At 46.7% G+C, this 57,671-nt stretch carries 53 protein-coding genes and 2 tRNA genes (2 of these 55 cut by a window edge); 28 read left to right on the forward strand and 27 right to left on the reverse strand.

Translation table 11 applies throughout. The features are described 5' to 3' along the window. Positions 1–1,088: the 3' portion of a radical SAM/SPASM domain-containing protein gene (locus CR164_RS06355; RefSeq protein ID WP_110023107.1), read on the forward strand. It extends 283 nt beyond the left edge of the window; the window shows 1,088 of its 1,371 coding nt (coding positions 284–1,371); its start codon lies off the left edge, out of view; it ends in the stop codon at positions 1,086–1,088. A 45-nt stretch (positions 1,089–1,133) separates the two neighbouring features. Here the strand turns inward: CR164_RS06355 and CR164_RS06360 are convergent, their stop codons facing one another. Together CR164_RS06360 and CR164_RS06365 are read right to left on the reverse strand one after the other, a co-directional pair. Beyond that, the gene (locus CR164_RS06360; protein WP_110023108.1) at positions 1,134–1,364 is read right to left on the reverse strand and encodes a Nif11-like leader peptide family RiPP precursor; all 231 of its coding nucleotides are present in this window, start codon (positions 1,362–1,364) and stop codon (positions 1,134–1,136) included. Between the two features lie 143 nt (positions 1,365–1,507). Further along, a complete protein-coding gene (locus CR164_RS06365; protein ID WP_110023109.1) occupies positions 1,508–3,397 on the reverse strand; it encodes an ABC-F family ATP-binding cassette domain-containing protein in 1,890 nt (629 codons plus the stop codon). An 87-nt stretch (positions 3,398–3,484) separates the two neighbouring features. On the opposite strand from CR164_RS06365, the gene CR164_RS06370 reads away from it, so the two are divergent. Next, a complete protein-coding gene (locus CR164_RS06370) occupies positions 3,485–3,976 on the forward strand; it encodes a thermonuclease family protein (protein WP_110023339.1) in 492 nt (163 codons plus the stop codon). Here the strand turns inward: CR164_RS06370 and CR164_RS06375 are convergent. Continuing rightward, positions 3,973–5,970, reverse strand: coding sequence for a PAS domain S-box protein (locus CR164_RS06375; protein WP_110023110.1), 1,998 nt, complete (start codon positions 5,968–5,970; stop codon positions 3,973–3,975). The genes CR164_RS06370 and CR164_RS06375 overlap by 4 nt on opposite strands. A 208-nt stretch (positions 5,971–6,178) precedes the next feature. On the opposite strand from CR164_RS06375, the gene CR164_RS13000 reads away from it, so the two are divergent. Continuing rightward, complete coding sequence (locus tag CR164_RS13000; protein WP_153303687.1) at positions 6,179–6,334, forward strand: hypothetical protein; 156 nt, start codon at positions 6,179–6,181, stop codon at positions 6,332–6,334. A gap of 7 nt (positions 6,335–6,341) precedes the next feature. Here the strand turns inward: CR164_RS13000 and CR164_RS06385 are convergent, their stop codons facing one another. From CR164_RS06385 to CR164_RS06395, 3 genes are read right to left on the reverse strand one after another with little or no spacing between them, the layout of a single operon-like run. After that, entirely contained in the window at positions 6,342–7,193 is an 852-nt protein-coding gene (locus CR164_RS06385; protein WP_110023112.1) for a thiamine pyrophosphate-dependent enzyme, read from the reverse strand. 1 nt (position 7,194) lies between these two features. Then, positions 7,195–8,892, reverse strand: coding sequence for a 2-oxoacid:acceptor oxidoreductase subunit alpha (locus tag CR164_RS06390; RefSeq protein WP_110023113.1), 1,698 nt, complete (start codon positions 8,890–8,892; stop codon positions 7,195–7,197). Next, complete coding sequence (locus tag CR164_RS06395; RefSeq protein WP_161953496.1) at positions 8,879–9,763, reverse strand: energy transducer TonB; 885 nt, start codon at positions 9,761–9,763, stop codon at positions 8,879–8,881. Before CR164_RS06395 ends, CR164_RS06390 begins: the two co-directional genes overlap by 14 nt. Positions 9,764–10,018: 255 nt before the next feature. Here CR164_RS06395 and CR164_RS06400 point away from each other — a divergent pair, with 255 nt between their 5' ends. The 13 genes from CR164_RS06400 (at position 10,019) to CR164_RS06460 (ending at position 23,764) form a co-directional block, all read left to right on the forward strand. Beyond that, positions 10,019–10,720, forward strand: coding sequence for an SDR family oxidoreductase (locus tag CR164_RS06400; RefSeq protein ID WP_110023115.1), 702 nt, complete (start codon positions 10,019–10,021; stop codon positions 10,718–10,720). A 379-nt stretch (positions 10,721–11,099) separates the two neighbouring features. Further along, positions 11,100–11,951, forward strand: coding sequence for an alpha/beta fold hydrolase (locus tag CR164_RS06405; RefSeq protein WP_110023116.1), 852 nt, complete (start codon positions 11,100–11,102; stop codon positions 11,949–11,951). Between the two features lie 9 nt (positions 11,952–11,960). Continuing rightward, positions 11,961–12,638 carry a dTMP kinase gene (tmk, locus tag CR164_RS06410; protein WP_110023117.1) on the forward strand — a complete coding sequence of 226 codons (678 nt, stop codon included), beginning with the start codon at positions 11,961–11,963 and terminating at the stop codon, positions 12,636–12,638. 146 nt (positions 12,639–12,784) lie between these two features. Beyond that, entirely contained in the window at positions 12,785–14,044 is a 1,260-nt protein-coding gene (locus CR164_RS06415) for a trehalose 6-phosphate synthase (RefSeq protein ID WP_110023118.1), read from the forward strand. Between the two features lie 50 nt (positions 14,045–14,094). Further along, a complete protein-coding gene (locus CR164_RS06420) occupies positions 14,095–17,247 on the forward strand; it encodes a beta-phosphoglucomutase family hydrolase (protein ID WP_110023119.1) in 3,153 nt (1,050 codons plus the stop codon). A gap of 148 nt (positions 17,248–17,395) precedes the next feature. Then, positions 17,396–18,436, forward strand: a complete 1,041-nt coding sequence (gene queA / locus CR164_RS06425; protein WP_110023120.1) for a tRNA preQ1(34) S-adenosylmethionine ribosyltransferase-isomerase QueA — start codon at positions 17,396–17,398, stop codon at positions 18,434–18,436. A gap of 36 nt (positions 18,437–18,472) precedes the next feature. After that, on the forward strand, positions 18,473–19,228 hold the full coding sequence (ispD, locus tag CR164_RS06430; protein ID WP_110023121.1) for a 2-C-methyl-D-erythritol 4-phosphate cytidylyltransferase: 756 nt from the start codon (positions 18,473–18,475) through the stop codon (positions 19,226–19,228). Between the two features lie 59 nt (positions 19,229–19,287). Continuing rightward, positions 19,288–19,364 (forward strand) — tRNA-Met (locus CR164_RS06435). A gap of 105 nt (positions 19,365–19,469) precedes the next feature. Beyond that, a tRNA-Gly gene (locus tag CR164_RS06440) sits at positions 19,470–19,542 on the forward strand. 54 nt (positions 19,543–19,596) lie between these two features. Next, positions 19,597–20,040, forward strand: a complete 444-nt coding sequence (locus tag CR164_RS06445; RefSeq protein WP_110023122.1) for a hotdog fold thioesterase — start codon at positions 19,597–19,599, stop codon at positions 20,038–20,040. A 136-nt stretch (positions 20,041–20,176) separates the two neighbouring features. Then, entirely contained in the window at positions 20,177–21,580 is a 1,404-nt protein-coding gene (locus tag CR164_RS06450; protein WP_110023340.1) for a B12-binding domain-containing radical SAM protein, read from the forward strand. A 159-nt stretch (positions 21,581–21,739) separates the two neighbouring features. Then, a complete protein-coding gene (locus CR164_RS06455) occupies positions 21,740–22,549 on the forward strand; it encodes a class I SAM-dependent methyltransferase (protein ID WP_110023123.1) in 810 nt (269 codons plus the stop codon). A 15-nt stretch (positions 22,550–22,564) separates the two neighbouring features. Continuing rightward, positions 22,565–23,764: an NADH:flavin oxidoreductase gene (locus CR164_RS06460; RefSeq protein WP_110023124.1), complete on the forward strand. Its 1,200-nt coding sequence runs from the start codon at positions 22,565–22,567 to the stop codon at positions 23,762–23,764. A 127-nt stretch (positions 23,765–23,891) separates the two neighbouring features. On the opposite strand, the gene CR164_RS06465 is transcribed toward CR164_RS06460, so the two are convergent. The 13 genes from CR164_RS06465 to panB all read right to left on the reverse strand — a co-directional run bounded on the left by CR164_RS06465 (position 23,892) and on the right by panB (position 38,073). Continuing rightward, a complete protein-coding gene (locus CR164_RS06465; RefSeq protein WP_204901795.1) occupies positions 23,892–24,752 on the reverse strand; it encodes a hypothetical protein in 861 nt (286 codons plus the stop codon). A 150-nt stretch (positions 24,753–24,902) separates the two neighbouring features. Beyond that, the gene (locus tag CR164_RS06470; RefSeq protein ID WP_110023125.1) at positions 24,903–25,943 is read right to left on the reverse strand and encodes a hypothetical protein; all 1,041 of its coding nucleotides are present in this window, start codon (positions 25,941–25,943) and stop codon (positions 24,903–24,905) included. A gap of 429 nt (positions 25,944–26,372) precedes the next feature. Further along, positions 26,373–27,344, reverse strand: coding sequence for a hypothetical protein (locus tag CR164_RS06475; RefSeq protein WP_110023126.1), 972 nt, complete (start codon positions 27,342–27,344; stop codon positions 26,373–26,375). Positions 27,345–27,365: 21 nt separating this feature from the next. After that, positions 27,366–28,076 carry a DUF6345 domain-containing protein gene (locus CR164_RS06480; protein ID WP_146204144.1) on the reverse strand — a complete coding sequence of 237 codons (711 nt, stop codon included), beginning with the start codon at positions 28,074–28,076 and terminating at the stop codon, positions 27,366–27,368. Between the two features lie 596 nt (positions 28,077–28,672). Then, positions 28,673–30,478: an aspartate--tRNA ligase gene (gene aspS / locus CR164_RS06490; RefSeq protein WP_110023129.1), complete on the reverse strand. Its 1,806-nt coding sequence runs from the start codon at positions 30,476–30,478 to the stop codon at positions 28,673–28,675. A gap of 85 nt (positions 30,479–30,563) precedes the next feature. Continuing rightward, positions 30,564–31,133, reverse strand: a complete 570-nt coding sequence (locus tag CR164_RS06495; protein ID WP_193525191.1) for a DNA polymerase III subunit gamma/tau — start codon at positions 31,131–31,133, stop codon at positions 30,564–30,566. A 17-nt stretch (positions 31,134–31,150) separates the two neighbouring features. After that, a complete protein-coding gene (gene dnaX, locus CR164_RS06500; RefSeq protein ID WP_110023130.1) occupies positions 31,151–32,347 on the reverse strand; it encodes a DNA polymerase III subunit gamma/tau in 1,197 nt (398 codons plus the stop codon). Positions 32,348–32,517: 170 nt separating this feature from the next. Beyond that, positions 32,518–33,819, reverse strand: a complete 1,302-nt coding sequence (locus tag CR164_RS06505; RefSeq protein WP_110023131.1) for a YihY family inner membrane protein — start codon at positions 33,817–33,819, stop codon at positions 32,518–32,520. Positions 33,820–33,972: 153 nt separating this feature from the next. Then, positions 33,973–35,301 carry an MFS transporter gene (locus CR164_RS06510; protein ID WP_110023132.1) on the reverse strand — a complete coding sequence of 443 codons (1,329 nt, stop codon included), beginning with the start codon at positions 35,299–35,301 and terminating at the stop codon, positions 33,973–33,975. A 74-nt stretch (positions 35,302–35,375) separates the two neighbouring features. Continuing rightward, complete coding sequence (purQ, locus tag CR164_RS06515) at positions 35,376–36,077, reverse strand: phosphoribosylformylglycinamidine synthase subunit PurQ (RefSeq protein WP_110023133.1); 702 nt, start codon at positions 36,075–36,077, stop codon at positions 35,376–35,378. Positions 36,078–36,089: 12 nt separating this feature from the next. Continuing rightward, positions 36,090–36,344 carry a phosphoribosylformylglycinamidine synthase subunit PurS gene (gene purS, locus CR164_RS06520; protein ID WP_110023134.1) on the reverse strand — a complete coding sequence of 85 codons (255 nt, stop codon included), beginning with the start codon at positions 36,342–36,344 and terminating at the stop codon, positions 36,090–36,092. Between the two features lie 49 nt (positions 36,345–36,393). Beyond that, complete coding sequence (pssA, locus tag CR164_RS06525) at positions 36,394–37,167, reverse strand: CDP-diacylglycerol--serine O-phosphatidyltransferase (protein WP_110023135.1); 774 nt, start codon at positions 37,165–37,167, stop codon at positions 36,394–36,396. Between the two features lie 69 nt (positions 37,168–37,236). Beyond that, positions 37,237–38,073 (reverse strand): 3-methyl-2-oxobutanoate hydroxymethyltransferase, encoded by an 837-nt coding sequence (gene panB / locus CR164_RS06530; protein ID WP_110023341.1) that lies wholly within the window; start codon positions 38,071–38,073, stop codon positions 37,237–37,239. 172 nt (positions 38,074–38,245) lie between these two features. Here panB and CR164_RS06535 point away from each other — a divergent pair, with 172 nt between their 5' ends. After that, on the forward strand, positions 38,246–39,034 hold the full coding sequence (locus tag CR164_RS06535) for a lipoate--protein ligase family protein (protein ID WP_110023136.1): 789 nt from the start codon (positions 38,246–38,248) through the stop codon (positions 39,032–39,034). A 35-nt stretch (positions 39,035–39,069) separates the two neighbouring features. Here the strand turns inward: CR164_RS06535 and CR164_RS06540 are convergent, their stop codons facing one another. Continuing rightward, a complete protein-coding gene (locus CR164_RS06540) occupies positions 39,070–39,654 on the reverse strand; it encodes a DUF4136 domain-containing protein (RefSeq protein WP_110023137.1) in 585 nt (194 codons plus the stop codon). A 186-nt stretch (positions 39,655–39,840) separates the two neighbouring features. Between CR164_RS06540 and CR164_RS06545 the strand changes: the two genes are divergently transcribed. The 9 genes from CR164_RS06545 (at position 39,841) to CR164_RS06585 (ending at position 49,087) form a co-directional block, all read left to right on the forward strand. Then, a complete protein-coding gene (locus CR164_RS06545) occupies positions 39,841–40,248 on the forward strand; it encodes a CoA-binding protein (protein ID WP_110023138.1) in 408 nt (135 codons plus the stop codon). A 270-nt stretch (positions 40,249–40,518) separates the two neighbouring features. After that, positions 40,519–41,601: a D-alanine--D-alanine ligase family protein gene (locus CR164_RS06550; RefSeq protein WP_110023139.1), complete on the forward strand. Its 1,083-nt coding sequence runs from the start codon at positions 40,519–40,521 to the stop codon at positions 41,599–41,601. Positions 41,602–41,671: 70 nt separating this feature from the next. Next, complete coding sequence (locus tag CR164_RS06555; RefSeq protein ID WP_110023140.1) at positions 41,672–42,226, forward strand: tetratricopeptide repeat protein; 555 nt, start codon at positions 41,672–41,674, stop codon at positions 42,224–42,226. Positions 42,227–42,721: 495 nt separating this feature from the next. Continuing rightward, positions 42,722–43,981 carry a TolC family protein gene (locus CR164_RS06560; protein ID WP_110023342.1) on the forward strand — a complete coding sequence of 420 codons (1,260 nt, stop codon included), beginning with the start codon at positions 42,722–42,724 and terminating at the stop codon, positions 43,979–43,981. Between the two features lie 15 nt (positions 43,982–43,996). Beyond that, positions 43,997–45,253, forward strand: coding sequence for an efflux RND transporter periplasmic adaptor subunit (locus CR164_RS06565; protein ID WP_110023343.1), 1,257 nt, complete (start codon positions 43,997–43,999; stop codon positions 45,251–45,253). A gap of 6 nt (positions 45,254–45,259) precedes the next feature. Beyond that, entirely contained in the window at positions 45,260–45,946 is a 687-nt protein-coding gene (locus tag CR164_RS06570) for an ABC transporter ATP-binding protein (RefSeq protein WP_110023141.1), read from the forward strand. A gap of 6 nt (positions 45,947–45,952) precedes the next feature. Next, positions 45,953–47,206, forward strand: a complete 1,254-nt coding sequence (locus tag CR164_RS06575; RefSeq protein WP_110023142.1) for an ABC transporter permease — start codon at positions 45,953–45,955, stop codon at positions 47,204–47,206. Positions 47,207–47,297: 91 nt separating this feature from the next. Further along, the gene (locus CR164_RS06580; protein ID WP_110023143.1) at positions 47,298–48,530 is read left to right on the forward strand and encodes an ABC transporter permease; all 1,233 of its coding nucleotides are present in this window, start codon (positions 47,298–47,300) and stop codon (positions 48,528–48,530) included. A 68-nt stretch (positions 48,531–48,598) separates the two neighbouring features. Continuing rightward, positions 48,599–49,087 (forward strand): phosphate-starvation-inducible PsiE family protein, encoded by a 489-nt coding sequence (locus tag CR164_RS06585; RefSeq protein ID WP_110023144.1) that lies wholly within the window; start codon positions 48,599–48,601, stop codon positions 49,085–49,087. A gap of 58 nt (positions 49,088–49,145) precedes the next feature. Here the strand turns inward: CR164_RS06585 and CR164_RS06590 are convergent, their stop codons facing one another. After that, positions 49,146–50,069, reverse strand: coding sequence for a DUF2515 family protein (locus CR164_RS06590; protein ID WP_110023145.1), 924 nt, complete (start codon positions 50,067–50,069; stop codon positions 49,146–49,148). A 258-nt stretch (positions 50,070–50,327) separates the two neighbouring features. On the opposite strand from CR164_RS06590, the gene CR164_RS06595 reads away from it, so the two are divergent. Then, positions 50,328–51,017 carry a YiaD family glycine zipper/OmpA-like lipoprotein gene (locus CR164_RS06595; RefSeq protein ID WP_110023146.1) on the forward strand — a complete coding sequence of 230 codons (690 nt, stop codon included), beginning with the start codon at positions 50,328–50,330 and terminating at the stop codon, positions 51,015–51,017. Between the two features lie 190 nt (positions 51,018–51,207). Here the strand turns inward: CR164_RS06595 and CR164_RS06600 are convergent, their stop codons facing one another. The 6 genes from CR164_RS06600 to CR164_RS06625 form a co-directional block, all read right to left on the reverse strand. Beyond that, entirely contained in the window at positions 51,208–52,104 is an 897-nt protein-coding gene (locus tag CR164_RS06600; protein ID WP_110023147.1) for a hypothetical protein, read from the reverse strand. A 5-nt stretch (positions 52,105–52,109) separates the two neighbouring features. Further along, complete coding sequence (locus CR164_RS06605; protein ID WP_110023148.1) at positions 52,110–52,652, reverse strand: hypothetical protein; 543 nt, start codon at positions 52,650–52,652, stop codon at positions 52,110–52,112. 67 nt (positions 52,653–52,719) lie between these two features. Beyond that, complete coding sequence (locus CR164_RS06610; RefSeq protein WP_161953498.1) at positions 52,720–54,156, reverse strand: sensor histidine kinase; 1,437 nt, start codon at positions 54,154–54,156, stop codon at positions 52,720–52,722. A gap of 5 nt (positions 54,157–54,161) precedes the next feature. Then, positions 54,162–54,830: a response regulator transcription factor gene (locus tag CR164_RS06615; RefSeq protein ID WP_110023150.1), complete on the reverse strand. Its 669-nt coding sequence runs from the start codon at positions 54,828–54,830 to the stop codon at positions 54,162–54,164. Between the two features lie 9 nt (positions 54,831–54,839). After that, the gene (locus tag CR164_RS06620) at positions 54,840–55,328 is read right to left on the reverse strand and encodes a DUF4405 domain-containing protein (protein ID WP_110023151.1); all 489 of its coding nucleotides are present in this window, start codon (positions 55,326–55,328) and stop codon (positions 54,840–54,842) included. A 61-nt stretch (positions 55,329–55,389) separates the two neighbouring features. After that, a complete protein-coding gene (locus CR164_RS06625; protein ID WP_110023152.1) occupies positions 55,390–55,752 on the reverse strand; it encodes a YgiW/YdeI family stress tolerance OB fold protein in 363 nt (120 codons plus the stop codon). Positions 55,753–56,006: 254 nt separating this feature from the next. Between CR164_RS06625 and CR164_RS06630 the strand changes: the two genes are divergently transcribed. Next, positions 56,007–57,671 carry the 5' portion of a glycoside hydrolase family 15 protein gene (locus tag CR164_RS06630; RefSeq protein WP_110023153.1) on the forward strand. 993 nt of this gene lie beyond the right edge of the window, so only the first 1,665 of its 2,658 coding nucleotides appear in the window; its start codon is at positions 56,007–56,009; its stop codon lies off the right edge, out of view.

Consider the following 57,671-nt stretch of genomic DNA (forward strand, 5'->3'; position numbering starts at 1 on the left):
CGCTTACCATCTGCCCGACGCTTGCCTGTAATTTTGATTGTAGCTACTGTTTTGAAAACAGTCAGCACGACACAACGGTCATGAGCGAAGAAACCATCGAGAACCTCCTCGCATTCATCAGGAAAAAATCCGGAGCTGGAAATATTCATATTGACTGGTATGGAGGCGAACCAACGCTGGCTTTTGACACCGTTGAGCTGATATCAAACAAAATGCTTGCAAAAGGCATGAAGCTGCATGGTGCACAGATGACGACAAACGGCTTCCTGCTCGACATCAAGAAAATCAAAGCACTCAACGACCTGAAAATCAACAGTATTCAGATCACACTCGATGGCCCGAAAACGGTACATGACAGAAGAAGAAAATTACATGACGGCAGGCCGACGTTCGGGAAAGTCCTTGCCAATATCGACCAGCTGATGAGCTCTTCATACAAGGGGAAATGCGATATCAGGGTCAATATCGACAAAAACAACAGGGAGTGCTTCCCCGCGTTGCGTGAAAAACTCATGAAGCGTTACAAAGGAAAAAAAGTAACTGTCTATCCTGCAAGGGTAAAAGGAGAGGAGTCATCGACATTAAACACCGGTGAATGGGCGAAATACTGCCTTGATCTTTACGAAAAATACGGCATTATAACCAAATACATGCTTTATCCGAAAAGCAATGACACCGGCTTATGCATCGCCCATTTTACGAACTCTTTTGTCTCCGGCCCTTCGGGCGAACTTTACAAATGCTGGGAAGATGTCGGGATGCGAGAAAAAACAATAGGCAACGTAAACAGTGATGAACCTTTGTCAAACCATGAACTTCCTGTCCTCTATACGGTAGGAACCGACCAGTATGCGAATGAAGAGTGCCGTAAATGCTGCTTCCTGCCGATTTGCAGAAACGCCTGCCCGAGAAAGCGGTTATCAAAGACAGAAACCTGCACTCATTTCAAGCAATACATTGTCCAATGCATGGAATCGACCTATGATATCTTCAAAACAGCGGAAACAAGCTGCGACCTGCTCAACAAACCCTTCGAAACTTTGGAAAACAAGGGATATCGGATCATCTATCCTTCAGATAATGAGTAAAAGCTACTCCTCTAAAGAATACAGGAAGCTCATCACAAAAGCATTTCAGGTTTTAACATCCGGACAGGTAAGAGGCATAACCATTTCGCCACATTTCAGGTCAAATCCGAGATCAGGTGTTGTCAAATGCTCGATCTCCGCCATTGTGCACTGAAAACCTCGCTTATTGAGAAGCTCAACACGCTTGCCGACATCGGAAACAGCCATAATTTCTTCACGAAAAGCATTGTCGGTTTTGATTTTGTTGATCGCCGCTTTTGCCTGGTCGAGTGACATAGCCGACTCCTTGGGAAATGGGGTTGCAGAAAAAAATAATGCCCTTTATCTCCTTATAATATAGACATTTCTCCAATTATCACACTTTTTTTATCGACACTTTTTCTCAAGCAGAACAGCAGTAATCATATAAAGCTGGTGCTTTATGCTCGTTCAGCAAGTTCCTCCCAGCGAATCATATCTGCCTCAAGCTGACCCTGCAACAACTGCAATTCCTCGCTCAGCCGTCTGACCAGATCGAAATCCGATCCGGCGTCGTTCAACTGCAGAGAAATCAAGGCCTGGCGCTCTTCAGCTTCAGCGATCTTTTTCTCCAGTACATCAAGTTCACGCCGCTCCTTGTAACTGAGCTTTCGAGGACCGGTGCTGTTGCTTTTTTCTCTCGATGCCTTTCCAGGCATTTCTACTGCCACGTTTTCTTTCAACTCACCCCGTGCCGCTTTCATCTCCAGATAAACGCTGTAGTTCCCGGGATACTTCCTGATCTTTCCGTTTTCCTCGAAGGCAAAAATGTGCTCGGTCACCCTGTCGAGGAAATACCGGTCATGACTGACCGCTATGACGCAGCCCGGCCAAAGATCGAGAAAATCTTCGAGTACCTGCAATGTCGGAATGTCGAGATCGTTGGTCGGCTCATCGAGCAGTAGCACATTGGGAGACATCATGAGTTTTCTGAGCAGATAAAGCCTGCGCCGTTCTCCCCCGGAAAGATTCCCGATCAGATTGTACTGAACAGATGGGTCGAAAAGAAATTTCTCCAGCATCTTAGATGCGGAAAGTTCATTTCCATCACTCAGCTTTATATGCTCAGCCTCTTCCCTGATATAATCGATTACCCGCATGGAATCATCAAGACCGCTGCTCATTTGATCGTAGTACCCGATCTTTACTGTCTGCCCTGTTTCGATCCTACCACTGTCAGGAGACACTCTGCTTGCAATAAGATCGAGAAGCGTTGTTTTACCTGAGCCGTTGGGCCCGATAATGCCTATCCGATCTCCTTTCTGCAACAGGTATTCGAATGATGCAATCAACGGTTCGCCATCCCAGGATTTCGAGACTTCATGCAACTCGATAATTTTATTTCCGAGGCGCTCAGAACCAAAACCAATATCCAGCTTCTCCTTTTCGGTAACACCCTGCTCAGCCACAAGAGATTCCGCACGTTGAATCCGGGCTTTCTGCTTCGTCGTTCGAGCCTTGCAACCCGTTCGAAGCCATGCAAGCTCCTGTTTGGCGAGAGCTCTTCGTTTACGATCAGCCCGAACAGCCTGCGCCTCCTGCTCGGCTTTCTGCTGCAGGTAGCTTGCATATCCTCCGGTAAAAACATTTGCCGATACTCCATCCAGCTCGATCATACGATTGACCACCCGATCAAGAAAATATCGGTCATGCGTTACCAGAACCAATGCTCCTTGATACCTCTTGAGATAGTTTTCCAGCCATTCGACACTGTCAGCATCGAGATGGTTGGTAGGTTCATCGAGAATAAGGGCATCACTTGGCATAACAAGCGCATGTGCCAACGCAACACGTTTGCGCTGTCCACCCGAGAGCGCACCCATCTTTGCCGATACATCATGCAGGCCAAGCTTACCAAGCACACTTTTTACATGCGCCTCCAGATCCCAGGCATTGTTAATATCGAGCTGATGTGACAAACTGGTCATCTTTTCAATCAACTTTTGCCCCTGACCGCCCTCTTCTTCAAGCGCCTTGCAAACCATCTCATATTCATAGACCAGCCGCAGCTCCTTTTCGCCCGATTTCAATATCGCCTCCAGCACCGTATCATCGGGATTGTAGGGAGAATCCTGGGGCAACCAGGAAATGCGGCTTTGCTTTCCCATCATCACAGTCCCTGAATCGGGCAGTTCTTTTTCAGCAAGTATTTTCAAAAGCGTACTTTTACCACTACCGTTCGTTCCGATAATGCCAACCTTGTCTTTCTCATCGATGCCAAAAGAAACGTTATCGAACAGCTTCTTCAAACCGTACTGCTTGCTTATCGACTCTACTGTCAGGAGAACCATATGTTACTTTTTGTAAAATTCATTTAGCCTGGAAACATATACCATAACAATAATTTTCGCCTTTTCCAGCCACGCATGCTTCACAAGATGAAACAAAAAAAACCGCTCCTCACCTTGCTGCTTCTGTTCATTGCTGTTGTTATCACGCTTGTTCCGAGAATAGACAGAGATAGCGGACCCTACAAAGTATTGCGCATCGCCGATGGAGACAGCTTCACATTGAAAAGAAACAATGAAGAACTCGAAATCAGACTCTACGGTATAGACTGCCCTGAACAAACACAACCATTGTATCGAAAAGCGGAAAGGTTTACCAGCACAATGCTTCAGAGAGGAAAAATAAGGCTTATAGAAGTTGATAAGGACAGATACGGCAGAAGGGTCGCCTGGGTTTATATTGACTCACTGTGCCTGAACGAAGAACTTGTCCGTCACGGACTCGCATGGCATTATAAACACCATTCCAGCGATACTTCACTTGCCCGGCTCGAAGACAGTGCCCGAACAGTAAAAGCAGGCATATGGTCCGACCCACATGCCATCCCGCCATGGAAGTTTCGAAGAAAAAGCAAAAATTAGACGTAGCGCTGTATTTCAGCCAGCAGCTCCGAAGAGTTGATAGGTTTTGAAAGCACAACGTCGCATCCTGCTTCTTTCGCAACCTCCTTTTCCTCCGGATCTGCAAAGGCAGTCTGTGCTATGACCGGCAATTCCGGGCGAATCTCCTTGATTCGACTTGTCGCTTCATAACCGTTCATAACGGGCATCTTCATATCCATGAGCACAATACGGATACCCGGTACTTTCTGTACTTTCTCAACAGCTTCCTTGCCGTTTTTTGCAAGAATCACATTTACTTTACGGCTCGATAATATGCCTTTCAACAGCAGGCGGCTTATGGAGTCATCATCGACAACCAGGACAGCAAGCCCGGAAAGAAACGAACTGTTGCCGTCTTCTTGCATATCTATCCGTAACTGGGCATTCGAAACCAAAAGACTATCGTAAGGAATTGTGAAGAAAAACGTGCTTCCTTTTCCTGGCACCGAATCAACCCGTATCGTTCCGCCAAGCATTTCTACAAGTTTCTTGCTGAGACTGAGCCCTAAACCCGCCCCCTCGTATTCACGCGTGGCATCGAGCGAAACTTGCCTGAAATGTTCAAAAATTTTACCCTGCTGGTCATCCGGAATGCCAATTCCCGTATCCCTGACATAAAACTCCAGCATTCCATCGTCTTTTTTATAACCAAAAGCGACCTCCCCTTCATGGGTATACTTCAATGCGTTACCAACAAGATGCGACAATACCTGGCTGAGCCTTACCTTATCTGTAATGATAAGACTCTCTTTTGCAGAAAGACCCGCCTCAGCGGAAAAAGAAATGCACTTTCCCTGTGCTTGCTCAAAGAAATCAGCATGTATTTTTTCAATGATTTCATTGACGCTGGTCTTGCCTGGATAGAGCGATAACTCACCGGTTTCGATTCTTGAAATATCGATGAGGTTATTGATTATGGAGAGCATACGCTTCCCGCTTTCATGAATGAGCTCTATATACTGCTCTTTTTCTTCTCCAGACAAGAGAGGCTCCCTCAAAAGCCTTGAAAAACCGAGGATGCCGTTCATCGGAGTGCGTATCTCATGACTTATATTTGCGAGAAAGCACGATTTTAAACGATCGCTTTCCTCTGCTTTTTCCTTCGCCTCGATCAATTGAAGCCATAATTTTTTCTTTTCGGTAATATCCTCTTTTACCGCTACAAAATTGGTTATTCCCCCATGTTCGTTGATCACAGGCGATATACTCGCATCCTCCCAATAGAGCCGGCCATCTTTCTTTTTATTGAGAAACTCTCCCCGCCATTCCTCACCGGAGATAATTGTTTGCCACAACTGCTCGTAAAAATCCTGCAACATCTCACCCGACTGCAGGATACGCGGATTTTTCCCACTAACTTCTTCGAAAGTGTACCCCGTTAAAGCGGTGAACTTCGGATTCACATATTCAATACTTCCTTCACGGTCGGTTATTACAACCGCTGCCGGACTCTGCTCAATCGCTTTGTTGATTGTCTTGAGTTTTTCCTCGAACTGCTTTTCGCGTGTGACGTCATCATAAACCGCGACAATATCTCCATCCGGCAATTTGAAAATGTAGTTTTTCCTCCAACCGACAATTCTGTTATCCTCATACATCGACACAGGGTGATGCTCCGGTTGCCCTGTTCTCCACACGCGCTGAAAAACCTCAAAAAGTCCGAACTCTTTTACTCCCGGAAACAGTTGCAGAACACTTTTCCCGACAACCTTTTCCTTCTCGAGATTGTCAATTTTTTCAGCCGATTTGTTGAAATCCCGGAAAATAAAATCATTCCCGTTATCCAACACCTCATAAACAGCAACTCCGCTGCTTATGTTTTCAAAAAGCTGTCGAAATCGTTCTTCACTTTCCCTGAGTTTTTTGGTTGATATTTTGCCGATAGAACTTGCACTCTCAAGCTGAGCAACCTTTAACCGCAGTGCTTCCAGTTCAGCAAACTGCAGGGAAAGTGTTTGTTTTTCGTCCCTCATGATACGTTGTTGATACCATTGCCATTAAGTCATGAGATAATTTTTTTGAACAGCACAAGGGGACACTCTCACAACGTTTTTTGTCTTAGAAATTAAGGAAAACATTTTGATTTTTAGTGAAACACTTCACAAAGCAAAGTACTTTTTGACGTACATCCAATATCTTTTTTGTTTTTTTTCAAAAAAAAACTTGTCTCTTCTTCCAGTAATGTTCGAAAGCAAAATCGCTTTTCCCTGGCAACCGGCATACATCAAGGTTATTTACAGGCCTTCGCCAACACCCGGGTGGCGGAAACCGGTTCATGCGGGAGTTGTTATGATGGAAAAAGATAGAGGAAGAGAAGAGATAGGAAAAGACGGGTAAGATAACCTTACTTATAGCTCTCCAGCATCATTTCAAACGCTTCTTGTGAAACTCCATGCTCATAGGCGGGAATGTGGTTTATACCGAGCATATCTTCGTAAAGTTCTCGTCCGATTTGACGGTAGATAACACCGAGAGGAAATTTTTCAGTTTCGATAGCTTTTTCGAAAGCCAGTTTCCGATCAGATGGATCGTAGTCACGAGGCAAATAATAGGTATTGTCCTTAAACCACTGATAGGTGTTCTCTTTGTTGAATATTACGCAAGGCTGGAAAATATCAACGACAGCAAACCCTTTGAATGCAATGGCCTGTTTGATAATCTCGCTGGTCTGCTTACCGTCGCCGACATTTGCCCGTGCAACAAACGGTGCATCGAGAGCGAGCGCAACCGCAATAGGGTTGAACGGTTCAAGCATAACACCATTGATCTGAAGCGAGGTTTTCATGCCCATGAGTGATGTCGGTGAAGCTTGCCCTTTAGTCAGGCCATACACCATATTGTCATGGACAATAACCGTTATATCGTAGTTGCGGCGGATAGCATGCAGAAAATGATTCCCCCCTTCTCCATACATGCAACCATCGCCTGACTCGGCAATAACGACCAGATTTCGGTTTGAAAGCTTTACCCCCATTGCAACCGGCAACGCACGACCGTGAAGTCCGTTGAACATATGCGCATTGACGTACTGCGGCGTTTTTGCTCCCTGTCCAATGCCAGATACGATCACAAGATTTCTGCGATCGATGGCAAGCTGATGAAGCGCCTCTTTGAGAGCATCAAGCAGCTTATAGTTACCGCAACCGGGACACCAGCCCATTTTCTTACCCTGCATGTCAAACGGATTGACCGCCATGCTACACCTCCTGTAATGCTTCAACAACTTCCTCAACCGAGAAAGGTTCACCTGTCACCTTGAGAATTCTCTTTGAAACAGGTATAGCGAGTTCGCGAGTCAGCAAATCCGCAAACTGCCCCGTTGCATTGTTTTCAAGCACAATGATATTCTTGCCCTCGAGCTGTTTTTTTACCGCCACGTTCAATGGAAAAAGCTGTGAAAAGTGTAAACCGGCAAGATCTTTCCGCTGAAGGTTATCGAGCGCTTCTTCAAGCACACCCCTGTTCGAGCCCCAGGAAACTATGACGTTTTTCGCTTCTGCAGCCCCGAACCGCTCCGGCATCAGCGCCTCTTCGCCGAGCGCCTCGAGACGCTTCAGTCTTTTTTCCATCATTTTTCGGCGCAAATCGAAGTTTTCTGTCAGATGACCGCTTTCATCATGTTCATGTGAGTCGACTTTAACAATGCCATCGCCATGGCCGGGCACTCCCCTGGGTGAGAGACCATCGTCCGTCAAAGAATATCTACTGTACTTTTCATCGGTTCTGACGATGTAACGCTTCAACGGCAGCCTGACAATATCGGACTCACTCATCGAGGCGATAGAGTCGAGAAAAAATTGATCGGTCAGAACAAAAACAGTTGTCTGGTATTTTTCGGCAAAATGAAATGCCCTCTGCATCAGTTCAATTGCCTGGGCAAACGTACCAGGAGCAAGGATGACCCGGGAAAACTCCCCATGACCAGCATACAAAACCAGATTGAGATCAGCCTGTTCGGTGCGAGTCGGTAGCCCGGTCGCAGGACCGGGCCGCTGGCCAAGATGAACCACGACAGGCACTTCAGTAACACCGGCAAGGCTTATCCCTTCTTCCATAAGAGCAAAGCCACCACCTGAAGTTGAAACGATCGATCGAGCTCCTGCATAAGACGCCCCAAGTGCGGCATTGATAGCGGCAATCTCATCCTCTGCCTGATCAACCACAATATTGAAGTCATCGGCTTTATGGGCAAGAAACGTCAAAAGGCCGGTTCCCGGGGACATGGGATAGGAAGAAATAAAACTGCACCCCGCAGCAACCGTTCCAATCCCTACCGCAGTATTTCCGTCGATCAGTAATTCATCAGGCGGATCTTCAGCCGCATCGATCTTTACCTCGATCTGTTTTTCAGCCGCTGTCTCCTTACCGAAATTGTATCCAAGTTTTGCTGCTGCAATATTCTTTGAAACAATATCCTCTCCTTTGGAGGCAAACTGCTCGGAAAGGTACACTGAAAAAGCATCGATGGGAGTCCCAAGCAGACCAAGCACCACCCCGACCGCAACGGTGCTCGAAAAAATCCTGCTTCCTGCTTTTTCTGCGAATTCGGCAATTGGTGTATCGATAAAACCGGCAATATCTTTACCCTCGATATGCTCTTTCTCCGCAAAAACAAGAGTCGTTTCACTGATGCGGTCTTTTAGATGATCGATGGCATCTGCATTGAGCGCAACCAGAAAATCTATTTTACTCACATACGCTCTGCGTTTTCGGGCTGTAACCCTCACTTCCGTGGAATTGCTGCCACCCCTGATACGGGACATGAATTCAGTACAGGCAAACACATAATACCCGTTTCTTTTCAGCACCCTCACGAGCGCTTCAGCAATTGTCTGGACACCCTGCCCTGCGGCCCCGCCGAATACAATAGAGATATCATTTTTAAAGTGATGCATTACCAAGGGCTTTTATCTCACAGTAAACAGGCTCTGAAAATTTTTGCACGTAGAAATACGGTACGGCGATGGTCACCTTACCCTCGACTGCCACACCGTTGCTGCGAGCAGGATAAAATTCCGATTCCATAACCGCCTTAATCGCCGATTTATCAAAAACCTTGCAATTGAAAGGATCATGTTTTACTATAACCGCCTTTTTCGGAATACCGTTTCTGCTGACCGATACTTTTACAAAAACAACCCCTTCGGCACCTGATAGTCTCGCACCTTTCGGATAATAGGGCTTTTTTAGCATTTTCAGCGCTGGGCCATGTGTCCTCTTTTCCTTCACGAAACCGAACTTTTCGCGGTTCAGCACCTTGACATATGTCCTTTCGTAACTTTCCCTGGCCTTGAGAGGCGACATGCGAGCCTGCTTTTTCGGAATCTTCACGTAAGGCTTTTCCAATCTGGTATCAGGATATGTTAAAGCCGTCCAAGGTTGCAGCGAACTGTCTTTCAGGCGGAACCAAACCGGAACATCGAGCCAACGCTGAACCGGAAGACCATCTTTCATAGCCGGCCTGTACAACGCTTTTGTCAACGCAGAAACAACAGAGTCGTCGAACACCCAACACTCCGGGGAACTGCGTTTGATAATTTCAGCTTTTACGGGATGGCCGTTTTCAGCGACAAGCACCCTCCCGAGTACTACTCCTTCAATGCCGTTTCTTTCGGCCGAAAGCGGATACCTGAATTTCAGTTTGGTTTTCAATGATGGAGAGTGTTCACACACTGCCGGCTGCGTGAACAACAAAACCGGTGCACATAGCAACAGGCTGATTAAAACCTTGTCGAGTACTAACCACAAATATCTGTACCGTTTCATAGGTATGCTGTTTGGGGTTGTCACAAAGTTTTTTTCTCTGAAAGGAAAATTACGTTTTTTACCGCGACAAACCGCAAAACAGGTGTACATTTCACGAAAAAACACCAAGCAACAACATCGTTCATAGTATGATGCACATCAGGAAAGATTCCTTTGCAAAACAAGGATAACTGCTTACCTTTTCCATACATTCATACAAGCAATCAAGTTTCTCGTTGCAATAAACCAAGTATTGCCGTAACCCAAACTGAAGCCATGCAGAGCAGGAAAGTTCTTCTTATAACTGGAGCCTCCACCGGAATAGGAGAAGCAGCTGCAAGACAAGCTGTAGCTTCAGGATACCGGGTTGTACTTGCCGCTCGATCGACAGAAAAGCTCGAAGCCTTGCGTGAAGAACTGGGTGAGAACAATGCAATTGCTGTTACATGCGATGTTTCCGACTGGAAAGCCCAGCAAAACATGCTCAACACCACTCTTGAACGTTATGGTCAGATCGACGCTGTATTTGCCAATGCGGGATTTTCGAAAGGTTCACCATTTTACGGCGGCGAAAACAAATTCGAAGAATGGAAAGAGATGGTGCTTACAAATGTTTTCGGTGCTGCCGTCACTGCACGATTATGTTTGCCCGAACTGGTAAAAACAAAAGGGCACTTCCTTATTACCGGTTCTGTCGTAGGCCATATCACGTCGATACGCAACCTTTACGCAGCCACCAAATGGGCAGTAAGCGCTATTGCGCAGGCCGTTCGCAATGAAATGGTCGGCACAGGTATCCGGGTCACCCTTTTGGAACCCGGAGTTGTCGACACCCCTTTCTGGGAAGCGATACCTAAACCAGGCACCCCTGAACTGGAGCCTGAAGACATCGCTCGCGCGATGATGTACGCCATTAGTCAACCGCCTCATGTCGATGTGAACCAGGTTTTGATACGGCCCACAGGACAACCCCACTAAACGCAGCCCTGTAGTACGGTCCTTTCGCCCAATCTCCACGTCATACCTGCTCTTTCGATGCTCATGTATTTCATATACACTCCGCTACGAAAGAACAGGTATTCCTTGACCTTGAACGAAATCATCCGTACTACAGGGCTGCGTATTGTTGGACGGAAAGAATTTTTTCGGCCCTATCGCAGCTTATACCGAACACATTCTTTTCCGAAGTTTATCCCGATGGTATCGGGACTCCGTTCGCCTTGCTCTCGGGTTGCTCGCTATGCGTTTTCGACGGACTCGGCTGCGAGGGACCTTTTTTTTCAGTCCGTTTGTTGTTCATTCAGGATTGTTTGCCTTCTGTATATACCTTTCGTTTTAAACCACACAGATCCTTTCTATGTCGGCCAAAAGCAGCAGCACTATCGTCCTTGGCGGACACAAGCATCGCTACCTTGATACAGGTGACTCCTCAAAACCCATGCTGCTTCTGCTGCACGGCATTTCCTGTTCCCTGGACTTTTTTGAACAGACAATCCCTTTACTTTCCCGTTCTTTCAGAGTCCTTGCGTTTGACCTGTTGGGATTTGGAGGATCGGCCAAACCGAAAAAGGCTCCATACTCCCTCAACCTCTATTCATCGCTGATCATTGAGTTTTTGGCCAAAACCCGTAACAACGAAAATGAAAAAACATTTGCCGTCGGTCATTCAATGGGTGGCAAATACCTGCTGTCAACCGCCCTCCTTTATCCGGATAGCTTCGACAAGCTGGTTCTGAGCAACACTGACGGCTTTATCGAGCAACCCGGCTGGGTTAGAGGCATAAGCCTGCCGGGTATAAAACAGGTTCTGAAAAAGGTTTTTTCCAGTAAGTTGGTTTCTTCAAAAGTGTTCAATACAGCATTTCACAACCCCAAACGGGTAAACAATGTCTCATATAAAAAAAACCTCGCTGTTTCAAGAGATAAAGATGCAATAGAAACAGTTATGGCCCTGAACAGAAATCACAAACAGCTCGACTTTTCAAAAACAGGACTTCGACAGCAACTCGATCGGCTCGATATTCCGGTTCTGATTTTATGGGGGGACCATGATCTGTATATTTCACCATCCATCGCCAGGATAGTACACAACGAAATCCCTGGTTCGGAACTGTATATTTTCAAAAACTGCGGTCACTCTCCCATGCTTGAATATCCAGAATCATTCAGCAATAAAGTTGTCCGCTTTCTCCTCAACGACGAACAATAATCCTTTGCAATGCTCATTACTTTCGAAGGCATCGATGGCGCAGGAAAGTCAACGCAGGTAAAAAAGCTCAAAAAATTCCTTATGGAAAAAGGCCACGAGGTGCTTACCCTAAGGGAACCTGGCGGCACTATCGTTGCCGAAAAAATCCGAGATCTTCTGCTTGCAAGCAAGCACGATATCACACCGATCGGAGAACTGCTGCTTTTTTCCGCAAGCCGTGCGGAACTGGTACAGAACATCATAGTACCCGAACTTCAGCAAAACAGAATTGTTATTCTGGACCGTTTTTACGATTCAACCACTGCATATCAAGGTTACGGACGCGGTTTGGATCTCGAAACGCTTCGTCAGATAAACGCTATATCTTCTTTCGGCCTTAAACCCGACGTCACTTTCTTTCTCGACATTTCACCTGAAGACGCCCTTATCAGAAAGTTTTCTGAAAAGTCAATCCCTCTTGCCTTCGAACAAAGTGAACTCGACCGAATGGAAAGCTCAGGGCTCGCATTTTATCAGCGGGTAAGAGAGGGCTATATGAAACTTGTCGAGACCAATGAACGTTTCATACTACTGGATGCCGGTGATGAACCCCAGGAAATCCACAACAAAATCATACAAAAACTGGCGCCCTTTTGCAGCAACAAACAGAAGAAACCGATGCAGTCAGAAAAACGCGAAAAGTTTTGAGCGATCAGTAGCAGCCGGATAAGAAGTTTAAAACCGGTTTTGCACTCCAACGTTACTTTTTCGCAAAAACTGAATCCATTAAAGAGATCTTTTATTAGATTGTTAGTCTTATTTTTGTAAAAACATTGCTTCGGCAACCGGAACTCATGCAACAACTGATTCTGAAAGAAAAGAAACTCGAGACATGTACGTCACCCATCACTCTTCAGGACATACGAACGCTTAAGGAACTTTACCAGCTCAAATCCGAAACCCGTGACCTGCGCCAGCCCATAGTGCGCAACATCATGAAGCAGAGGGTTGTTGGCCAGCAATGCATTGAGTCCCTGAAAAACGCCCTTTATTCACTCGAAACAATTCATATTGACGACTATACGGGACAGAGAGTCTTGCGGCTTGACGGCAGGAAACAGATCGAGGTCGACTTGACTTATGAGATCAGAGAGTTGAAAAAAGACATATACTACCTTGAATATGGTGAAGATCACTTTATCAATTATTTAGCAAAATTCATACCCGATTTTCGCAAATATGTGAACGAAGGCATCAAGAAACTTCGAGGCAAATCATTCAACGCATTTATTACAGATCGCGACGGAACAACGAATAACTACTGTGGCAGATACCGCTCATCCGTCCAGCCGATTTACAACTCGGTATTCCTGTCGAGATTCGCAAAAAATTGTTGCCGCTATCCGATCTTCATCACCTCGGCACCGCTCAAAGATTTCGGGATTCTCAATGTATCGATAAATCCCAGCGACATTTTTTTCTATGCCGGCTCGAAAGGCAGAGAGTTCATCGACCCTGAGGGAGAATTTCATAGTTACCCTATCGATGAACACAAGCAGGAACTTATACACCTGCTCAATGAAAGAATGCGTCAGTTGCTCGAGGATCCGTGTCTTGAAAAATTTAATTTTATCGGTTCGGCCCTGCAGTTCAAGTTTGGCCAAACAACTATCGCCCGGCAAGATATCACCTGCTCGATCAATCCAGAAGAATCAACGGCTCTTCTTGAAAAGGTCGAAAGCATTGTTAAAGAGATCGATCCTGAGTGCAGGAATTTCCGGATTGAAGATACCGGCCTCGACATCGAGATAATCCTCACTATCGACCAGAAAAAGGATAATTCAGTAAAAGATTTTGACAAGGGCGACGGACTTGAGTTTATCTGCAATAAAATAGACATCGACACGGAATGCGGTCCAAACCTGGTATGCGGCGACACTGCCTCAGACATCCCTATGCTTAAAAAAGCCGTTGAGTTATGCGATGACGTATGGGCCATTTTTGTCACCCGGGATGAAAATCTGGCAAAAGAAGTGCAGCAGATTTGTCCCAAGAGCATGATCGTACCATCGCCGGACATTCTTCTTACCATTCTGGGGCTGCTTTCCTTGTAATAGCTGTTTTATTTTCACAAAATTTCAATAACTGGTTTCATACTAATACTATGCTTACAGGTGTCATTTTCGATTTGGACGGAGTTGTGACAGGAACCGCAAAAATTCACAGCCTCGCCTGGGAATCGATGTTCAACGAATTTCTTAAAGAATACGCGGAAGCAAACAATGAACCTTTCGTGCCGTTCGATCCCGGCCTTGACTATTTGAACTATGTCGACGGCAAACCTCGTATGGAAGGTGTCAGAAGTTTTCTTGAATCCCGTGAGATTGAACTTCCTTTTGGCGAAATCGACGATGTACCGGAAATGCCCACGGTTTGCGGTCTTGGAAATCGTAAAAACCAGGTTTTCACTGAAATCCTCATCAAAGAAGGCCCCGAGGTATTTCAAAGCACCGTTGACTTCATACATGAACTGAAATCGAGAGGGGTACGCATCGGAATCGCATCTTCCAGCAGAAACTGTAAACTCATTCTCGAACTTGCAAAACTCGAGCACCTTTTTGAAACCAGAGTGGATGGTGAAGTTTCTCTTGAACTAAAACTCAAAGGCAAACCAAATCCCGATATTTTTACAACAGCTGCCGACAATCTCGGCCTTCATCCCCATGATTGCGTTGTCGTAGAGGACGCCATTTCCGGAGTTCAGGCAGGATCTGCCGGAAATTTCGGCCTGGTACTCGGTATCGCCCGTGAAATCGAAGGAATGAAACTTCAGGAAGAAGGGGCGGATATCGTTGTCAGAGACCTTGGCGAAATCAGTGTCGACGAAGTTTTTGAATGGTTCGAAACAGATCTGATTGAAGATGGCTGGAATCTTCGTTATGCAACATTCAAACCCGAAGAGGAAAAGTTACGGGAAACACTGACTGCCATTGGTAACGGCTATCTTGGAACAAGAGGCGCATACGAAGGATCCAGAGCCTCTCTCCATCATTACCCGGGAACGTATCTTGCAGGCGTATTCAACAAAATTCCCTCGGAAGTACATGGAGAAACCATTTATAATAACGATTTCGTCAACTGCCCCAACTGGCTTCCGATAGAATTCAGAATATGCTGTGGCGATTTCATAGATCCTTTTGAGCAGAAAATTCTGAGTTACCGACAGGATCTCGATTTCAAAAACGCCGTCATGAACCGTGAGATCGTTATCCAGGACAACCTCGGCAGGGTAACCCGAATATCGAGCAGACGGTTTGCAAGCATGGATAATCCCCATCTTTGTGCCCAGCAATTCTCTTTTCTCCCGATCAATTACACAGGCGATATCGAATTCAGAACCGCTATCGATGGGACTATCGAAAACAAAGGTGTTGCAAGATACAGTGCTCTTGCATCAGACCATCTCGAACATGTCGATAGCGGAACTTCGGATGAAGGAATATTTCTGCATGTACAGACAAACAGCTCTCATTACCAGATAGTGACCCATGCAAAAAGCCGTGTAACGGTATCCGGTTCACCGGTAACAGCTGAAAAAAACATTGAATCATCTCCACGATATATCGCAGAACTTTTCAAAGTACCGCTCGAAAGCGGTCAGGAGTGTACGATAGAAAAAATCGTAACCTATCATACCTCCCTCGATAACGACCATGACGACCCGAAAGCAGCAGGTGATAAAACCATATGCGAAGCTCGAAGTTTTACCGAACTGCTCGAAGCCCATTCTTCAGCGTGGGAAAAAATATGGGATAAAAGCAACATTTCCATCGATGGCGACCGTTTCAGCCAGAAAGCACTTCGCTTTCATACCTATCATCTTCTGGGAACCGCTTCACCGCACAATCCATCCATCGATGCCGGTATGCCGGCAAGAGGCCTGAATGGAGAAGCGTATCGAGGCCACATCTTCTGGGATGAAATCTACATCCTTCCGTTCTTCATCCACCATTTCCCCGATATAGCCAAGGCCCTCTTGATGTATCGTTACAACAGGCTCGATGCGGCAAGAGCATATGCGCGGGAAAACGGATTCAATGGTGCCATGTTCCCTTGGCAAACAGCCGATGACGGCAGCGAGGAAACCCAGATTGTCCATTACAACCCTCAAAGCGGCACGTGGGGCCCGGACCTGAGCCGAAACCAGAGACATGTCTCAATCGCAGTGTTTTATAATACATGGCGTTACGCTCATGAAACCGAAGACATCCTTTTTCTGGAAGAATACGGTGCTGAAATGCTGTTTGAAATCGCCCGTTTTTGGGCCGGTATCGCAAGACACCTCCCCGATACCAACCAGTATCATATTGAAGGTGTCATGGGGCCGGATGAGTTTCACGAAAAACTCCCGGAAAGCCACAAAGAAGGCTTGAAAGATAACGCCTACACAAACATTATGACAGCCTGGCTTCTCGAAAAAGCCGTTGAACTTTCCGAAACACTCGACCCGTCGGTGATGGACAAGCTCGTTACCAATATCAATCTCGGGTACGACGAAATCGAGGAGTGGAAAAAGATATGCAGTAACATGCACATCATTGTTACAAAAGACGGAATACTCGAACAATTCGACGGTTATATGGACCTCAAGGAACTCGACTGGGATCAATACAGGAAAAAATACGGCAACATTCACCGTATGGACAGAATCCTCAAAGCCGAAGGCGACTCACCGGACAACTACAAGGTCGCCAAGCAAGCCGACGTACTGATGACATTCTACGCGCTTTCCCCGATTGAGGTGAAACATATCCTTGAAAACAACGGGCACCATATCCACGATGCCATCAAGATGGTAAGAGACAACTATGCATATTACGAACCTCGTACCAGCCATGGTTCGACACTCAGCAAGGTTGTTCATGCCATCATATCAAGCTATCTCCATGACGGGCATGAAACAGCATGGCGCTGGTTCAGCGAATCATTGAAAAGCGATATCGAAGATACACAAGGAGGAACAACCCAGGAAGGAATTCATTGTGGTGTAATGGGAGGAACCCTTGACACGGCCACTCGATATTTTGCCGGAATTTCCTTTACCGACGACATGCTCAATGTTCACCCCAACCTTCCTGAACATTGGAGATCGCTGGATCTCAAGATCTGTTTCCGTAACAGCTGGTATCATTTGACCATCGCCCCCCAAACCATTACCGTACAGCTTCTGGAAAGCCAAGAAGAAAGCGTTTCTGCAACTATTGCCGGCCATAAGGTAACAATAGCCAAAGGAGAAAAAGCATCCAGAAATTGCTGACTCCATCCAGTAAAAAATAGGGATTCTCGACTTCTATCTTTCAGAGTCGAGAATCTTCTATTGATTTCTACAGTTTGTTTTTTTGTTGGGAAACGGTATATAGTAAAACGTTATTTTCCCATATTCTTGACCCATTGTCCATTACGTTATGCGGCTTTCAAATTTTCGATACAGCTTACCGAAGACCCGAATCGCTGACCGTCCGGTCGCCGACCGCGACACCTGCAAGCTTATGGTGCTGAACCGTAGAAAAAAAGAAATCGATCATAAAGTTTTTTCCGATATCGTTTCTTATTTCAAAAAAGGCGATCTCCTCGTTCTGAACAACAGCAGGGTTTTTCCTGCAAAAATCTTCGGCCAGAAAGAAAAAACCGATGCAAAAATCGAAGTCTTTCTTTTACGCGAACTGAACAAGGAAGCCGGTTTGTGGGATGTTCTTGTAGACCCGGCCAGAAAAGTACGTGTCGGTAACAAGATATATTTTCAAGACGACGTTGTCGCTGAAGTCGTTGACAATACAACATCCAGGGGCCGTACCATACGATTTCTCAATCCTGAAATAGATGTTTTCGAACTGGTGGAAAAAATCGGAACCGTTCCGCTCCCGCCCTATTTTACAAGAAAGCCGGATGAATCCGATCGCAAAGACTACCAAACTGTCTATGCATCTCAAACAGGCGCAGTGGTTGCTCCAATGGCCGGTCTCCACTTCACGATGCCGCTGCTTGAAGAAATAAAGAAAAAAGGGGTCAAAATACTCCCGTTAACCCTTCACCCAAGCCTCAGTTCGTTCAACGCCATCGAGGTAGAGGATGTTTCCAAGCACAAGATGGACTCCGAGTACTTCAACATTCCCTACCAGACAGCAATGGAAATCAACGAGACCAAGCTCAACAAGACAGGAAGGGTTATCGCCGTAGGGACAACAACTTGCAGGGTACTTGAAGCCAATGCGACAGTCGAAGGAAAAATAAAATTCGGCCAGGGCTGGACGGACAAATTCATCTATCCTCCCTACCAGTTCAAGGTTACCGATGCACTTGTCACTAATTTTCAGCAGCCTGAAACAACGCTGCTTATGATGGTCAGTGCATTTGCCGAATACCGTTTGCTGATGGATGCTTATAAAAAAGCCCTGAAAAGCGATTATCACTTTCTGGCATATGGTGATGCAATGTTTATTCATTAATCGACCCATCGGACGTTTCAAACAAACCAAGGCACTATGAGTTCATATGCCATTATCGCAGCGAGCGGTGTCGGAAAACGCATGAAACTGCAAGAAGGCCAAAGCAAGCAATTGCTTGAAATCGGAGGATACCCTGTCATTTACCACACACTCTCTGCATTTGAGCAGGCAGCTTCCATCGATGCTGTTTTTATCGCCACAAAGCCTGAAAGCATCGGAATATTGGAAAGCATGAAAAAAAAGTACGGCTTCTCCAAAATAGAGTCCATAATACCGGGAGGCAAAGAACGCCAGGACTCTATTTACAACTGTATCGACCTTATAGAAAAACATATAGCCACAACCGGCGTATTACCGGAAGCCATCCTGGTTCATGACGGAGCAAGGCCGTTTATTCAGTCCTGGGAAATCGATGATATTGTATCTCTTTCAATGCGATACGGAGCTTGCGTACCAGCCACGAAACCAAAAGATACAATCAAGTACATAGCGGAAAATTCTGATTTTTTCGGCGAAACGCTTGACCGAAGCCGCTTGCTCCAGGTACAGACACCGCAAGGATTCGCCTCGAAAACTCTTATCCAGGCCCATAAACACGCCAGATTAGAGCAGTGCTACGCAACAGATGATGCTGCCCTTGTGGAAAAATTTTTCCCTGAACAGAACATAAAAATCTACGAGACGGGATATCATAACATCAAAATCACCACTCCGGAAGATATCCACCTTGCCGAGGCTATCTATGCGAAGCTGCTGTTACAGCAAGAAACACAATCACTCGAAAAAAACTGAAACAACAAAAAAACATTGCGTTATAGCCTGACTGTTTGTATATTAGCAGCCCTGTGATTGGTGAGGTAGCTCAGTTGGTAAGAGCGCAGGATTCATAACCCTGAGGTCGAGGGTTCAACTCCCTCCCTCACCACCATTGTAGAGTTGTTGAATCACATCAGTGAGCGGTCTTCGGTTGGCATTCGGCATTCCCGCCTTTTTTCACTTTTGCCCTTTGCCTTTTTTTGACTTTTCTTCCTATGCGGGTGTAACTCAGTTGGTAGAGTGTTTGCTTCCCAAGCAAAATGTCGCGAGTTCGAGTCTCGTCACCCGCTCAACCGCAAATCCCGCATGCCGGAACGTTAGCCCGGCCAAACCTTTTTTCTTCTATGAACGATTCTTCAATTTTCACGGTCCCGGTAACTGTTGAGGATATCAACACCACACAGATCATTGATGGCCAGATGGCAAAACATCTCGGCATCGAAATGGTCGAAATAGGAACTGACTACATGATTGCGAAAATGCCGGTTGACCATCGTACGATTCAGCGCATCGGCATCATGCACGGTGGAGCATCGCTTGCACTTGCAGAAACGGTTGGAAGCATTGCCGCATCCTACTGCATAGACAGGGAAAACTTTTTCATTGTAGGACAGGAAATCAATGCAAATCACATACGCTCTGTAAGAGAAGGATTTGTCCACGCTAAAGCAACCCCTCTGCACCTCGGCAAAAGTTCTCATGTCTGGGACATCAGGATAACCAGCGATGAAGGCAAGCTGGTTTGTGTGAGCAGGTTTACCGTAGCCATTCTGAAAAAAAGAACGTAGTCCTCCATTCTCTACAATTTATCGAGTTCAATTCAGGCATTTGCCCATTTTTAGAGTACGTGGTTTTCTGATTTTTTTTCATACCTTAGTAATTCATAATCAGCTGTAATTCACACCATCAGTAATGTCAGTAGGTATGCAGATCGATCAGCCTGAGACCATCCTTTCCTCTGAATCCGCCAGATACTCGGAAGAACATCTCAAGCAGCTCGCCTCGGAACAGAAATCCCGCAAGAAATGGCTGCTGGTCCAGCCTGTCAGCAACACCAGCATGATGGTCGACTCAGGTACTGTCAGCATACCGCTCAACCTGCTCATGGTTGCAACCCTCGCTGGCGAACTGTTCGATATCACCTTTATTGACGAACGGCTCGGTGACACCGTTCCTGATGATCTTTCAGAGTTTGATGTCGTTGCCGTTACGTCGAGAACCCTCAATGCATCAAAAGCATATGCGATTGGCGACCTTGCAAAAGTACAGGGAAAAATCGTCATTCTCGGCGGCGTGCACCCGACCATGGCGCGCGACGAAGCCAGCGATCACTGTACAAGTGTCGTATATGGAGAGATCGAGTCGGTCTGGACGGAACTTGCGACAGATATCCTGCAGGACACGATGAAAGAAGTCTACAAGGCTTCGACGCTGAAGTCAATGACCAATATGCATCACCCGGATTTCGGTTACGCATTGCAATCCAAAAAATCGAAAAAATACAGCTCGCGTATTCCAATCCTGGCCACGAAAGGCTGCCCTGTCGGCTGCAATTTCTGCACGACGCCGACCATTTACGGAAAAAACTACCGTTTCCGGGAGATCGACTTCGTCATCGAAGAAATGAAGTACCACCAGGAAAGACTTGGCAAAAAAAACGTCAACCTGTCGTTCATGGACGACAATATCAGTTTCCGCCCGAAATACTTCCTGGAACTGCTCGAAGAAATGGCTAAAATCGGTATCCGGTGGAACGCCAATATTTCAATGAACTTCCTGCACAAGCCGGAAGTTGCCGAACTTGCAGGACGCTCCGGCTGCGATTTGCTGAGCATCGGCTTCGAATCGCTCAACCCTGAAACCCTCAAAAGCGTCCATAAAGGATCCAACAAACTCAGCAACTATGGGAACGTGGTCAGCAACCTTCACAAGAACGGCATTGCCATCCAGGGATACTTCATGTTCGGCTTCGATAATGACAGCGAAGAGAGCTTCCAGCTTACCTATGACTTCATCATGGAAAACAAGATCGAGTTTCCGGTATTCTCACTCGTCACCCCGTTTCCTGGTACTCCGTACTTTGATGAAATGAAATCACGGTTGCGTCACTTTGACTGGAATAAGTACGATACATACCATTACATGTTCGAACCGACGAAAATGGGAGGCAAAAAACTGCTGGAAAATTTTGTCAAGCTGCAGCAAGAAGTGTACAAAGGCCGGGCAATCATGCAGAGAATGAAAGGCAAACCGCTCAACTGGGTATGGTTAGCCAATTATATGATGCACCGTTTTACGAAGAAACTGAAGCCCGAGATTTATTTATAAACCGGTTTGATGGTTTTCCTGCACTACCGAGTTCCATCTTGTTTTTTTTATCCCCCTCTTCCCACGGTTTGATACCTTTCCGATTCTTGCTATTTTTTTATTCAAGAAGCTTTTCGGAATTTCTCATTACCCGTCTCCTGTCTCTTTTCACGATTCTTTATGTCCTACATTCATTCATACAGCAATACCGAACGACAGCGGCTTGTCGAACAAGCCGATTTTCTTGAAAAGTACCTTTATCCGACAATTTCATTTGGTCCGGGCGACACACTCCTTGAGGTAGGATGTGGAGTCGGCGCACAGATCCGTTGCATGCTCAGACGTTTCAAACCTGCAATGATAACCGGAGTCGACCGTGAAACTTCTCAAGTGGAGCAGGCACTGGCAAACCTGCCTGACGAAGTACAGACAGGAACGGTCGAGCTGTATATCGCTACAGGTGACCTTTTACCCTTTAACGACAACACCTTTGATGGTGCGTATATTTTCTTTGTCTTCGAACATCTTTCAGATCCCGTACCGGTCATCCGTGAAATAAAGCGGGTACTCAAACCAGGCGGCAAGTTTTATTGCACCGAAGTAGTCAATCAGGCCCTATACGTTTATCCTCGCAGCCCTGCCATCAATGATTATTGGGCAGCGTTCAACAGGTTGCAAAGCGAACTCGGCGGAAACCCCGACATAGGGCTTCATCTCGCATCAGCATGTGTCGATGCGGAGATGACCATCAGGTCATTCATACCGGTACCTGTCATGATGGACAAGCGAATGACGGACAGTGGAGAGCGAAAACATTTTCTTCATATGTGGGAACGATGCCTGCTGAGCGGAGCATCTTCTTTGCTCGAACGTGGAATGATTGCACCGGACACCCCTGAAAAGGTATCCGACGAGTTCGAAAAACTCAGCGTCAATCCCGAATCAATTTTTCAATATGATGCCCGCCAGATCCTGGCAGTCAAAGAATAGCATAGTTGGCATGATATGAAACCGTCCATTTTTGAACCCTCCTCCATTGCAGGAATGGCTCTGAAGAACCGTTTCATCCGGTCCGCCACTCATGAAAGCATGGCCGATGAACATGGCGCACCGACAGAAGCTCTTGAAAAACTATACGTCAGATTGGCGAAAGGAGGGGCGGGAGCAATAATCACCGGATACGCCGGAGTACAGCAAGACGGTAAAAGCAGCTTGCTGCGTATGCTGATGATTGATAACGATGAACTGATCCCCGCTTATCGTAAACTCACCGACAGGGTTCATGAACATGGGACCCCTGTCATTCTTCAGATCGCCCACTGCGGACGCCAGACCAGATCTGCGGCAACCGGCTTTCCAACCGTAGGCCCGTCTCCCATTGCAGATTTTATCTTTAATGAAGACACACCGCATGAGCTGAACAACCGGGAAATCGAAACCATTATCGACAGCTTTGTTTCCGCTGCAGAACGAGCAAAAAAAGCCGGTTTCGACGGCATACAGCTTCACATGGCACATGGTTACCTGCTGTCACAGTTTCTCTCGAATCACACCAATCGTCGCCGGGACAAATGGGGAGGATCAACAGCTAACAAATTCAGAATCGTATCGGAAATTCTAAATCGTATCCGGCAAACAACCGGCAACTTTCCGGTACTGGCAAAAATCAATGCTTTCGATAACAGAAAAAGAGGCATGCGCATCGAAGAAGCTGTCGAGGTCGCACGCCTGCTTGAATTCCACGGTTGTGACGCCATAGAAATATCGTCCGGAGTGGTTGAAGACGGACTCGCCATCATGAGAGGGCCACACCCTCCGATGGAGGCGCTCTTCAAAAGCAACTTCAGGTTCAACGACATGCCGACGCTCCTGCAAACCGTTGCCGCCCCGTTCATTCAATTCGCCATGCGCTCTCCCAAACCTTTACACGGTTATAATCTCGAAGCGGCACAATCGATAAAAAAAGCTGTATCGATCCCGGTCATCTCTGTCGGCGGACTCCATGATCTCTCCGACATATCAGCGGCACTCGAAAACGGATCAACCGATTACCTCTCCATGTCCCGCCCGTTCATTATAGAACCGAATATCGTCAGAAAGTTTCAGGAAAGCACGCAAACAGCCTCCCGCTGCATTATGTGCAACTATTGTGCATTGATGATCGAGGTGGATACTGTCAAATGTTATTACGGCAGATTGCCGTGACGCCACTGAATATGCCCCATTGTTCGGACAGGCATTTTCGTTTGCTGGACCGTTCTTTATTCGAATGGTGTCAGAGCGGGCATGAATCGTGGTGAATTCATGCCCGCTGACACGATATACGGCTTCGTTACACTTCCTGATCCTTGACAGGGAAATCATCGTCAAAAAAAGTTGACGCTTCGTCAATCTGCGCTTTTCGCTGCTTTTGAATGAAATCATCAAGATCTTTCTTGATCTCCGGGTCCTCAAGAGCCTCGTAGTCGAAAACATTCGCAGCATATCTGTACTCGAAATGAATATCGACCATTTCATAGCTGACACATGCGGAGGAGAACTTTGAATTTTCACGAGTGAAGTTGACTCTGTACTGCTTGAGTTTCGGCACGTAAACAACTTGCTCGCCTACTTTGAAGACTTCCAAAGCGACACCGATCGTTATCGTCCTGTAGTAATCTTTGTTGTTTTCAACTCCGAACCGCAGTGCATCGCCCTGCTTTTCCAGAAATTTTGAAAAGCTGTCCAGCGCCGAGCTACCTTCGGAGGCAACGATTTCAAGGATGAAATCAATGAAATCCGTGGCGATTTCAATCCCCCGGATATGTCTCGAATATGTTTGTTCATCGATCTTGCTTGGACCCATCAAGGGAATCTTCGACATCGCCAGCGTCCACAACTCTACATCCGTTTTATACTCCTCCCCGTATGCCTCTGCATACCGGTTTACATAATCGGTGACAATAGAGGTCATCGCAATCAGATATTTCTTCTGCTCGACGAGATTTGCCATCACAACGGGATCTTCCTCCAGTGGAGCTCCAAAAATAAACTCGACAAGACCGTCCTTATCTGCGTAAGGGTTGTCTTCCAGTAGATAACGAGGGGATTCCGGTAAGTTTTCATCGGCAAAAAAATCCTTCGCTTCAGCCAGTTGGGTTGCAAAATCCCTCTGATCTTTCACAATCTCCGGCACAACGTTTACCTGCTTCATTTTTTCCTCCTTGATTGAAATATTCATTCTTTCCAGATCTCACCTGATACGTTATTTTTATAGTGGTTTCAACACTCCACTTACAACAAAGCCCGTCTTTCAGATACCGCACCGCCCTCTCTTCTCCATATGAACCATACACCTGAAGGCTTATAAATCATGCCACTCTTTAGCCTGCTCCGAATTGTTTTCCCACAGAGGCATAGTCCAGATATTCGGAGTCCAGGCTGTCCTGTCACTGTAATCCGTTTTATTCGCATCCGCTGTCCAGGGATCGTCGGGAACCTCATCATCGTAATAGGCCTCCCCTGCCCAATACCATTGATTGTAATTTTTGATCACAATGTAGCTCTCGACCACCGCTTCGTTTTCCGGAGCTTTATAGGCCAATAGCAGGGTATAGTTTTCAATTCCTGGCATCATGCCCATGCGATACCAGACAAAACCACCCTCATGTACCAGTTCAACCCCGGGATTGTCCTGAGTGTTCAACTCACCATTCGCTTCCGCTGCCTCCTTATGATAGAACAGATCATCAGCATCGACGGCATCGATAAAATTATGGTCGAATCCACCTCGCTGTGATGCAACGCCCCTTTGTACTCCACGGTACCGGTAACCGTAAACGGTTTGTAAAAAACCGATATCTCCGCCAACCAACTCGGGTGAACAGCTGTAGGTCACATAAGGATAAGGCGTAGCCATCTGCATCGACAAGACATCATTGTCCAATTGAACCTGGTCGGCTGTTTCCACCACGCTACCCTCTGTGGAAAATACCGGTGCCACGACGATCGCCTGCCCGCTCGCCTCGAAAGGATAGCTAAAGCCTTGAAAAACGAAGGTTCCTGTGATGGTGATGTTCATCGGACCCTCATCGACCCAGGCTGTCCCCATCAATGAGGGATCTCCACCGTAACCACCGGGAATGTTCGGATTGGTCTGCATCTCTGCCGCACCTGCTTGCAATGTCTGTATTACAGAACCGCCGACAATCTGGGTTCCTATGACCTGCCAGTTGGATTCGGTCACCTGTGCAGGCTGGTCGTCTACGGTGATCACCATCTGGAAAACAACCAAAGCCCCAATCGGGACTGTATATGTTTCATTGGCACTTACCGCCTGCAGGAACTTTGCCTCCGTATCGTACTCGAACTTCCACGACAGTATTTTTTCAGGTATTTTTTGCATGGTAAAGGTTCATTGTTTGCTTAAGCATCCCGGGCGACACTAAATCCAGGAATGCCGTGGAATAGCATTGAAAGAGCACATACTTATGCTCCTATGCTGTGGTACGGTTTAACCGACCGGAAACTTCTTTGATGCACTGGGGGGTACTGAGGTACTGAGAAATGACTGTTCGATTGTTCCGGAGAACCTGATGTAAATTCAGAGAATTCCGGCAAAAAAACAACAAAAAAATGTTTTTTCTCTGTTTTCTTTTCCTGCCGGTTTTCCCGCAGGGACGTTAGTTCAATAGTCTTTTTAAATGGACGGAACGGCCAGGAAATTCACTGTTAAACGACAAAACCGGCAATGCAGCATGAGTGCAAGCTGCATTGCCGGTTTTAATGAGTTTCCACCATCATTTGAGGAAAAACAACTCCGCGATACTAATGTTCAGTCATCTTTTTCATCATGGCGGATCACTTGGCGAGTCGTCGGGTTTTTCAGTTGCGGTGAATATGCAGGATGATGTATCGGCTCATACATTTTACTCAGTGCCGCGACATACCCGGCGACAGGCATATCGGCCACTCCTTCCGCCGACGAACGACTCGTTCCCTCGTAAAGATAGGCCGGCTGGATATAAGCGCCGCCATTATCGTAAAGCACCAGCTCGATGTTATCGACGGTCACTTCAGCGTCTTTCGCGTAGACACGATTGATGTCGTCCCGGACAAGTTTTTTGACTTCCTCGGCGTCCAGAAAGCCCCTTTTACCAACCTTGTTTCTGGAGGCAACTTCACGCCAGCGATATTGTACTCCGGCAGGAACCTCGTTTTCAGCAAGCGTTACCGTAATGGAAGAGCCGAAATTCCTTACCCTCAAACCATCGAGTTCACGGTAAAAATATACAACCACCGCTTTCTTCTCGGGCGATTCCGCATTGCTCAGCATCTGCATGATTCCGCCGACATGATCTATTTTCAGCTCTTTCTCGTTGGCCGGCATTAAACCTGTTTTTTCCAGATAATCACGGGAAAGCTTGACTGCTTCTTCGTCGGAAAAAAGACGGCTGGTCTTTCCGGTAAGATTCAAGGCGGCAAAGTCCGAATAGAAATACTCGGTTCCGTTCTTATTCATGCTGCAAGTGATATCGTCACCGAACATTGCGTAACGATCTTCCACCGGCTTGAACTTATCCGCGGAAAATGATTCGACCCCCGATACCTTCAGAATCCCGGCACAACGATCATACACCTCTTCCTTACTCAGGCGAAGTTCCTCCATTTTGTAAACCGATGTTTTTTGTGGTTTTGGAATCTCAGCTTTGAAAACCACTTCAGCTGCATACAAAGAACCGCCCCATAGGGTAACGAGGCCGATAACAAAAACCCTGAAAAGCAGACCTGACTGATTGCATCTCATTGTGATACCCTCCACGGTTGGTTAATATTGATAGGTAATGGCCATGATACCCAGATTATACGGAGGGTCGGAAGCCTGACTGTAATAAGTATCGTTACCGGTACCGGTATAGCCGTCTTGAGGGTATGCCCAGATCACGGCACAGTAACCCGGATAGGTTCCTGAACGCACTGAGTTAGCCGCATTGAACCACGCATCTATGTATTTCTGGCCGGAGAGCAGATTTTTCGCGTACTGATCCTCCACCCGACCGTCATACCATCCTGTCGTACGGAAACTCAGCACTTGGTGCAGTCCGTGAAACACGTCCCACCAACCGCTTGACCAATCAGCACGCTCGATAGGAGAAGGTACAACACTGCAAGCATCGATAGTTAAAAACTCGAGGTCGAGATCACCGAGAGAAACGGAACCCCCGGCAAAATTCACAGGATCACAGCAATTTCTGAGCGTTGTGATTAAAAAATTGCCGCCGTGTCCACTGAAAAACGCTGTATCCATGTTGTCGACATACGTAGCATCCCAGGAAGTAAACACTTCCGGCACCGCCCAGTAGTACTGATCGTAAGAAAAATGTTTGAGAAAATTCCATGTTTCATTGACCGCCCCGTTTTCTTCTCGACAAACATAACCGCCCTCCTCAAGCGCATAGGAAAAAGAGGGAAACAACACCAGCAACGATAATAACAACCCTGAAATGCGTAAACGGACTTCAAAAAAATCCTTCAACATACTGCACCTCCTTCGTTTAAAGGTTTCCTGCCTGAAAAACAAATGAACATAAAGCTCATGGAACATTAGCAGAAACATGTCAGGATTGGAACGGCCTCCCTCTGCCGGTATAAAAAACATAAGGGGGCATCCACGTATTCGTGACAAGAAAGGAAAACAACGATACAACCGACCCGGGGCAGATCCAATTGAATCTTTCTGCTCAAAAAGACATGTCCTCCATACAACAATGGGCCCGACACATCTTTTATACGGCTAAATTACACAACTTCTTATTGATAAAGAAATTATTGCCGGAAACCTATGGAGGTTGTCTCATTAGACCTACAATGAGTCTTTCTGTAGTCATCCTCGGGCTTGACCCGGAGATCCATCTTTCAATGAAAGTCTGTATGGATGCCGCATCAAGTGCGGCATGACTTTCTTGGGAGACTGGACACCGCATTCCCTTGGGTAATATTTGTTGTTGATTACACGGAATGACTTGACTTCTTCTCTCTCGTCATCCCCGGGCTTGACCCGGGGATACATCTTTCAATGAAAGTCAGTATGGATGCCGCATCAAGTGCGGCATGACTTTCGGGGGGATTGGAAACTCATTCTTTCGGCAGATCGAGCTTCAAGCTCAGCTCTCGGAGCTGGAGCGGTGAAACCTCGGCAGGAGCAGCCATCATGAGATCTTCGGCCTGCTGGTTCATCGGAAAAGCGATCACTTCGCGAATATTCTGCTCATCGCGCAGGATCATCACCAGACGATCGAGACCGGGAGCGATACCACCATGGGGCGGAGCACCCATTTTGAAAGCCTCGATCATATGACCGAACCGCTTGTCCACCTCGGTTTTTTCGTACCCGGCAATCTCGAACGCTTTGTACATGATATCGGGACGATGGTTTCTGATTGCACCGCTGGACAGTTCAATACCGTTACAGACGATATCGTACTGATAAGCGAGGATATCGAGTGGATCCATGCTTTCCAACGCCTCCATTTCTCCCTGAGGCATCGAGAACGGGTTGTGGGAGAACTCGATTTTCTGTGTAGCCTCATCGAATTCATACATTGGAAAATCAACGATCCAACAGAAAGAAAGCTCATTACGGTCGAGGTCGAACAAACCGGAAAAATATTCCCGCATTCCACCCATGATCTTGCAGGTACGCTCCCATTTACCGGCACCGAAGAATACCACATCGCCGGTCTCGAGCTGCAAACGCTCCTTCAGCTCGTTCATTTCATCATCGGAAAGAAACTTGACAATCGGTCCTTTCGGTCCTTCTTCCTTGTACTGAATGTAGGCAAGACCCGCAGAACCGAGTTCTTTTGCTCTCCTCTCAGCCTTGTCATAGAATTGCCGGGATTCATTGCCCCGCCCTTTGAGCACCATAGCTTTGATACAGCTGCCTTGCTTCGTGTTACCTGCAAAGACTTTGAACGATGATTTGACGAAAAGATCGGTGACATCCTGTAATTCCAGCGGAACGCGAAGATCGGGCTTGTCGGAACCGTAACGGTTCATGACGTCACGGTAACTGATTCTCGGGAATGGAAACTGGGTGATGCGCTTATCGCTCATGGTTTCAGTCAGGTGTTTAAACATCCCCTCGAGAATCTCGAAAAGATCATCCTGTTCAATAAACGCCATCTCCATATCGATCTGGTAGAACTCACCGGGACTCCTATCCGCACGGGCATCCTCGTCGCGGAAGCACGGAGCTATCTGGAAGTAACGTGAGAATCCCGACACCATCAACAACTGTTTGAACTGCTGAGGGGCCTGGGGCAGAGCATAAAACTTCCCGGGATGCAAGCGGCTGGGCACCAGAAAGTCTCTGGCACCTTCCGGCGAACTCGAGGTAAGTATCGGTGTCTGTATCTCCTGAAAAGAACGGTCTTCGAGATAACACCTTACCTCACTGATCAGTTTGCTGCGAAACTTGATATTTTCATGAATTTTCTCCCGGCGCAGATCAAGAAAACGATATTTCAGGCGGAGCTCTTCCGATGTTTGTAATGCATCGGCAACCGGAAAAGGCAGTGGAACCGCATCGCTTTCAACACTGATACCATCGACAATAACTTCGATTTCACCGGAAGCAAGACGGGGATTTATCGTTTCTTCGGAACGACGGACCACGACACCGCTAACACAGATAACCGATTCGGCATGCAGTTTTTCGGCCTCACTGAACAACGCCTCTTTTTCCGGCTGAACGATCAGCTGACAAATACCGGTATGATCTCTCAGATCGATAAAAATCAATCCTCCGTGATCTCGTTTTCTATGAATCCATCCGGCGATCGTTACCGTCTGGTTTTCGAATTCTGTCTGTAAACGTCCGCAATAATGCGTACGAAAACGGTTCTGCAAATCATCCCTAGTTCCTGCAGCTGCACTCATGGTAATGGGTAGAACATTGTTGACAAATTGAAAAGACCTGAATATGATGAATTTTTAAGGAATATGGAAGCCTTCTGTTTGGCGCTTAATAGACAAGCTCTCCGCCGAACTCCCTGACAAGAAACTTCACAATTTCATTGCTTTCGGAAAGTTCCCTGAAAAGGGTAAATATGGTTTGCTCCTTACCTGTATCTTTTTCTTCATCATAACTGATATGCAGTTTTACCGCCAAGCCGTAAAACTCTTCCAGCTCACGAGCCAGAAGGCTGGCGTCATGCAGCAGTTCCTCATAGGAAAACCGTTTAAAACAACTCATGTGAAGAACACCATGAGAAAATGAGGCCAACTCGCAGGAACGAAGATGCGTAACGATAACCTTGTAATTTTTTTTCAACAGAACATCGAGAAACTGTTTCCACTCAACCCTGAACTTCTGTACTTCCGCCACTCCGTCAAATGGTTTCGAGATACCTTGCCGACCGTCGGAAACTTCCTGAACCGCCGGCAAAGAACGGCGCTTTTCACTTTTGGCGAATTTCGAGAATTTGTCTTGCCATGAAGAAAAGTCAACAGTTGCAGGAGAATCGACCGGCGGGGAAGATGCAGGCTTGGAGACCGGTAAAGAAACTTGTTCAGGCCGAGGCTCTTTCGTCACAGGGGTATCCGAGCCTACTACCCGATCATGGGCTTTTTTTTTTCCGCTACACGTTCCGAAGGTGCTGCAGGCAGTGCCGTTCCAACGGGATGGGCCACCTCTACGAGTTTGAGCAGAACGAGCTCGAAGCGGAACTGATATTCAAACTGAAACTTGAGTTCTTTCTGTGCCTGAAGCAGCAAGTCGATCATCTGCATGATAACCTGAGGTGTAAAGCAGGCAGCATCACGCTGATAACGCTCCTTGACAGGCTCAGGGCGTTCGATCAATCTGGTTGAACGCAGGTTATAGACTATGAGAAAGTTCCTAAGATGTTCGATGAGTTTTTCAAGAAAGTCCTGCTCATCATAACCGTTATCGATAACAAACCTGGCAACATCGAGCATTTTTGCCGGATTGCCTTCGGCAGCTGCCGCTGTTACTTCGAAAAACTGATCATCGTCGATATAGTTTAGGAGTTCCGCAACCTTGTCATAATGAATGCTGCGCTCTTCATCCTGCTCGATAGCAAAAGCTATAACCTGATCAAGAATGCTCTGGGCGTCACGCATAGACCCCTGCGCTTTTCGCCCGACAAGCTGCAGGGCATCGCTGTCAATATCGATGCGCTCAGCTTCACAGATGCCGCGTAACTGTTTTTCTATTTCTTCAAGAGGAATCCTCTTGAAGTTAAAGCGTTGGCAGCGTGAAGCGATCGTCGGGGGAATCTTATGCAGCTCAGTTGTCGCAAAAATGAAAATAGCATGAGCAGGAGGTTCCTCGAGGGTTTTCAGAAACGCATTGAAGGCCGCTGTCGAGAGCATATGGACCTCGTCGATAATATAAACCCTGTACCTTCCCTTCTGCGGTCCGTAACGGACATTTTCTCTGAGCAATCTGATATCATCGACACTGTTGTTGGAAGCTGCGTCGAACTCCGAAATATTGAGACTGGTGCCTTGTTCAAAATCCCGACAACTCTCACATTCTCCACAGGGCTCGGTCACTTCCTTGAGATAGACCGGATCCTCGATCATCCTGCTGCAATTGACCGCTTTGGCAAAGACCCTTGCCGCAGTTGTCTTCCCTACGCCGCGCAAACCTGAAAAAATATAGCCATGTCCAACTCTGCCAAGACGCAGGGAGTTCTGGATGGTACGTGTAATATGTTCCTGAGCCGTAATCTCGGCAAACTTTTTAGGCCTGTATTTGCGGGCTATTACCTGATAACTCATACTTACATCGAGTGTTTCATATTGTGTTTGAATGGTTCGGAGCATAGGCAAAATGGAATATAACACCAAGCTCCGGAATTTTGTAGAACGCCGCTCCCCATTTTCTATCCACTAACATAGTGTAATATCGATCAAACAGAGTAAACACCGCACGAAAAAAAACCATTATGTTATTCCTTATCGACTTCGTCAACTACAGCTCCGCCATCCCTGTTCATGAACGTTGCGAGAGGCTCGCTCATATTTTGTTCAAGACAATGCAGAATGCGCTTTTCAAGCCGAGCAAGCGAAGCGCTGTATTCGCTATCCCCGTTGTCGTATGCATGCTCTCCAGCTACCTCATGCTGAATAACCCGGTAAAGATCATACAGTGTAGTTTCATGTATATCGACACTTAAAGCAAGTTTTCCATCTGCGGTTACATGAATAAAATTGTTTTCCATGAGAACATCTACAATGTCCCGCAGCTTTCGGCCTTTAATACCATCACCGACAGTAGCATCTTTTTTAAGACTGATATACTCGCCGGACTGCTGTCCCTGCCATATGTGCGCCATGACGGAAATGACATTTTGTATGCCTTTCAGGGGTTTGAATTCCGACTTTGCCTTTACAACAGGCCGCATCGCACCGAGGCAATAGACAAACTCAGCTCCTGAAAGCGCGACGACCCAGATAAGATATATCCAGAAAAAAAGCAGGGGAATCACTGACAATGCGCCGTAAATATGCTCGAACGTGGCAAACGTCGTCACATAAAACGAAAACCATTTTTTGGAAAGCTCAAACAGAAGTGTCGCGATAAAAGCACCCGCAACAGCATGCAGAAACTTCACCCTGTGGTTAGGGACAAGCATATAAAGCAGAAAAAAAGCAAGAAAAGAGTTGAGTAATGGAAGATAGGAGAGAATTCGCGTTCTCATTTCAAGCAAGGGACCTTCGGTAAAAACCGTATACCAGACATAGGAGCTTGCCACCAAACCACTGCCTATGATAATCGGCCCGAGAGTAAGCACGGTCCAATACAGGGTAAAGCCCTGCAGGATTTTTCTGGGAGCGTGCACGTTCCAGATCTGGTTGATGGTATGGTCAACCGTCGATATAAGAAACAGAGCTATGATAAAAAGAAAAATACCACCGACAGTCGGTACAGTCGAAGTCTTACTGAGAAATTCCCAAAAATACTCCTTGAGCAATTCACCGGAAGCAGGAACAAAGTTTTGCAGAATAAAGTCTTCGACATAGCGCTGAAAGTTCTCGAAAACCGGGGAAACACTCAAAACAGACAGCACTACAGCCATAAGCGGGACAAGTGACAGGAGAGACTGAAAAGCAAGAGAACCTGCACTCAACAAAATCCTATCCTGCATGAAGTTCTTCCACATAAAAGGCAGAAAAGAACGAAAAAAGCTCAAGGATTTCATCGCTTTTTCCGCCAGAAAACCGCTCATGTTTTTATCAATTGTTTCCATACGCCAGCCGTTGCCCCTATGGTGATAGCGCGCAACCATGTTTAGCGTTTCAAAACGACAGTGCAGCTCAAACCGGTTATGCTGTTACTCGATATGATCCTTCATGATACCTATGCAGAATCATTCTGTGCAGGTGTATAAATCTAACTATTTTTATAAATAATCCCCTCCATCCACCATAGCGGCATCATTGGCATACGCTGCACGGGAACGTACACCGAGTATGAGAAAAAGCCCGATGACAAAAAAGAGCAAAAGCGAGGCAAGAGCGATTCTCTGGTCACCCGCAAGAGAAGAAATCACTCCGAAAATAACCGGTCCTGCAATTGCCGAAGCTTTTCCGAATGTGCCGTCATAGAAACCGAAAAACTCGGTTACATGCTTGGGAGGCGTAAGCCTCGCCATCATGGAGCGGGAGGCTGCTTTTGAAGACCCCATCGACATGCCTGCAAGCAGTCCCGTGTAATAGAAAAACAGTTTGTCCGTGGTTGCAATCGCCATCATGATTACCACACACCAGATAATAAGCGTCAGTACAATAGTCCTTTTCGGACCTATTTTATCGGTAATCACTCCGAAAATAACTGAACCAAAGATCGCCGTTGTCTGAACCACCATAAAGAAAATGATCAGCTCACCGGAGGTGAAACCAAGCGTATTCTGTGCATAAATCGATGAAAAACCGATAATTGTCAGAATTGCATCGTTGTAAAAGAAAAATGCAAGAAGGAAACGAGCGAGATCAGGGTAACTCATGATATGCGATATGGTGTATTTGACCTCACGGATGGATCGACCCACGAAATGCATATTGACGGCTGTTTTTTTCTCATCCCGCAACACAAAAAAGAGAGGGGCTGCAAAAACAGCGAAGAAAAGAGCTACAAGAAAAAAACTCAAGGTGACATTCTGCATATTCTCGATGACAATTCCCTCCTTGAGTAAAGGAAACAAAAGCAGAAGAATCGCCAGCGCCCCAAGATATCCCATGGCAAAACCATATCCCGACACCCTTCCAATGCTTCGCTCTGAAGCTATCTCAGGAAGGTAGGCATCGTAAAACACAAGGCCACCCTCAAAACCCGCATTTGCTACAACAAAGAGAACGACAGCGATAACCACCATACCGGGACCTGTTAAACCAAGCAATGCTGTAGCCACGACAGAAAAGAGAGTAAAAACAAACAGAAACCGCTTTCTTCTCCCGGAAAAATCGGCAGCGGCACCCAGTACCGGTGAGATAACGGCGACGATCAACATTGAAATACCAAGACTCGCCCCCCACAATGCGTCTCCGCGGGGCTCACCTTCGCATATGACATTTTTAAAGTAAAGAGGAAAGGCAAACGTCACCATCATGACACTGAATGACGTATTGGCAAAATCAAACAGAAGCCAGGAGAACAGTGTTTTTTTTTGAACGCCCCAGAAGCCTCGAGTGCTCTTTTCAAATTGAGCAAAACGGTTTTTCAAGGGGGTCATCTGCACTGCAATGTTTAGTGTTTTGCCTTTTCACCAATCAACAATGAAAGAAGTGTCAGAAGAAACAAGAAAAATCAATCAAGAACATGCTCGATCAGCCCTTCGAACATTCTTGAACCATCGTTCGATCCAAGTAGTGGCTCACTTGCTCTTTCCGGATGAGGCATGAGACCGAGAACGTTTTTCTCCCTGTTGGAAATACCGGCTATCGCCGAAACAGAGCCATTGAGATTAGCCTCTTCAGTTATGCTCCCTTCTGCGTCACTGTATCTGAACACAATCTGGTCATGTTCTTCGAGACTATCTATCATCTCTTTGGGAGCATAGTAATTTCCCTCGCCGTGAGCAACAGGAAGATTGAGCACTTCGCTTTCATTATAGAGCGAGGTAAACATGGTTCGGTTGTTTTCAACCTTTACATGCATATGACGACAGATAAACTTTTTGTCACGATTTCTCGACAGAGCCCCCTCGAGAAGACCGCACTCGAGAAGCACCTGAAAACCGTTACAGATACCGAGCACAGGATGACCCTTGCGGGCAAAAGCCACAACTTCCTGCATAATAGGTGAAAACTTCGCTATCGACCCAGCCCTGAGATAATCTCCGTAAGAAAATCCCCCAGGCAAAATAACGACATCGCTTCCCTGTAAGTCATGCTCCTTATGCCATAGCATTCTGGTTGTAGTTTTCGAAAAGGACGCAGCTGCAAATTCAGTATCATGATCACAATTTGAACCGGGAAAAACAACAATGCCTATGGTAACAGTATCCATTCTTGAATTACTTTAATTGATTTTTTCCAGTTCAATCGAATAGTCTTCCATTACAGGGTTGGCTAAAAGTTTCCGACAAATCTCATCGCCGATGCGTTCTGCCTCGACATGATCCTCTTCGTTGATCGTAGCCTCTATGTACTTACCGATTCTTGCAGAATCAATCGTAGAGTATCCGAGATTCTCAAGGGCATGCTGTACAGCTTTTCCCTGTACATCCAGGATCGAAGGCCGGAGAGTAACCCTGATTTTTGCCTTGTACGCCATAATTCTTTTCTTTTTCCTTTTCAGTTTTGTGTAGAAAAAATCCTTTTGTTCATCTCTGCAAAACAATCTGCCTGAAAAAAAGAGACAGTGATCTCAGAACGCCCAGCAGAATATACAATAACATGGCCAGAAATAAAGCCTTTGCCTGATAGATAAGCACACAAAAGAACACTGTCAGGTAAAAAAACATTTGAAGGGGTTTTTCTCTGACGGTTTCGAGCGTCGGCTCAGGAAAAGCGTCGTAATTTACCCTGCTGACCATAAGAAAGGCAAGAACAACAGTTAGCAGCGACAACGCATTCTGAAGCTGATAGCGGTCCAGAAAGCTCTCGGCATCCATCCAGAGTACAAAACTGGCAACCGTCAGAGCCTGGGCAGGAGTTGGAAGTCCGGAAAAAAAGTCTTTACGGTAACCGGGCACACCTGCATTAAATCTTGCAAGCCTCAGCCCACTTCCCACAACAAGCATCGAACTGAGAATTACACCTTTTACAGCCCCGATATCTTCCAACCCGAACTTATAAACCAAGTACGCCGGGGCAACTCCGAAAGAAACGAGATCGGAAAGAGAATCAAGCTCGATGCCGAACCTCGATGCCGTATCGGTCATTCTTGCAACAAATCCATCGGCAACATCGAACAAAGCCGCAAGAACGATAACCCACCCGGCAACAACAAACCGGTCCGACCCGGACATGACAATGGCCACATATCCACAGACCATGTTCATCACAGTCAACACAGAAGGAATAAACGAGCGGAAAACAAAAGGCAGTCCCGTTCTTCGTTCTCGGAAGTTGTCCTTTTTCTTATCGTTTCTCATAGTTCATGGCAAAGCGACCTCATATTGTGTAACATAAAGAACGCTCTTGTGCATATCATTTACAACCGCTTAATAACTTTCCTCTTCTAAAGGGAACTGCCCGTTCCTGACATCATCGACATACCGGCTGACTGCATCATGAATAATGTTGTCAAGATCAGCATATTTCCTGACAAAGCGCGGATGAAACTCCGTATTCAGTCCAAGCATATCATTGATAACCAACACCTGTCCATCGCATATCTGACCCGCTCCGATCCCGATTGTCGGTATGGATATCGACCGGGTTACCTCAGCAGCAAGGTTGGCAGGAATTTTTTCAAGCACCAGCGCAAAAGCGCCAGCCTCTTCAAGAAGTTTTGCATCACGAAGCAGCTCTTCCGCCTCCGTTTTTTCACGTGCCCTCACTTTATAACTGCCAAATCTATAAATAGACTGTGGTGTCAAACCAAGATGGCCCATGACAGGAATACCGACATCGGTTATCCGTTTTACCGTATCAACAATGACCTTTCCGCCTTCCATTTTCACGGCATCGCACTCATTGTCTTTCATGATCTTGCCCGCATTGCGCAACGCTTCTTCACTTGAAAGCTGATAACTCATGAAAGGCATGTCGATCACCACCATCGCCCTACTGGTTTCTGCCTGTACGCCACGGACAACCGCCTTGGTATGGTAGATCATTTCTTCAATGGTAATCGGCAACGTCGTATCGTGCCCGGAGAAAACATTGCTGGCCGAGTCACCTACAAGAATGACGTCAACACCCGAACGGTCAAGAATTCTGGCTGTCGTATAATCGTATGCCGTAAGCATGGCAATCTTTTCTCCCTGCTCCTTCATCTCAAGAAGCCTTCGGGTTGTTACATGCGGAAGTTTTTTGACGATTTCTCTGTTACTCATTGGTATTCCTTTAAAGTTGTTATCCTGACAGCCCAAAATAATAAAAAGAACATGCCCAAAAGGTCCCATAAAAAATATCTTCAGCTTTATCTTAAACCGGTTTGGAATATGGCATGCATATGCTATCCTGATTTCTTAAGACCATCATCCTTTCGGAAGAAAAACCTATGCCATGAAACGTTCACACTCCCCAGTCTACGCTGTATCTACAGGAGCCCGTGAGGGGTCATGGAATATGGATTTTGACACACAGCTCCTGGAACTGTTCAGAACCAGCAAATTTCAGAAGGAGTTCGGCAAGGAAAGTATGCTGTGGCGTTTTTATGCATGGAATCCTCCAGCGCTTTCTCTCGGATATGGACAAAACCCCTCTGAAATTGACGAGGAGTCTTGTCGAGCGAAACATATAGACATTGTCAAACGACCGACAGGCGGCAGAGCGGTGCTTCATATCGACGAGTTCACCTACGCGTTCTGCGCCGAAACCAGCAGGAGCAATGCGGCAATCTATGAAATGGTTCATGAAGTTCTTCTCGAAACCCTTATGATCCTGGGAGTCAAAGCTGCATTCTGCCGCACAACCCCTGACATGAGAAAACGCTATAGCTCTGCAGAATCGGTAAGCTGCTTCACGGCATCAGCCCGAAACGAACTCCATGTGGACGGGCGAAAACTTGTAGGTTCTGCGCAAAGACGATCGGACAGGGCCATTCTGCAGCATGGCTCACTGCTCCTTTCCACAAAGCATAAAATGATCGGAAAACTCCTTCGTTGCCGGGACAGAGAGATCCTGTCCAACATCACCCGAGACCTCAACAGCAAAACAACCTCATTGTATGAAATAACCGGCAGTATTCCCGATTTCATGACGATCAGCAATGCCATGATAACGTCAGTATCGAAAATACTTGCGGTCGACGTACAAATACTCGATGAACGTGAAATCACAACCCTCTTCTGATCCCGCCCATTTCCTGCTACCCGTCACCGGAACGCTTACTTCATCTCCGGTTCTGCTCCAGGCGGGAAATTTTCAAGAATTTTAGCCACCGCTTCATTGATATCGCGCTGCATATCCTCAGCATTGCGGTAGTCCCGAACAATCCTTGTCGCCACACCACGCCAAACCAGCTCTTTTGTCCGAGCATCGATAATATCGATAACCAAAGAACCTTCATCATAGTAGCTGACAAAAGTATATCCTCCATAAGGCCCCCACCAAGGCGTATACCATCGATAAGGGCCATAGGGAACCCCGACGCCGAAGCTATTGTGGTAGGTTTTCTGCTTCTTCACACCGGCATGGGTATAAACGATAAAATCCGCATTTTCAGAACCTGTAAGCCTGAAACCTTTAGCACGAAGCTGCTCATTGACGGCAGCCTGTACTCTCTTGTACACCAGCGGATTTTCAACAAGCACATCCCCTTTTCTTATCCCTTCGCTTTCCACCGGCCATCTGTAGTTCTGAAAAGACTTGAAATCATACTTCTGATCATAATCCGACACTACCGAAAAAGCCGAACACCCTGAAAGAAAAATCACTATGAACAGGTAAAAACAAAAACGACCGTTTGCCATAACCGCACCTCCCTCAATGCTTTTTTCTCTCTTACACCTATAAAAATTCTAACACGCACCCGTACCTGTAAGTTTCCCTTGTTCTTGCTTGTCTTCGAGAGCTTTTTTCCAGTTTCGGCTGACAGACTTTACCCTGAATCGTTATATTTCCAGTGACCCATCCATCATGTAGATAAACACGACCATATGACTATCAGGGAAATACTTGAAGTCTATAAGCACGTTGCCGTTATCGGCGTTTCCGAAAAACGCGGAAAACCCAGCCGCAACGTAACAAAATATCTTATCCACGCCGGGTACACAATTTATCCTGTCAACCCCAACCTGAACAGTGTTTTTGGCATCACATGCTACCCTTCCCTGCTCGAAATACCCGCCGAAAAAAGAAACCTTATTGAAATAGTGGATATTTTTCGAAAATCGGAAGACGTCGAGCCGATTGTCGACCAGGCGATCGAGATCGGGGCGAAAGTCATCTGGATGCAGCTTGGCATAACCAATGATGCGGCTTCCCGCAAAGCAGAACAGGCAGGACTTGAAGTCATACAAAACCGTTGCATAGCTGTCGAACACAGCCTCCTGGCCGGAAGATAAACCATCTGATCCCAAAACATCTTTTTTCATTTTTTACTTTTGAAGTTTGGCCATTCTTTTATCTATTCCACTTATTATGGTCAGCATTACACAATTGCCGAACATACGTCAGATGAGCATTCTTTTTTTCACAGTCCTATAGCTTGCAACCATATCCGACTGAATAACAACAGGTTATGTGTAAGTTATCGATGCTTTAGAAGTAAGATTCAAACATCCGGTTCAGGCAGGAAAAGCCTTGCCCCGATCAACCAAAGAAATCAGCAAGACATGTCCGATCGCGTAGTAGCACTTCTTTTCGGAGGAAAATCCCCAGAACACGAAATCTCGATTATTTCGGCAAAAGCTATTGCCGAACATATCGATAAACAGAAATACACCATTTATCCACTCTACATCTCACAAAACGGTGAATGGTTCATGGGCCGAACCGCCCAGGAAATTCTTGACCTCGATATGTCCAGCTTGCTGAAACAGCATTCTCTTGAGGAAACCGGTTATCAGCTGCGCAACATGACGGAAAACCGTGAAAATGATCTTTTCAGATTTGATTTTCAGCAAAAAGGCATCGATGTAGCGTTTCCTGTTCTGCACGGAACATACGGCGAAGACGGAAAGGTTCAGGGCCTTCTTGAAATATTCGGTATCCCTTACACCGGTTGTGGCGTACAGGCTTCGGCCATAACCATGGACAAAGCCGTAACAAAAATCTGTGCGGCGGCGGCCGGACTGAACATTGCGGAATATATCACCGCATCGAGCAACGATTATCTCATTGATCCTTCCGCTATTCTCACCATGGTTGAGGAGTATTTCTCGCCGCCCTTCTTTGTGAAACCGGCAACTCTGGGTTCCTCGGTGGGCATTTCAAAAGTCCATGATATGGACACCTTACCGGAAGCCATCGAAGCAGCTTGCCGCCTTGATGAAAAAATCATCATAGAAAGAGCCGTCAACGGACGTGAAGTCGAAGTCGCTCTTCTCGGCAACGAAAACCCCATAGCATCCTGCGCTGGTGAAATCGAACCCGGTGGTGATTTTTATGACTATACAGACAAGTATATCGGTAACGCGGCAAAACTTCATATTCCAGCCAAGATCGATCAAAAGACCCATGCATCGCTGCAAGAATCGGCAATCAAAATCTACAAAGCCCTTGGCTGCAGCGGTATGGCCAGGGCCGACTTTTTTATTGAACACGATAGTGGCCGGCTCATTTTCAACGAGATCAATACAATCCCCGGATTCACCGGCATCAGTATGTACCCCATGTTGATGGAAAACAGTGGCATTGGTTTTACCGAGCTTGTCGACAAATTGCTGCAGTTTGCTTTGGAAAAAACCGTACCATAACCTAAACTTGGAATAGTCCTTCGATCATCGATCACCCCCTTTACTCTTTGCTTTTCGATAACTGAATACTATGGTAACCGATCCTCATCTTTTTTTTGCCGATGTCTCCCTCGACCTCTCAAGAGGCGAGTATTCTGCGGGAATGAAAAAACTCGAAGCTGAACGCGACAACTTTCAGGGTTCCTATACATTCCACCTCCTTCTCGGTAGAGCCCTGAAGGGAACTCAACGTTTTCGCGAAGCGCTAAACTCGCTGAAAACATGCTGCAGGATTGTACCGCACAATGAAGTGGCCTGGAAAGAATTAATCGAGGCACATTTTCTCCTCCTGCAGGCACCTTCCGACGAGCTGACTGCCGAACTTGAAGAGCTTTCGATCGCTCTGGCTGATTTTGAACCGCCGAAGGCATCCGAAACCAGCGACCCAACCCCGATGAACGAGCAAAAACAACCGTTTTCGGATGAAGAATTCATACCTGTCCCGACGGAAAGCCTTGCCACTATCTTTACGGAACAAGGGGCCTATAAAAAGGCGATAAAAATCTATACGGACCTCATGCAGCTCAATCCCCCCAAGGCGGAAACCTACAAGCAGGCAATTTCCTCACTTCTTGACAAACTGTAAGACAAATTTCCGGGTTTGCTCTCGATTATTCCATCACGATCACTGCAAACCGGGCTCACAGCAATCAACCGAAAAAACTGTCAACAATTCCGCAAGAGTTGGGTTGTCATCGCCGTCAAAGTTCTTGACTGGATAAAACGATACCTCGACAATGAGAGACAACTATCAGGCTGGAGACAGAAGGCATGGGAAAAAGCGTACAAAGCAGGAAACAATTGCGGAAGCCCTTTCTCTTAACAGTTTTTTTTCAAAATGTTAACGCTATCAAGCATTTGGGTGAACACTCGGTTTAAGATAGTGTGATCCGAATTTTAGCCTTATATTGTCCCCGAGTTACGATCTTGATTAACCACGCTGACAACAGTGAGACCGATACCATCATTGACCCGATCGTTGAGAGTTTTCTTTATTGCAGCAACCTGCCTGATAACACTATATCAAAGCATAACACACGGTGCAGAGGAAGAAAAGAGGTTGTTCACCCTGCAGGAATGTGTGGAAATAGCTCTTCAAAACTCTTCTTCAGTAAAAAAAGCGGAAAATACCGTCAGACTCCAGGGAGCCGATCTACTGAAAAGTTATGGGCAATTTCTCCCCAAAGTATCCGTTTCCGCCGGCTACACTCCTCTTTCCGTGTCAAGAGTCTATTCCAATCCGGCAAGCGGATCGGTTTTAACAACAAGAAATGAAAATGTCGATCTCAACCTGACAACCTCACTTAACCTGTTCAACGGTTTCAAGGATTACGCCTCTCTACAGTCGGCAATAAATCTCCGCGAAGCTTCGGGATTCTCGTTGTTCCGGGCTCGCCAGACAATCGCCTATGATGTTACGCAGTCATATTACCAGGTTCTTCTTGACACTGAACTCTTAAAAATCGCCCGTGAAAATCTGTTGTCATCACAAGACCAGCTTCAACTGACCGAACGTCAGTACGAGATCGGTTTAAAGCCTGTCACAGATTATTATCAACAGCAGGCCGAGACGGCAAATGATGAACTATCGGTTATCAGAGCCGAAAACACACTCCGCAGCAGCACACTGGAATTAGTCAGAAAGCTCCGCATCGACCATACAGAAGAAGTTGCGGTTGCCGAGATTCCTATCGATGCACTCACATCACTTCCCTCTTCGGTTGATCCGGACAGTCTTGTTACGCTTGGGCTCGCAAACAGAACAGATCTGCAAAGTGCTGTTTTTTCAACCGAAGCTGCAAAATGGGATGTGACCAGCGCTTCATCACAGCGTTATCCGACACTCGACCTTGCATTCAGTCTGAATACGTTAGGATATCCTTACTATGAAACAACTGCCGGTACTCCGCATTACCCGCCTCTTTCCGACCAGTTATCCGACCTGTTAGGCTACTCTCTGAGCATCACGTTGAACTGGACTCTTTTTGATGGCTTTCTTACCCGCTACAACGTAGAGCAGGCAAAAGTCAATTACCTCAACGAGGAATTGGATACTGCCGATCTCGAACATGATATAGCAATCGACATTCAACTTGCTGTCGATAACTACAGTGCCGCCTTTACAGAGATTGAAACAGCAAAGCAGGGTCTCAGGGCCGCTGAAAAAGCCTATGAGACCGTCAAGAAAAAATATGACCTCGGTTCTGCAGGTTTCGTAGAAGCCAGTACAGCCAAAGCAACCCTTGTCAGTGCTCGTTCCGAATACTCACAAGCGATATATAATCTTGCTCTGCAAAAAAATATCCTCGATTTTGCAACGGGCATTCTTACCGTCGAGTAATTCCGTCCATCCATGATGAAAAAAAGTCAAAAAAAGAAACGGCGCAACAGTATCATCCTTTCCATCGCCTTTATCTTGATAGTGATTATCGGTGTGGGTTTATGGTTCTCAGGGCTACAGAAAAAAATCGAAGTAACGGTTGAACAAGCGTTCAGAAAGGAAGTTGTCCATTATGTCACGGCAACCGGTAAGATCGAACCGGAATTGGAAGTAACCATTTCACCCGATGTATCCGGAGAAATCATCGAACTGCCCATCAAAGAAGGCCAAACTGTTGAAAAAGGAGCACTATTATTTAAAATCGAACCGGATGTTTACATCAACCAGGTTGAACAGAACAGAGCCCAGCTCAACCTCTCGAAATCACAAAGTCTCGAATCAAGAGCAAGAAAACTCAAGGCTGAAGATGATTTACGTAAAGCATCGGTTCTCCACAAAGACCGTTTGATTTCCGATACAGACTATCTGTCCACGAAAACCAACGCAGAGGCGGCCAAAGCGACCTATGAAGCCTCGCTTTTTACCATCAAACAAAACAAGAGTTTTCTTGATCAGTCGCTCGAGCAGCTCGAGAAAACAACTTTAACCAGCCCAATCCGCGGTACAATTATTGAGCTGAACAGCAAAAGCGGTGAAAGAGTTGTCGGAACAGGACAATTCCAGGGAACCGATGTACTCAGAATAGCAAATCTCGACAGTATGCAGGTTGAAGTCGAAGTAAACGAAAACGATATAGTCAACGTCAAACGAGGTGACCGGGTCATCGTCAATGTCGATGCTTTCGGTAACAGAACATTCGACGGATTGGTTCGGGAAATATCAAATTCCGCCATAACCGAATCTGAGGGAACCCAAGAAGAGGTCACCAACTTTTCGGTCAAGATCCGCATTTTAAATCACAACAGACTCCTGAAACCGGGCATGAGTGCTACGGCTGACATAGAAACCGAACGCGTCCCGAATGCTCTTGTCGTACCTATTCAAAGCGTCACTCTAAGGGAATCTTTACCGGAAGGAAACAGTCGGGCATACGCAGGGAAAAACCAATCCGATCTCCAGCCGGCCCGAAACAGCAACGGCAGTCATCAAGGCGTATTCATTGTTAAAAACGAAGTCGTTCAGTTTCGTCCAGTCGAAACCGGAACGACGGATAATACTCATATTGTGATCCTGGAAGGTTTACAGGAGGATGAAACAGTGGTTTCCGGCAGTTACACAGCAATAACGAAGCTCCTTCAGGATGGCAGTGCGGTGAAGCTGAAAAAAGAATGAGCGCCCATGACCGATACCGTTATCAACATGCAGGCCGTCTGTAGGTTTTATGAAATGGGAAACCAGCAGGTCAAGGCTCTCGACAACATCAACCTCACATTTCAACATAACGAATATGTCGCTATAATGGGACCTTCGGGTAGCGGAAAGTCAACCCTGATGAATATCATCGGCTGCCTCGACACCCCCTCATCAGGCACCTATGAGCTCAACGGAAAGAATATTGCGGAAATGGATGACGATGAACTTGCCCGAATCAGGAACCACGAAGTCGGCTTTGTTTTTCAGACTTTCAATCTGCTGCCTCGTCTCAATTGCCTGAGAAATGTTGAACTTCCACTTATCTACGCCGGAATCGATGCGGAAGAACGATCAGAGCGTGCTCTCGAAGCGCTGCAAAAAGTAGGTCTTGGCGACCGGATAACCCATAAACCCTCTGAACTTTCCGGTGGGCAGATACAAAGAGTAGCAATCGCAAGGGCCCTGATCAACAACCCTTCACTGATTCTCGCCGACGAACCGACCGGAAACCTCGACACCACAACAAGTCAGGACATCATGGAGATATTCAGTGAACTGTCCAAGGCCGGCAATACCATCATCCTCATAACACATGAAGAGGATATCGCCAGCCATTCGCGCCGTATCATAAGATTGCGCGACGGCAAAATCGAAAGCGACATGAGTCGTTAAGACCCTATGAGAAGCTTTGGCCAGGAAACATACGAAAGCCTGCTGATGGCTGTCGACCAAATAAAAAGCAATAAAACAAGGTCGTTTCTTACCGCTCTCGGAGTAATTATCGGCATTGTTTCCATAACCATGATGGGGACGGCAATCAGCGGAATTGATGCAGGTTTCGAGAAAAGCCTCTCCATGCTTGGCTATGATGTGGTTTATGTACAGAAAGGCTCCTGGGGCACCATGGGGGAATGGTGGCGTTACAGAAACCGGCCTGACCTCAAAACAGAGTATGCCGGACAGATTAACCGCATCATTGCCGACACTCCTGATTCCATGCTTGAAATAGCGGTTCCTCAAATGTCCACTTACATGGGGTCGGCAAGTTACAGGGATAGAAACCTGTTGCAGGTTTTTGCACTTGGAACAAATGCGGAATACCTCAGAACCGCCTCAGGCGATTTGTCTCAGGGCAGATTTTTCCTCCCCCATGAATCAGAGAGCGGAGCAATGGTTTGTGTCATCGGCGACGATATTGCAAGCGGACTCTTTCCAAACGAACCGGCACTCGGCAAGACACTCAGACTGAAAAACCAGAAGTTCCGTGTTATCGGAATTTTTAAAAAACAGGGGAAATTCCTTGGGCTTTTCAGCTTTGACAACCAGATCGTCATCCCGCTGCCTGCCTTCAAGAAAGTATATGGCAGCAGCAGATATGTCACCTTACGGATAAAAGTCAGAGAAAAAGTGAGGGTTGCTGATGCAAAGGAAGAGCTGAAAGGCATCATGCGCAGGATCAGACGACTCCCTCCAGGCAAGCAGGATGACTTTTCTATCAACGAGCAAAAAGCGTTCAAAAGCCAGCTCGATCCTATCAAAAACGGTATCGCAGTCGCAGGTATTTTCATAACCGGAATGTCTCTTTTTGTCGGAGCGATCGGCATTATGAATATTACCTTTGTGAGCGTCAAAGAACGAACAAGAGAAATCGGGCTGAGAAAAGCACTGGGAGCAAGAAGAAGAACGATACTGCTCCAGTTTCTGATCGAATCGGTCACCATCTGCCTCTTAGGTGGAATCGTCGGGCTTATCATTGCCATTTCGATCACTCTGGGAATTGAAAAAGTACTACCCGAGTTCCCTATTCGTTTTTCTCTTCTGCTTGTACTGATCAGTCTTTTCGTTTCTGTTTTAACTGGAGTTTTTTCAGGTCTCGCTCCGGCCATAACCGCCTCCAAACTCGACCCGGCTGATTCGCTGAGGTACGAGTAAGGATGAGATTGAAATGCTGAGTTTTTGAATTGTATCGTACACAGGGACTTTCTTGTTTTGACTTTTGCCATTTTACCGTTGACTTACCTTCATGAAACTGCGAGAAACCGTTTTACAGGCAACATACTCTCTGCAGGCTAACAAGCTCCGTTCCTGGCTTACAACCATGGGGGTAGCAGTCGGAGTTTTCTCCATTATCGCGGTGATGACTGCGCTGCAAGCAGTAGACCGTTCGGTAGCGAGCGGATTGTCAAGCCTCGGCTCCAATACGTTCGAAATCCAGAAATATCCGGCGACGTTTTTTGGCGGGCACGGCCGGAGCAGGTTCATCAACCGCCCCGACATAACCTATGACGAAGGACTTGCTTTCAAAAAGCTTATGAGGGGAAAAGCAAAAAATATCGGAATACAGGTTTCCTCGTCAGGTAATCTGGCGACCTACGAAAACCTCTCGACAAACCCTGACGTCCTCCTTTTCGGAGCTGATGTAAATTTTGCATCGGCAAACGGCTTTGATATCGAAACCGGCAGAAACCTTGTCGAAAACGACATTCTGTACTCGAGAAATGTAGCTCTTATCGGGCACGATCTTCTGAACACCCTTTTTCCTACCGGAGAAAATCCGGTAGGAAAATCAATCAAGGTCAACGGAAAAGTCTGCCGCATTGTAGGCGTCTTTACGAAAAAAGGTGCCGCATTCGGTGAGAGCCAGGACAACCTGGTTATCATCCCCATTACCCGTTATCTTGCTCATATAAACGTTAAAAGAAGTATCAGTATTACAATAGAAGCCTTCTCCCAAAAAGAGTACCAGGCAACCATAGACAGGGCAATCGGCGCTATGCGGGTAGCGAGAGGACTGACCATTGAAAAACCGAACAATTTCGAACTCCGCACAAACGAGGCACTGGTTGACTCTTTCCGCGATTTTCAGCGAACAATAAGTATAGGCGCCTTTATAATCAGCTTTATGGCTCTTGTAACGGCGGGCGTCGGCATCATGAACATCATGCTGGTCAGCGTCACTGAAAGGACGAGGGAAATAGGCATCAGAAAATCGATCGGAGCCCCGAGAACAAGCATCATGCGCCAGTTCCTGCTCGAAGCACTTTTTCTTTCCCTGACCGGCGGCCTGATAGGAATCCTCGCAGGAGCAAGCGCCGGCAATATTGTAGCGATAGCTTTCAATATTCCTCCGATACTCCCTGTAGCCTGGGTCATCATTTCAATTGCCGTATGTAGCGGTATAGGCATTTCTTTTGGTATATTCCCAGCATACAAAGCAGCAATGCTCGATCCGGTTGATGCACTACGTTCCAGATAGTGCCCCCAGTACATCTGTGGAAGCAAAACAAGAACTCGTCACCCTGACGGTACCAACAGACAGAAAGTATGGAAGAGAAAAAAAACACGGAAGAGGACCAGCATCATCCATTCATTGCATATCATGAGGAACTTCCGCCAGCACACGAAGACCCTCTGATAAGATTCCTGCACAGAATCATACGGGTTACCGTCAAGGCTCTTGCGGTTCTGATGGTACTGGTTATTATGTGGGGAATCGGTGATGTTGTTTTTGTCCTTTACACACGCCTGAGCGAGGCACCATTTTTCTTACTCAACATCAATGATCTGCTGGAAACCTTCGGTGCATTTCTTGCTGTTCTCATTGCGATTGAAATTTTTATCAATATTCGCCTTTATCTCGGTACAAACATCGTTCCGGTTAAACTGGTTGTGGCAACGGCTTTGATGGCCATATCCCGAAAAGTAATTATTCTCGATCTCGACAAACTGACCCCGGATTATCTGCTTGGAATAGCGGCAGTCGTGCTGGGACTCGGTGTTTCTTATTGGCTCATAGCACGCGAAAAAAGCTGAATCTCTTACGTTCAGTCCCAGGAAAGCGAGACATTGCCGAAGCGAAATGAAACACCGGCTAATGTTTGCCATGCCCTCCTTCAGCCATGAATCTGAAACGCTTTGCCGTACCCTCCCATTTCGAAAACCCTTCATCGACCGCATACCAGGCCGGAAGAACACACTCTTCAATCCATTGCCAGCGATGCTCGGAATTGGCCACGCACTTATTCCCCACTACCGCATCAAGATAACCGAAATGGTCAGCAAAAGAGGCTCTTGACGGGTGACCGGGAGGCGCTGCCTCTCCAAAATTCAGTTCACTGCCGAATGAAACAACGACACGTCCCTGCGGGCTTATCGCCTCGAATATGGGACCAAGCGTATTGATCTGCTCATGCCTGAGCAACTTTATGTTTCCCTCCCTGATCAATGCATCAGCCTCATCGAGACCTTTGTTCGACTTTCTGAGACCTGCCCCCTGATCGATAAGCCGGAAGCCGGAAAGCAAAAACTCGCGCTCATTTTCAGCCACATTGTCCTCGATCTCTTTAAGACCCCCTTCAAGGTACGCCATGTGTGCCCAGGCAATATCGTTGTAAATAGCATTGTTTCCTTTACGAATTTCTTCCAGATCATTCAAAAGAATATTCCGTGACGCAACGTCATAGACCGAGAAAGGGAGAAAAAAGACTATCCTTGCAGCACCGGCAAAAAGTTCACCCATTTCCTCAAGGATATTACTATCATTGCTCTCTCGCTTTTTAACCCCACCATAACTCATCATCTTTGCCGGTGTCTGCATCATTTCGACGAAAGCCAGAGCAATACCCACCTGGCTCGAAGCGAATGCCGCCATCCCGGCCCATTTAAAAATATCATGATGATCAAGATACAAGCGGGCATAGTGAGATGTAATAGCCCGATTTCTCTTTATTATTTCCTCAGAAGGGGGCAGCCGGGATTCTGCGGCAGCTTTCCATTCTTCCTTTCCCTGAAGCATCGTTTCCTGATTATGTTTTATAAAAGGAGGTATTGCTTGAAAGATGAACACTCACTGACTGCGTAAAATTCCTCCTCGAAACACTGCTGTATCGACAAAAACCTACACATGTAGCAATTAATAGTATCTGCTTACGAAAAGCTGGGAATTTTTTAGACTATTTTATACTACTATTCTATTGTAACTGTTCCTACATGACTGATGGGGGTCATCAGAACGTTCATCCTTGTTTTTTTAACACTAAATTTCGAAAAAGCGATGAGAAAAGTAACACAATTGACAAAACCTCTTGCTCTTGTTCTGATTCTTGCCATGACTACAGTTACATGGGGATGTACCACCACAACCGGTGCTGGTAGAGGAGCTGGTATAGGAGCGGCATCGGGAGCCGTTCTCGGCGGTATTATCGGCAGCCAGACAGGCAGTTGGGGCAAAGGGGCTCTTCTCGGCGCTGTGATCGGCGGAGCTGCAGGCGCTCTTATCGGGGATTACATGGATGCCCAGGCAGAAGAAATTGACAATCAGGTTGAAGGCGCTATGGTTGAACGCGTCGGTGAAGGAATCAGGGTTGTGTTCGACACCGGCCTTTTGTTTACCACCGGTTCTTCAACGCTTACGTCCACCAGCAGGTACAATATTCAGAAGCTGGCAAATATTCTGAACAAATATGACGACACCAACATCGTCATTGAAGGTCACACCGATTCACAGGGTAGTGAATCATACAATCAGCAGCTTTCTGAACAACGCGCAGAATCTGTTGCCTCTCTTCTTCGCGCCTACAATGTAAGCTCAGCCCGTGTTTCAACCGTTGGTTTCGGCGAAACACGTCCAGTAGCATCGAATGAAACAGCCTCAGGCCGTCGCCTGAACCGTCGTGTCGAGGTTCTGATCTATGCAAACGACAACCTCATCGACCAGGCAGAAACCGGCGAACTGAGGATGTAGAACTTCCTTTTGAGTTCTCTATTCTGAGTCATCCCCGGGTAAGACCTGTGAAATCTAAAGCAACTATTTCACAGGTCTTACCCGGGGATCCATTTTCCAATCAGCAACAGTATGGATGCCGCATCAAGTGCGGCATGATTTTTTTCTTATACCTGATGAACGGCATGACATCTCCATTCATGAAAATCAATCAATCAGAATAGGAGGAAGCGCCGCTCTTTTTCCGCCACAGGTGCTCCGCATCATCTTCGTTACTGTTTCGATGACACTCGACACAGTTACTGAACTCTCTAATACCTTCCTCCCTGTGCTCTCTTGCAATATCGCGCCTCGAATGTTCGTGACACCCGTAACAGGTATATTGCCTGTAGTCTTTCGGGTTATCGTGACAGGCGCTGCACCTTGCAGGATGAGAACGATCGAACCTGAACCATTGATCATGATCGAAATTCACCGGTTTCCAGGCGGTTGTCATATGACAGTCCATGCAGGCATCTCCCGCATCCATGTGCAGTAGATCATCAGGACGATCCGGTTCATGACAACCAATGCAGTTTCCTGAACGTCCCAGATCGGTAAGCATCCATTTCTCATGATCGAATGTTACGTGCTCCCAACGGTTTGTATCGTGACATTGTCCACAGCCCTCCCCTGTTTGCCTGTGGAACACATCTTTCGGCATGTCAGGAGCATGACATGCCCTGCAATTTTCTTGCCGCTCTGCAGTCAGTGCACCATGATCCATATGTGCTACAAAAGCTCCCTTACCAGGCAGATTATGATCGGTATGACACGCAATACACGCCATAGCTGTAAGCTCCATGTGCAACAAAGCGATAGTGGAATCAGGCCCGGCAGCAAGCTCTTGCCCGGAAGCACCCTTCAAGCCGATCTCTCCTGTCGTATGACAGGAACCGCATTTCGACGACGGTGTCCCAAAGAATGGCGTATGGCAGCTGAGACATTGTCCGCGAAGCGCTTCATGTTGTTGAGAAAGCGGACCTGGATTGATGAGAAACCCCGGCCACAACATAACAGCAACAAGCAAAATGCTGAAAATGAGAAAAAAAATATAGAGTTGTTTCATGGCGCTTATCTCCAGTTCCAGAAAAGCAAAATTGAAAGGATATGTATAAGAGCAAGTCCGAGAAACAGAGAAACAAGCGGCATATGTATCTTCCGCCACTGCCCCAAAGCATTGACAGCGAGAGAATCCCAGTAAAGAATATCCTCTCCACCCTTGAGCCTTAGTTCATCTTTCGCTTTCCGGTAAATGTACTGCCCTATATGGCCGCTTACGGTAACGATCAACATGAACAGTGTTGCGGCCCACGGCAAAAAGGCGTTGAAATGGATTCCTGAATGCACAAGAAGCATCAGAGTACCAATCCACCCGCTCCTGCAGTGAAACCTGAGAAACGCACCCATCGGTCCTGAACGAACAACCTTCTTCTTTCGGGCCGAATACGCAAAAGAGAACACCAGAAAGAGCGTACCGGTTATTCCAAGGTAGCGGCCAACCCAGACCAAACCTGCGACATGCAGGAGAAAGTCGAGCAAAGCCGCCATGACAACCAGCATAACAAAAGAAACAACCAGTGGCAGGACACGTCGTATCAGCAATGAATCCAGCATGTGCATCTCCGTCTAAACATATGGGGAAGACTCTCGGTGCAAGGAGAGAGTCCGAGAGCTGTTGAAATCAGGCAGCCGGGATCTCAAGAACCACTGTTGTACCCTTATTTCTTCTACTCGACAGTCTTACCGTAATCTGCTGTAAATCCGCAAGCTTCTTCACGATGGCAAGACCGAGCCCGGCTCCGCTTATTTGGGCGTTTCTTGATTCGTCAACCCGATAGAAACGTTCGAAAATGCGGTCGACTTTTTCCGCAGGTATTCCCGGCCCTGTATCCTTCACCGAACAGACAACCGAAGCGTTCTTTCTTTCAATGGCAATGGTCACAGGCTCGCCTTTACCGGAAAACTTGACGGCATTGGAAACAACATTGCCTATCATGATTTCAAGCATTGACGCATCCGCCCTAACCATTGTATTCCCATCGTTTTCGAGAATCATCTGCAGTTCTTTTTCCTTCGTCTGTTCATCCACCCTTTTCAAAACATTCAAAACCGTCTGCCGGACATCAAAAACAGTGACTTCGGGCACAAAGGAAGCACTGTCATAGCGAGCCAAAAGCAGCAGTTGTTCCACCATCCCGGACATACGCCTCAGCTCATCGATACAGAAATCTATCCGCTCCGCGTAGTGAGCCGGATTGCGAAGTTTTCTTACCAGAACCTCGAGTGTTCCCAAGACCGACGCAAGAGGTGTCTTCAGCTCATGAGAAGCATCGGCTGTAAACTGTCTTTCTCTTGTGTAAACCGCCTGCAGTCTGTTGAGCAAATCGTTTATGGTCGATGCAAGACGATAAAGTTCATCCCGCTTTTGAGGAAGCTCGATACGTTCATCAAGATTTTCCTGAGTTATCCTTTCTGCCGTTTCAATAACCTTTTCAAGCGGGGCGATGCTTTTTCCCGTAATAACACGGGTAACGGCAAAGACAATCAACAGCATCGCAAGCAGGGAAACCAACAGCACCATTCGCAAATCGGAAAGGATGAGGAGCGACTCCTCAAGAGGAACAGCCGCCAGCACCCATGCCACAACACGCGGCTTTTCACCATGAAAGACCGGAATCTGAACCTGCCGGACCGAAGCATCGACAATGGTTGCGTTATAAAATGCAGCCCTGTCGAGAGCCGGATTGTACTGAAGCGTATCGCTGAAAAGATTGAACGATTTTTTTATAATCCAGGTCGAATTTCCCGCGGCAACAACCTGAACGAATTTGGGAGAAAAATCGACAGTGATCAGTGAACGCTCCATCCACTCGGTCTGATCCTCAACTGTCAACCCGCTTTCGGTTACCTGAAGACTTTCGACAAACTCATGAGCCACTTCCTCGAGTTCTTCATCGATATGGCTATAGACATGGTGCTCGACCAGCACATACACCAGAATAAATACCATGACGATCAACGATGCGGTCACCATGAGATAAAGGCCGGCCACCCTGTCGCGGATACTGATTTCCCTGCCGTAACGCCGATCCTTTTTTTGCTTTACACCATCGCCCATTCCTTTCATTTTTCACGGATGACATATCCTACACCCCGCACTGTTTCAATAAGATCAGTACAGCCTCCCTTATCGAGCTTTTTTCTTAAAAAGTTGACATAGACATCAATGACCGATGTATCTGCATCAAAGTGAATGTCCCAGACGTGTTCGATGATACGGCTCCGGGTACAGACACACCCTTTGTTGCGCAGCAGGTATTCGAGCAGAGCGAACTCTTTCGGAGTCAGAAAAAGTTCCGAGCCGTTACATGCAATCCTGTGTGCTGAAAGATCCATCTCCACTCCCCCTGCCGAAAGTGGAGCACTCTCTGAAAGAGGGGCTCTCAATTGTACGCGTATTCTCGCAAGAAGCTCTTCAAATGCAAAAGGCTTTTTTATATAGTCGTTCGCACCCGCCTCCAGCCCGAAAATCACGTCATCGACGGTGTCTTTTGCAGTAAGAAAAATAACCGGAACCTCGGTATCTTCCATTCGGAACCGCCGGCATATTTCGATGCCGCTGAGGCCTGGGAGAAGCCAGTCGACGAGAAGCAGATCATAGTCACTGCTCAGCGCCATTGCGAGACCTTCACGGCCGTTGTCGGCAACGTCGACAGCAAAGTACTCTTCCTCGAGACCCTCTTTGAGAAAGCCGACTATCCCCGGTTCATCTTCGATAATAAGAATCCGCATAACCCTTTTTCATTCAAAAATAATTCCGAAAAGTTCTTTCTTCTCGATATCGTTCTGCTCCGCTATCTCCTCCAGCGAGTTTTCCGGATCCATAACCTCGACGCCATTGCCGGCAAGCTTTGCAAGCATCTGGTCGACACCGGCTTCAAGAACACCCGAAACCGACACAAGCGAAGCTTTTTCCAGGGACTTGACCGCTTTTTTTCTTCCGTCCTCCCCTTCTTCAACCCAGGGATATAACGAAAGCAGTGCAATAGCAACCGCCCCAACAATAAACGCTCCGCCTGTTTTTCTTCGCAAAGAGCTCTTGAACGCGCTCCAGTTTACCAGCACATGCAGTAATGCACCGCTCACGAGAACCCAGCTCATCCATTCATGAACAGGCTCAACGATACCGGGCTCAAAATCAAAAAAGATCATCAGTCCGGTTGAAGCCGATATGATAAACGCCCCGGCAACCAAAGGGGTTGTTATGCTTTTCAACATTGTATTATTCATAACGGGTCCTCCTTTTTAATATACGTTTACATTACTTTTACCTGCCGAACGTTCAAGCCACTTACCGCCGAGAACCGGTTTTCGCCACTTCCAAACGGTCAACCTCTACCTCGAGTGATCCGGATTCATGCTCCAACTCGCCGTGCAGTATGACATTGGTATCAGGCCCTATTTCGATTCCTCTCCAGACCTCATCTTCGATTTCAACGCTTATTTCTCCGGTGCTGTCACGAAAAAGATAGTGATCACCCCGCAGGTGGCCGGTAATGAACCCCTTGAGAGAAAGCCTCGTATCATCGTTCATCTGTTTTGCTTCCGCTACAGTAGCCTGCTTCGGGCAGCCAGTGTGTGGCCCGACATATTCCGCTTGTACTGTCACCGCTGTCATGGACAAAAACATGGTCAACAACCCTTTTTTCATCATGATTATTCTTCCAGAAAATAATTGTGGGTACTTCTTTCGATCGCCAAAGCGCCCCTTTATTGCCTGATAGAGGCACTCTCTAATAAAAATGTACGGGCGGTTCTCTTAAACCATCCTGAATACAAACTTAAAATTGGCTTAAAAAAAGGCATGAGAAGACCTTTGAACTTTTTTGCGTATTATAAAGGTAACCCCATTTGCTTGGTCATGCTTCCACAAAACGGACATGCTTCTCAAACAAGCAGCCCAAAAACATGTACCTGGACATTTCTGAATACGGACTCATAGGTGACATGCACTCCGCAGCCCTGGTCTCGAAAAACGGCTCGATCGACTACTGTTCCATGCCGTCCCTCGATTCTCCAACGATCTTCGCTTCCCTTCTGGATGATGAAAAAGGCGGCTACTTCAGTATTCAGCCGAAAGGAACCTTCACCTCATCTCAATCCTATGTTGACGACACAAACGTACTTGCCTGTAAGTTCACAACCGATACAGGAGAAGCAGTTCTTTATGACTTCATCCCAGTGGCAACCGAGCACCTGGTGACCCCAAAAGAACACCGGATAGACCGCTGTCTCGAAATGCGAAAAGGCAGTATTGAGTTCCGGCTTGTTTTTGCTCCGAGACCGAACTACGCAAGTACCATACCTGTAATAACCTTCCAGGGAAATACAATAAAGGCATCGAGTCATGAGCACCCTCTTACACTCACTCATTCCCTTCAGGAAAGCACCCAGGAGAATGACAATGGAAGTGTGGTCATCGATTTTTCTCTTGCTGTTGAGGAAAGCGCCCGTTTTACCCTGGTATACGGTGATTATACCGATACAGACACTCTTTCCAGCAAACTGCAGGAAAACATCGATTTCTGGAAAAACTGGCTGCATAACTGCTTGGGTGAGCATTGTGCATTTCTCGGCGAGTATACAGCTCTTGTCAACCGCTCTCTTTTGGCCCTCAAGCTCCTCACCTTCCACCCTACCGGAGCCATTGCTGCGGCAGCGACAACATCTCTTCCCGAAACAATCGGCGGCGAACGCAACTGGGACTATCGCTTTACCTGGCTTCGTGACGCGTCATTCACCCTCAAGGCTCTTTTCTCACTCGGACACATCATGGAAGCCGACAGTTTTATCCACTGGCTCCATTCAACATACCGTCGGCATGAAAGCGAGAATATACAGATCATGTATTCAATCCGCGGAGAAGAGACGCTCCGGGAAAAAGAACTCGACCACCTCAAAGGCTATAAAAACTCAAAGCCGGTTCGCATTGGTAACCTTGCACATAGACAAAACCAGTGGGACATTTATGGAGAAGTCATGGATGCGGCACTCAGACTCTCCGATTATGCAGGAAAAATAGATGAAGAATTATGGCCCTTTTTCCGTGACATCTGCAACATGGCTCTCAACAACTGGCAAAAACCCGATGAAGGCATCTGGGAAGTCAGGAACGGCCCCTATCACTTCGTTTATTCCAAGGTCATGTGCTGGGTCGCTCTCGACAGGGGCATCATTATTGCAAAACGATACGGATTCGATGCTCCGGTGAATGACTGGATCGAAGAAAGGGAGGCTATCAAAAAAGACATCCTTGAAAAAGGCTTCGACAAAAAGAAACAAAGTTTCGTTCAGCGTTACGGATCTCAAGAGCTTGACGCCTGCCTTCTCCTGCTACCTTTGGTCAATTTTCTTCCCATAGAAGATGAACGTGTTCAGGGCACGATCAATGCATGCATTGCTGAACTGATGCATAACGGTTTCATGAGCCGCTATAAAACCGATGACGGTCTCAATGGAAAAGACGGGGAATTCGTTCTCTGCAATTTCTGGCTTATCGAATGCCTTGCCCGCTCGAACAGGATAGAAGAAGCCGAGCAGCTGATGAAAGAAACCCTGCGCTCTGCCAACCAT

It is taken from the genome of Prosthecochloris marina, from assembly GCF_003182595.1.
Taxonomy (GTDB): domain Bacteria; phylum Bacteroidota; class Chlorobiia; order Chlorobiales; family Chlorobiaceae; genus Prosthecochloris; species Prosthecochloris marina.

Excerpts from the sequence above, each read along its gene's own strand:
- CR164_RS06595 (WP_110023146.1), top strand. The coding sequence starts at position 50,328 with ATGAGAAAAGTAACACAATTGACAAAACCTCTTGCTCTTGTTCTGATT.
- CR164_RS06620 (WP_110023151.1), bottom strand. The coding sequence starts at position 55,328 with ATGAATAATACAATGTTGAAAAGCATAACAACCCCTTTGGTTGCCGGG.
- CR164_RS06415 (WP_110023118.1), top strand. The coding sequence starts at position 12,785 with ATGCAACAACTGATTCTGAAAGAAAAGAAACTCGAGACATGTACGTCA.
- purS (WP_110023134.1), bottom strand. The coding sequence starts at position 36,344 with ATGGCGTACAAGGCAAAAATCAGGGTTACTCTCCGGCCTTCGATCCTG.
- dnaX (WP_110023130.1), bottom strand. The coding sequence starts at position 32,347 with ATGAGTTATCAGGTAATAGCCCGCAAATACAGGCCTAAAAAGTTTGCC.
- CR164_RS06395 (WP_161953496.1), bottom strand. The coding sequence starts at position 9,763 with ATGAAACGGTACAGATATTTGTGGTTAGTACTCGACAAGGTTTTAATC.
- CR164_RS06555 (WP_110023140.1), top strand. The coding sequence starts at position 41,672 with ATGGTAACCGATCCTCATCTTTTTTTTGCCGATGTCTCCCTCGACCTC.
- CR164_RS06405 (WP_110023116.1), top strand. The coding sequence starts at position 11,100 with ATGTCGGCCAAAAGCAGCAGCACTATCGTCCTTGGCGGACACAAGCAT.
- CR164_RS06390 (WP_110023113.1), bottom strand. The coding sequence starts at position 8,892 with ATGCATCACTTTAAAAATGATATCTCTATTGTATTCGGCGGGGCCGCA.
- CR164_RS06370 (WP_110023339.1), top strand. The coding sequence starts at position 3,485 with ATGAAACAAAAAAAACCGCTCCTCACCTTGCTGCTTCTGTTCATTGCT.
- CR164_RS06590 (WP_110023145.1), bottom strand. The coding sequence starts at position 50,069 with ATGCTTCAGGGAAAGGAAGAATGGAAAGCTGCCGCAGAATCCCGGCTG.
- CR164_RS06385 (WP_110023112.1), bottom strand. The coding sequence starts at position 7,193 with ATGGCGGTCAATCCGTTTGACATGCAGGGTAAGAAAATGGGCTGGTGT.
- CR164_RS06475 (WP_110023126.1), bottom strand. The coding sequence starts at position 27,344 with ATGAGATGCAATCAGTCAGGTCTGCTTTTCAGGGTTTTTGTTATCGGC.
- CR164_RS06360 (WP_110023108.1), bottom strand. The coding sequence starts at position 1,364 with ATGTCACTCGACCAGGCAAAAGCGGCGATCAACAAAATCAAAACCGAC.
- CR164_RS06615 (WP_110023150.1), bottom strand. The coding sequence starts at position 54,830 with ATGCGGATTCTTATTATCGAAGATGAACCGGGGATAGTCGGCTTTCTC.
- CR164_RS06455 (WP_110023123.1), top strand. The coding sequence starts at position 21,740 with ATGTCCTACATTCATTCATACAGCAATACCGAACGACAGCGGCTTGTC.
- CR164_RS06550 (WP_110023139.1), top strand. The coding sequence starts at position 40,519 with ATGTCCGATCGCGTAGTAGCACTTCTTTTCGGAGGAAAATCCCCAGAA.
- CR164_RS06465 (WP_204901795.1), bottom strand. The coding sequence starts at position 24,752 with ATGAAGCAGGTAAACGTTGTGCCGGAGATTGTGAAAGATCAGAGGGAT.
- CR164_RS06420 (WP_110023119.1), top strand. The coding sequence starts at position 14,095 with ATGCTTACAGGTGTCATTTTCGATTTGGACGGAGTTGTGACAGGAACC.
- CR164_RS06510 (WP_110023132.1), bottom strand. The coding sequence starts at position 35,301 with ATGACCCCCTTGAAAAACCGTTTTGCTCAATTTGAAAAGAGCACTCGA.
- CR164_RS06480 (WP_146204144.1), bottom strand. The coding sequence starts at position 28,076 with ATGTTGAAGGATTTTTTTGAAGTCCGTTTACGCATTTCAGGGTTGTTA.
- ispD (WP_110023121.1), top strand. The coding sequence starts at position 18,473 with ATGAGTTCATATGCCATTATCGCAGCGAGCGGTGTCGGAAAACGCATG.
- CR164_RS06375 (WP_110023110.1), bottom strand. The coding sequence starts at position 5,970 with ATGAGGGACGAAAAACAAACACTTTCCCTGCAGTTTGCTGAACTGGAA.
- CR164_RS06445 (WP_110023122.1), top strand. The coding sequence starts at position 19,597 with ATGAACGATTCTTCAATTTTCACGGTCCCGGTAACTGTTGAGGATATC.
- CR164_RS06545 (WP_110023138.1), top strand. The coding sequence starts at position 39,841 with ATGACTATCAGGGAAATACTTGAAGTCTATAAGCACGTTGCCGTTATC.
- CR164_RS06570 (WP_110023141.1), top strand. The coding sequence starts at position 45,260 with ATGACCGATACCGTTATCAACATGCAGGCCGTCTGTAGGTTTTATGAA.
- CR164_RS06580 (WP_110023143.1), top strand. The coding sequence starts at position 47,298 with ATGAAACTGCGAGAAACCGTTTTACAGGCAACATACTCTCTGCAGGCT.
- CR164_RS06600 (WP_110023147.1), bottom strand. The coding sequence starts at position 52,104 with ATGAAACAACTCTATATTTTTTTTCTCATTTTCAGCATTTTGCTTGTT.
- CR164_RS06625 (WP_110023152.1), bottom strand. The coding sequence starts at position 55,752 with ATGATGAAAAAAGGGTTGTTGACCATGTTTTTGTCCATGACAGCGGTG.
- CR164_RS06505 (WP_110023131.1), bottom strand. The coding sequence starts at position 33,819 with ATGGAAACAATTGATAAAAACATGAGCGGTTTTCTGGCGGAAAAAGCG.
- CR164_RS06450 (WP_110023340.1), top strand. The coding sequence starts at position 20,177 with ATGCAGATCGATCAGCCTGAGACCATCCTTTCCTCTGAATCCGCCAGA.
- CR164_RS06605 (WP_110023148.1), bottom strand. The coding sequence starts at position 52,652 with ATGCTGGATTCATTGCTGATACGACGTGTCCTGCCACTGGTTGTTTCT.
- CR164_RS06365 (WP_110023109.1), bottom strand. The coding sequence starts at position 3,397 with ATGGTTCTCCTGACAGTAGAGTCGATAAGCAAGCAGTACGGTTTGAAG.
- CR164_RS06585 (WP_110023144.1), top strand. The coding sequence starts at position 48,599 with ATGGAAGAGAAAAAAAACACGGAAGAGGACCAGCATCATCCATTCATT.
- CR164_RS06460 (WP_110023124.1), top strand. The coding sequence starts at position 22,565 with ATGAAACCGTCCATTTTTGAACCCTCCTCCATTGCAGGAATGGCTCTG.
- tmk (WP_110023117.1), top strand. The coding sequence starts at position 11,961 with ATGCTCATTACTTTCGAAGGCATCGATGGCGCAGGAAAGTCAACGCAG.
- CR164_RS13000 (WP_153303687.1), top strand. The coding sequence starts at position 6,179 with ATGTTCGAAAGCAAAATCGCTTTTCCCTGGCAACCGGCATACATCAAG.
- CR164_RS06565 (WP_110023343.1), top strand. The coding sequence starts at position 43,997 with ATGAAAAAAAGTCAAAAAAAGAAACGGCGCAACAGTATCATCCTTTCC.
- CR164_RS06400 (WP_110023115.1), top strand. The coding sequence starts at position 10,019 with ATGCAGAGCAGGAAAGTTCTTCTTATAACTGGAGCCTCCACCGGAATA.
- CR164_RS06535 (WP_110023136.1), top strand. The coding sequence starts at position 38,246 with ATGAAACGTTCACACTCCCCAGTCTACGCTGTATCTACAGGAGCCCGT.
- pssA (WP_110023135.1), bottom strand. The coding sequence starts at position 37,167 with ATGAGAAACGATAAGAAAAAGGACAACTTCCGAGAACGAAGAACGGGA.
- aspS (WP_110023129.1), bottom strand. The coding sequence starts at position 30,478 with ATGAGTGCAGCTGCAGGAACTAGGGATGATTTGCAGAACCGTTTTCGT.
- queA (WP_110023120.1), top strand. The coding sequence starts at position 17,396 with ATGCGGCTTTCAAATTTTCGATACAGCTTACCGAAGACCCGAATCGCT.
- CR164_RS06610 (WP_161953498.1), bottom strand. The coding sequence starts at position 54,156 with ATGGGCGATGGTGTAAAGCAAAAAAAGGATCGGCGTTACGGCAGGGAA.
- purQ (WP_110023133.1), bottom strand. The coding sequence starts at position 36,077 with ATGGATACTGTTACCATAGGCATTGTTGTTTTTCCCGGTTCAAATTGT.
- CR164_RS06540 (WP_110023137.1), bottom strand. The coding sequence starts at position 39,654 with ATGGCAAACGGTCGTTTTTGTTTTTACCTGTTCATAGTGATTTTTCTT.
- CR164_RS06470 (WP_110023125.1), bottom strand. The coding sequence starts at position 25,943 with ATGCAAAAAATACCTGAAAAAATACTGTCGTGGAAGTTCGAGTACGAT.
- CR164_RS06575 (WP_110023142.1), top strand. The coding sequence starts at position 45,953 with ATGAGAAGCTTTGGCCAGGAAACATACGAAAGCCTGCTGATGGCTGTC.
- panB (WP_110023341.1), bottom strand. The coding sequence starts at position 38,073 with ATGAGTAACAGAGAAATCGTCAAAAAACTTCCGCATGTAACAACCCGA.